This window comes from Terrihabitans aquatilis, assembly GCF_052542005.1.
In genome coordinates this window covers 1-55,564 of the sequence record NZ_JBOCUO010000003.1, presented here as the reverse complement: position 1 = coordinate 55,564, position 55,564 = coordinate 1, and the positions used below count along the sequence as shown (strand labels likewise).

The following is a 55,564-nucleotide window of genomic DNA, read 5'->3' as shown; positions in this document are numbered from 1 at the left end:
CTCATCTTCAATTACTCGCGCAAGCCGCTGAACGATGTGCGCGTGCGTCAGGCCATCAATTATGCGGTGGACCGCGACGCCTTCAACCGCGCCGCCCTGCTCGGCCTCGGCGTGCCCGCGCAGACCATGCTGCCGCCCGGCTATTGGGCGCACGATTCCTCGCTCGACAATTTCTACACCTACGATCCGGACAAGGCGAAGGCCCTGCTCAAGGATGCGGGCTATGAGAATGGCGTCGACATCCAGTTCTTCGGCAATGCCGACCAGGCCTCGCAGCAGCGTCACGAGGTCATCATCGAGCAGCTGCGCAAGGTCGGCATTCGCGCCAACCTGACCTCCGGCTCCAATGCCGACATGTACCAGCGCTTCATGGTTCGCGGCGAGGGCGACATGATCATGACGCTGTGGACCGGCCGCCCCGATCCCAGCCTGCCCTTCCTGCTGGTCTATGGCGAAAACGGCTTCAACAATCCCGGCAAGGTGCCGCCGCCGCCCGAGCTCGCCGCCGCGCAGAGCGAATCGCAATCGGCGGTCAGCCAGGACGATCGGCGCAAGGCCTTCGCCAAGCTGGAGCGGGCGGCCCTGGAGCACGCTCTGTCCTGCGAGGTCGCCTTCGTGCCGGGCATCGAGGTCTTTTCGCCGGCCGTGAAGGGCTACACGCCCAACCTGCTCGGCAAACCCAAGTTCAACACGATCTGGCTCGAAAGCTGATGTCGCGGCGCCGCCCCGCGCGGCGCCTCCGACCCTGAGGGAGACATTATGATCCACAGACGCCATGTTCTCGCCGGTCTCGGCGGCCTCGCGGCATTGCCGCTCCTGTCCTCGACCATGCTGTCCTCGGCCGCGCACGCCCAGGGCGCCCCGCGCAAGGGCGGCGTGCTGAAGGTCGCGGCGCCGTTCAACCCCTCCACGCTCGATCCGGTGACGGGCGGCACGGGGTCGGACCACATGCTTCTGTATCCGATCTTCGACACGCTGGTGGACTTCGAGCCCGCCACGCTGACGGCGCGTCCGGGCCTCGCGACCGCGTGGACCTTCACCGACCCGAAGACCCTGACCATGACGCTGCGCGAAGGCGTGCTGTTCCACGACGGCACCCCCTTCAACGCGGAAGCCGCCAAGGCCAACCTCGACCGCGCCAAGTCCGATCCGCGCTCGTCGGTGCGCGGCGACCTGCAGACCGTGACCTCCGTCGATGTCACCGGCCCGCACGAGATCACCATCCGCCTCAGCCAGCCCGACACCGCGCTGCCGCTGATCCTGGCCGACCGCGCGGGCATGATGTCCTCGCCCAAGGCGGTCGAGGAGAGCGGCCAGGGCTATGACCGCAAGCCGGTCGGCACCGGGCCGTTCAAGTTCGAGCGCTGGAACGACAACGACGTCGTCGTGCTGACGAAGAACGAGAATTATTGGCAGTCCGGCCTGCCCCATCTCGACGGCATCACCTACCGCATCATCACCGATCTCAACACGGCGCTGCGCTCCATCATCGCCGGGGAGAACCATTTCTCCTACCGCCTCAATCCGCAGCAGAAGCTCGTCGCCGACCGGATGAAGGGCAAGGTGATCGTCAGCTCCACGCCGACGATCGCGGACTATCATCTGCTGTTCAATTACGGCCGCAAGCCGCTGAACGACGTGCGTGTCCGTCAGGCCATCAATTACGCGATCGACCGCAGCAATTTCAACGAACTGGCCCTGCTCGGCCTCGGCGTGCCGGCGCAGACCATGCTGCCGCCCGGCTATTGGGCGCACGATGAAAGCCTGAACGATTTTTACACCCACGATCCTGACAAGGCGAAGGGGCTTCTCAAGGAGGCCGGCTTCGAGAGCGGCGTGGACATCCAGTTCTTCGGCTATTCCGACCAGGCCTCGCAGCAGCGTCACGAGATCATCATCGAGCAGCTGCGCAAATCGGGCATCCGCGCCCAGATGACGGTGGGTTCGAGCGCCGACATGTACCAGCGCTTCATGGTGCGCGGCGAAGGCGACATGCTGCTGGCGCTGTGGACCGGCCGGCCCGATCCCAGCCAGCCCTTCGCGCTGGTCTATGGCGAGAACGGCTTCAACAATTCAGGCAAGGTGCCGCCGCCGCCGGAAATGGCCGCCGCCCAGATCGAATCGCAGTCCAGCACCGACCAGGCCGCCCGCAAGGCCGCCTTCTCCAAGCTGGAGCGCGCGTCGCTGGAGCACGCTTTGTCCTGCGAGTTGGCCTTCGTGCCGGGCATCGAGGTCCATACGCCGGGCGTGAAGGGCTACGAGCCCAACCTCCTCGGCAAGCCGAAGTTCAACGGGATCTGGCTGGAGGCCTGACGGCCTTCATGCCCCGCACAGCGAGACCATGATGAAGATCGCAAAGATCGAGGATCTGCACGCCAATTCCGGCTGGCGGACCACGTCCTTCCTGAAGATCACGACCGACGAGGGCGTGATCGGCTGGTCGGAGTACAATGAGAATGTCGGCAATGCCGGCCTGACGGCGACGATCCGCGCTCTGTCGGATCGCCTGATCGGCCAGGATCCGATGCGGGTCGAATGGATCCTCGCGCAGCTCTACACACATGCGGTGCCGGCCTGGTCCGGCATCAACCAGCACGCGCTGGCCGCCATCGGCAATGCGCTGCTCGACATCAAGGGCAAGGCGCTCGGCGTTCCCGTCCACGCGCTGTTCGGCGGCGCGGTGCGCGACCGTCTGCCCGTCTACTGGTCGCATTGCGGCACCTATCGCGTGCGCTATCCCGAAATCCTCGGCGCCAACCCCATCCGCACCTATGACGACATCCACAAGATGGGCGAGGAGGTGCGGGCCAAGGGCTTCCGCGCGCTGAAGACCAACATCATGATGCTGGAAGACGGCAAGATCGCCAATTTCCGGCCCGGCTTCGGCACCATGCCCGGCTTCCCCGAGCTGAACCCGCAACCCCAGGTTCTGGAAAGCGTCAAGCGCCAGATGGAAGCCCTGCGCGCCGGCACGGGGCCCGATGTCGAGATCATGCTCGACGCCAATTTCCACTTCCGCACGGAGGGCTATCTCCAGCTCATCCGCGCGCTCGAGCCCTACAATTTGTCCTGGCTGGAACTCGACACCTACGATCCGGGCAGCCTCGCGCTGCTGCGGCGGGAGGCGGGCTTCCCCATCGCCAGCGGTGAATCGCTCTACCAGCGGCGCAGCTACAAGCCCTTCCTCGACGCCTACGCCATGGACGTCGCCATCGTCGACGTTATCTGGAACGGCTTCATCGAGAGCCTGAAGATCGCCTCGCTGGTCGACACCTACGAAGTCAACGTCGCGCCGCACAATTTCTACGGCTACCTCGCCGATCACATCTCGGCCCATTTTGCCGCGCTCGTGCCGAACCTGCGCATCATGGAAATGGATATCGACGACGTGCCGTGGAAGGGCGAATTCGTCACCCATGCGCCGGTCATCGAGAACGGACAGTTCGTGGTGCCGGACCGTCCGGGCTGGGGCACGGATGTCGACGAGGCCGCCGTCCGCCGGCGCGCGGCCTGAAGACCGAACGGAAACCCGCGGGAGGTTCGTCGTGAGCATTCAGGATCCCAATATCGCCATGGGAGCGGCACCCTCCGCGCCGCTCCTCGACGTGCGCGATCTCGCGATCTCGTTCCGCAACGGGCGCAACGCCGTGCAGGTCACGCGCGACGTGTCGTTCCAGATCCAGCCCGGCGAGATCGTCGGTCTGGTCGGCGAGAGCGGCTGCGGCAAGACGGTCACGGGCCTTGCCCTGATGGGCCTCCTGCCGCCGCGTACCACCGAGATCGAAGGCCAGATCCTGCTCGAGGGCGAGGATCTCGCCCGCATGTCGGCGCGCGAGATGCGCCGCCGGCGCGGCCGCAAGATCAGCATGATCTTCCAGGAGCCGATGAGCGCGCTCGACCCGGTCTTCACCATCGGCGAGCAGATCACCGAGACGCTGCTCGCGCACCGCAATGTCAGTCGCAAGGAAGCGCGCGACCGCGCGGTGGACGCCCTGAACAAGGTCGGCATCCCCGAGCCGGCGCTGCGCTACAATGCCTATCCCCACCAATTGTCCGGCGGCATGCGCCAGCGCGCGATGATCGCCATTGCGCTCGTGTGCGAACCGCGCCTTCTCATCGCCGACGAGCCGACCACCGCGCTCGACGTCACCGTGCAGGCGCAGATCGTGGACGTGCTGGGCGAGCTGTGCTCGCGGCTCGGCATGGCCATGCTGTTCATCACCCACGATCTCGGCCTCGTCGCGCAGACCTGCTCGCGCCTCGTCACCATGTATGCGGGCGAGGTCGTCGAGCAGGGCCTGATCGATGACGTCCTCGTCCAGCCCCGCCATCCCTACAGCTCGGGCCTGCTGCGCTCGCTGCCGTCGCTGTCGCCGCGCAAATCGCCCCTGCCCGCCATTCCCGGCCGCGTTCCCCAGCGCGGCCAGATGCCGGAGGGCTGTCGCTTCCGCCCGCGCTGCACCTATGCGCAGCCGAAATGCGAGGAGAAGCAGCCCCTGTTCATGCTGGAGGGCGCCGCCCGCGCCCGCTGCTGCCGCCACGCCGAGATCGCCCCTCCGGGAGTTCTGTCATGAGTGCCGCCCAGAAGCCCCTGCTGTCCACGCAGGATGTCGGCATCCATTTCAAGGTCGGCGGCAACAAGCTGCTGCGCGCAGTGGACGGCGTCAGCGTCGAGGTCATGCCCGGCGAGACCTTCGGCATCATCGGGGAATCCGGCTCGGGCAAGACCACGCTCGGCCGCGCCCTCGTCTGCCTGGAAAAGCCCTCGGCCGGCCATGTCCTGCACGGCGATGTTGATCCCTACACGCTGGGCGCCGGCGCGCTGCGCCGCCACCGCCAGCACTTCCAGATCGTCTTCCAGGACCCCAACGCCGCGCTCGACCCGCGCATGACGATCCTGGGCTCGATCCGCGAGCCGCTCGACATTGCGGGCGAACTGCCGAAGGCCGAGCGTGAGGCCCGCGCCATCGAGATGATGGAGCGCGTCGGCCTGTCGCCGGATTTCCGCCATCGCTATCCGCACGAGCTGTCGGGCGGTCAGAAGCAGCGTGTGTGCATCGCCCGCGTGCTCACGCTGCGCCCCTCCGTCATCGTCTGCGACGAGGCGGTGGCCGCGCTCGACGTCTCGATCCAGGCCGACATCCTCAATCTGTTCGCGGAGCTGCAGAAGGATTTCGGGCTCACCTACGTCTTCATCACCCACAATCTGGGCGTGGTGGCGCATGTCAGCGACCGCATCGCCGTGATGTATCTCGGCCGCGTGGTCGAGATGGGCCCGACCGAAGAGATCATGGCCCATCCCTTCCACCCCTACACCGAAGCTCTGCTCTCGGCGGAGCCGGAGGCGCTGCCATCCAATCTGCGCACGGAGCGGCGCGTGATGCTCCAGGGCGAATTGCCGAGCCCCGTCTCGCCGCCGTCCGGCTGCCGTTTCCGCACCCGCTGCCGCTACGCCGAGCCCACCTGCACGGATGTGGAACCGGCCTTCCGCGAAGTGGCTCCGGGCCGGCATGTCGCCTGCCATTTCGCGCCGGAGATCACCTCTCCGGTCGTGCACATGCCGCCCGTGGCCGGGCAGGCGGACAAGGGTGCCTGGTATGTCTAAGGGTTTCCGCGGCGCCATTCTCGGACGCCTTCTCCAGATCCTCCCGGTCATCGTGCTGGCCACGCTCATCGTGTTCGGCCTGCTTCAGCTCGTGCCGGGCGATCCCGCGGCCGTCATCGCGGGCGAATACGCCACGGCCGAGCGCATCGCGCAGATCCGCGAGATGCTGGGCCTCGACCTCCCGCTCTGGGAGCAATATCTGCGCTGGCTGACCAACGCCCTTCAGGGCGATCTGTCGACCTCGCTCATCAACGGCCAGCCGGTGCTCGACGAGGTCATGCGCCGCCTGCCGAACACGCTCCTGATCGTCGTTCTCGCGCTGATCCTGTCCATCGTCATTGGCGTGCCGCTGGGCATCATCGCCGCCACCAATGTCGACAGCCCGGTGGACCGCGCCGTCACCAGCATCGCCTCGCTCGGCGTCGCGGTGCCCAATTTCTGGCTGGGCATGATCCTCGTCGGGTTCTTCTCGCTCGGGCTCGGCTGGTTCCCGACCACGGGGTCGGTGCCGCTCACCGAGGATTTCGGGCGCTCCCTTCTCCACGCCACGCTGCCGGCCATCGCCCTGGCCTCGGGCGGCATCGCCGAGATCACCCGCCAGCTGCGCAGCGCATTGCTCGAAGTGCTGTCCTCGCAATATGTACGCACGCTGCACGCCAAGGGCCTGTCGCAGAGCCGCATCCTGTGGAAGCACGGCCTCAAGAACGTGTCGCTCACGCTCCTCACGGTGATCGGCCTCGTCTTCAACCGGACGCTCGGCGCGACGGTCGCGATCGAGGCGGTGTTCGCCATTCCCGGCACCGGCTCGCTCGTCGTGGCCTCCGCCACCAACAAGGACTTCCCCATCGTTCAGGGCTCCGTGTTCGTGCTGGTGATCATCGTCATCTCCGTGAACCTGATCATCGACCTCCTCTATGCCGCTCTCGATCCCCGGGTGAACAAACGATGAGCCTCGATACCGCACTCCCGGCCCCGACGACGCGCAGCCTGCGCGCCAGCCGCTTGTGGCGTTGGCTCACCTCGGATATCCGCGCGGCCTCCTGCCTGCTGTTCCTCCTGGTGCTGCTGGTGCTGTCGGTGTTCGCCGATTTCATCGCGCCGCATCTCCCGTTCGAGCAGAGCGTGGACATCCTCGCCCCGCCGAGCGCCAACCATTTGCTCGGCACCGACGATCTCGGCCGCGACGTGTTCAGCCGGCTGATCCACGGCGCTCCCTACACGCTCTATGCCAGCTTCCTCGCGGTGATCGTCGGCCTCGCCATCGGCCTGCCGGTCGGCGTCATGGCCGGCTATTTCGGCGGCTGGATCGACAATCTCGTCGGGCGCATCATCGACACCTTCCAGTCGTTCCCAAGCATCATCCTGGCCATCGCGGTCACGGGCGCGCTGGGCATCGGCCTGACCAACGCCATGATCGCGGTCGGCATCGTGTTCGCGCCCGGCATCGCCCGCCTCGTGCGCGTGCAGACCATGGTGGTGAAGACCGAACTCTACGTCGATGCCGCGCGCACCTTCGGCGCGTCGACCTCGCGCGTCGTCTTCCGCCACATCCTGCCGAACGCCATCCAGCCGGTCATCGTGCAGGTCACGCTGCTGCTCGCCACGGCCCTGCTGGCCGAAGCCAGCCTCAGCTTCCTCGGTCTCGGCGTGCAGCCGCCCGATCCGAGCTGGGGCCAGATGCTGGCGCGCGGCTACACCTACATGGAGATCGCGCCCGAGCAGATGTACGCGCCGGGCCTTGCCATCCTGTTCACGGCCGTCGCCTTCAACGGACTCGGGGAATCGCTGCGCTCCCTGCTCGATCCCACCCGCCGCCGCAGCGATTGAGAGGGCCCGCAATGTCGCGACCAAAGGTACTTTCCACGGGCCCCGCTCTGCATCCGGACGCCATCGCCCTGCTCCAGCGGGATTGCGAGCTCGTGATGCCCGCCAATGACGATCCGGATCTCCTGCGGCGCAACATCGCCGATGCCGAGGGCCTCATCGTGCGCACCAAGCTGCCCGACGATGTCTTCGACCACGCGACGCGCCTGCGCGCCTGCGTGCGGCACGGCGTGGGCCTCGATTTCATCCCCGTGGAAGCCGCCAGCGCGCGCGGCATCCCGGTGGCCAATCTGCCCTTCGCCAACTCGCAGGCCGTCATCGAGCACACGATCGGCGTCGCATTGGCACTGGCGCGCGATCTGTGCGGCGTCGAGAGCCGTTTCCGCTCCGGTGGATGGGGCACGCGCGGCTTCGCCGGCGTCGAACTCGCGGGCAAGACGCTCGGCGTCGTTGGCTGCGGCCATATCGGCCGCGGCGTCGCCCGCGCGATGCGGTCCGCGTTCGGCATGCGGGTGCTGGGCTACAATCGCAGCCCCATCACCGAGCCGGACATCGAGCAGGTAGCGCTCGATCGCCTGTTCCGCGAGGCCGATATCATCAGCCTGCACATCGCATCCACGCCCGAAACGCGCGGTCTGGTCGACGCCGCCGTGCTCTCGGCCGTGAAGCCCGGCGCCATCCTCGTCAACACCGCGCGCGGAGACCTGATCGACACGCAGGCCCTGATCGCAGCCTTGCAGGACGGGCGCCTGCGCGCCGCGGGTCTCGATGTGTTCGAGCCCGAACCCCTGCCGGCCGACGACCCCCTGCTCGGCGCACCGAACCTCCTGCTCACCCCGCACATCGCCGGGCTGACCGGCGAAAGCGCCCGCCGCATGAGCGTCGAATCCGCCGAGGAGATGCTGCGTCTCCTGCGCGGCGAAGCGCCCCTGAACCTCGTCAACGGCGACGCGCTGGGCAGGCGCTAGACGACACGGCGGCGGGTCCGGATCGAAATGTCTCATGCATTTCGTCCGATGCCCGCGTCATAATGGGGGACAGGTCCAGCCCGATCGCAGGTCTCCACCATGCCGGCGTCACGCCTCGTTCTTCATCTGCCGGCGGCGCAGAAAACCCCGGTCACGCTCCCTTACGTGTCCGATCCGCCCGCCGCCCACGGCCGCAAACTCCCGAATGGCACGATCCTCGTCACCGACGAGGCCGCCCCCTCCGTCTTCTACAAATTCACGCCCTGGAAAAATTCCGAGCTCGCCTTCAACGAGGCCGACATCTACGCCCGACTTCGGTGCGGTGACGGCATTCCCGGAATGGTTCGTCTCCTCGGGATTTCGGGCACGCAGGAGCATTTCATCCGGGCCGTCGAGCGGTCGCACATCGGCGCCCTGAACAGCTTCCTGTTCAAACAGACGCGCGGCGAGACCCTCGACCCGGATCTGGTTCGCTCGCTCCTGATGCAGATCGCCGAAGGCATGGCCGGGCTCCACGCACTCAATATCGTCCATCGCGATCTCAAGGCGGAAAACGTCCTCGTGTTCGGAGCCGATGCCGACGCGCGGAACGGAAGAAACGTCAGGGCCAGGATCGCCGATTTCGACCGCAGCGTGCACCTTCCCCACGGCTCCGTCCTCGACAAGCCGGTCGGCTCGCTGTTCCACATGGCGCCCGAATTGCTGTCGTGGAAAGCGTACGACCGAAAGGTCGATGTCTACGCCTTCGGCATCCTGATGTTCGAGGTGGCCCATGGCGGAGCACGCGCCTACGGCAACGTGGCCACCGGCATGCCGGATTCGATCCCTCAGGCCGAATTCGCCGGCAAGGTCGTCGAAGAGGGCCTTCGCCCCCGCTGGATCTTTGAGGACGAGGACCTGAAACGCATCGCCGCGCAATGCTGGGCCGCGGACCCCGCTGAACGGCCGGAATTCGACGAAATCTTCGAGCAGCTGAAATCCCGCTCGCCGTGGCACGCGCAGATAAGGGCGAATCTGGCGGCGGGAGACGATCTCGCCCCAGCGGCAACCGTGCGCGTCGGGATCGCAAGCCATATCGGCTGCGTCCGACGCAGCATGGAAGACGCGGCCTGCGTGCTGGAAACGCCCCTCGCGCAGATCGCAGCCGTTTTCGATGGCCTGCGAGGCGCGGAAGCCAGCACGTTCGCGGCGCGCCGCCTCGCCATGGCACTGGCCGACGATCTGGCAGGCGACGGCACGGACCCATCCGCGGCGATTGCCCGGGCGTTCGGCACCACGGACGCCACGATGCGGGAGATGGACCCGGCGATGGATGCGGGCAGCACCGCCTCCATCGCCGTCGTCTCGAACGACGATCTGCTGCTGGCCTGGCTCGGCGATTCGCCGGCCTATCTGTTCCGCAATTCCCCCGCTCCGGGCGAAATTTCCTCGCTGTCGCTCGTGGAACGGCACCTGCCCGGCCGTGAGGAGGAAGCCGCCCGCATCTCGGCAGCCGGCGGAATCGTGGATCGCGAAAAAAGGTGGATGGACAGCGGCGAGGCGATGCCCTGGGGCCCTCTGCGCGTCTTTGTTCCGGCAAGCGGCCGTCCGGAGGGCATCGCAGTGTCGCGCGCGCTCGGCTTGTTTTCCTTCAAGCCGGCCATCGGCAACGAGCCGGACATGGTGCGCATTGCACGCACCGACGACGATCTTTTCCTGGTTCTGGGCTCGGACGGCGTGTTCGACGTGCTGGCGCCGTCGGCCGTCCTCGAGGCCGCGACGGCGTCCGAAACGCCTCAGCAAGCGGCGGATGCGATCATCACAGCCGTGCTGGCCGCCGGCGCCCCCGACAATGCGAGCGTCATCGTCATCGATCTGAAGCGCCCGTCAGACCGGAACTGACGTCCGGACGATCAAAAAAAGCGGGCGCCTGGGGCGCCCGTTGAGAAGGTTCACATATTGGTTTGAAAGCCTGCCCGACGCGGACCGCGCACAGGCAGGCGATCCTTCAGGCGTTGGCTGCCGCCTTGTATTTCGCGGCCTCTTCCGAACCGCCGGTGGCATTGCCCTTCGAGTAGGAGTGCGCGCCGACGCCGGCGAGCGCACCACCCTGCACGATGAGATATTCGTCGCGGATCGGGCGGTTCTCGAAATAGCATTCCAGGATCTCGCGCGTGCCGGCCGCATAGCGCGTCTGAGCGGAGAGCGAGGTGCCAGACATATGCGGCGTCATGCCCTCGTTCGGCATGGTGCGCCACGGATGGTCGTTCGGCGCGGGCTGCGGGAACCACACATCGCCCGCATAGCCGGCCAGCTTGCCCGATTCCATGGCGCGCACGATCGCATCGCGGTCGCAGAGCTTGCCGCGCGCGGTGTTGACGATGTAGGCGCCGCGCTTGAACAGCTTCAGCGTCTCGTCGTTGATCATGTGCTCGGTTTCAGGATGCAGCGGGCAGTTGAGCGTGACCACGTCGCAATGCGGGTACATGTCCTCGCGCGTCGCATGCCAGGTCAGGTTCAGCTCCTTTTCGACCGATTCCGGCAGGCGATGACGGTCGGTGTAATGAAGCTTCACGTCGAACGGGGCCAGGCGGCGCAGCACCGCGAGGCCGATGCGGCCGGCGGCGACCGTGCCGACATGCATGCCCTCGAGGTCGTAGGACTGCTTCACGGCGTCGGCGATGTTCCAGCCGCCCTTGCGGACGATGTCATGCGCGGGGATGTAATTGCGCACGAGGCCGAGGATCATCATCACGACGTGTTCGGCAACCGAGATCGAGTTGCAGAAGGTGACTTCCGCGACCGTGACATTGTTCTCGATGGCGGCCTGCAGGTCGACGTGGTCGGAGCCGATACCGGCGGTCAGGGCCAGCTTCAGCTTCGGCGCCTTGGAGATGCGCTCGGCCGTCAGATAGGCCGGCCAGAACGGCTGCGAGATGATAATCTCGGCATCGTGCAGGTGCTTTTCGAGATCGGAATCGGGGCCATCCTTCGAGGAGGTCACCACCAGTTCGTGGCCGAGGCCCTCGAGGTATTTGCGCAGGCCAAGCTCTCCCGAAACCGAGCCAAGCATCTCGCCGGGCTTGAAGTCGATCGCCTTCGGGGTCGGTGCGGTCTGACCGTCTGAATAGACCTTGATTTCCGGAATATCGTCGCGCGCATATTTCGGCGGGAACCCGGTTTCCGGATCATCGTAAAGAATAGCAACAACTTTGGCCACTTTTTGCCTCCCAGATCATTGCCCCAATTGGAATACAGCAGATCAAAACATCATGTTTTGTATCGTTATAATCTGTATACCTTGCGAGGTCATCGAGAGATAAACCTCGACTACGTGGCTATTTCTGGCGGCGTACTGGCGAATGCTCAAACTAATAGTTTTTGTAGATTGATAGAAGAAACCTATCAGTCTCTCAAAATGTCCCTCAATCCATTCAGCGCGTCGCGGGCGTTCACCAGCCGCACCAGCGCCTGCGTCACGGGCTGAAGCGGCTCGCGCTCGGCGACGACGAGGCCGATCTGGTGCGTGACCTCCGGCTCCACCAGCTTCAGCACCCGCAGGCCTTCGGCTCCTCCCAGCAGATCGAGATAGGTCTGCGGCATCACGCTTGCCCACCGGCTGCGCCGCAGATGGGCCATGAGGGTGAGCGGCGAATTGGTCTCGAAAACCGGTCGCACCACGGTGCCCACCTCGCGGAAATGCATGTCGAGGATGCGGCGGTTCTGCATATCCGGCGTCAGCAGGCCCAGCGGCAGGCCGGCGGCCTCCTCCCAGCTCGCCTCCCCGTTTTCCGACAGCGGAGAGCGGAAGGGCGTCACCAGCACGTAGCGCTCGTCGTAAAGCGGAAAGCTCCGGACACGGGCCAGAGGCTCGTTGTCGAGATAGGTGACGCCGGCATCGAGTTCGAAGGCGTCGAGCCCACGCTGGATCTCGGCCGAGGTCTGCGAGAGCACGATGGTCGAGGTGCGCGGGTGCTGCGCCGCGAACGGCTCGGTGATCCAGTGCATCAGCGGCAGGGCCATGGGAATGACGCCCAGCGTCAGCCGGCCGACGAGGCCCTCGCGCAGGCTGCCCAATTCCTGCGTCAGGCCCTCGTAATCCGACAGCATGCGCTGCGCCCAGGCCAGCACGCGTTCGCCCTCGGCGGTCAGGCCGATGAAGCGATGGCCGCGCTCCACCAGCAGCACGCCCAGCACCTCCTCGATCTGCTTGATGCCGGCGGACAGGGTCGGCTGTGTGACATGGCAGGCGGCGGCCGCGCGCGCGAAATGACGCTCCCGTGCCAAAGCCGTGAAATATTGCAATTGCCGGATCAGCATCGCGCCCGCTCCCGAAATCCGGCCGCTTGGCCGGGCGGGCAGCTTTACCGGAGGCGGGGCTGCTGGAAAACCACCGCAGTCGCGCGCGGCGCGGCTCCGTTCAGCCGAGATAGTTCGGCTTGAACCCCGAGATCGCCACGAGGCCATCCCAATCGTCGATCGTCAGCAGGCCGTTGCGAAGCTGCACGAGCTTGCGCGCCCGCATGTCCTGCAAAGTGCGGTTGACATGCACGGTGGAAAGGCCGAGCGCATCTCCGAGATCGGTCTGCGTGGCGGGCAGCGGGCAGGTGTGGGGCTCCGCCAGTCCGACCCGCTCATACCGCCGGTAGATCTCGCAGAACAGATGGCCCAGCCGCTCGAACGCGCTGCGCCGCCCAAGGCTCGTGATGCACTCTCGATAAGCGGCCGCCTCCGCGAGGACGTGCCGCAGCAGCGCCGTCTGCACATCGGGATGCGCCTTCAGCAGCGCCCGCAACCGCGCTTGCGACAGGAACATCAAGGTGCTGTCCACCAGCGTCACCAGCGAATGATCGTTTCTGCCGAGAAAGAGGGATTGGAGATCGGGAACGTCACCCGCGATGCAGAATCCCAGGATCTGGCGCCGCCCGTCCTGCAGGATCTTCTGGCGGATCAGGCAGCCGTCCAAGAGGAGGCAGACGAAATCCGTGCGCTCGCCATCGCGGATCACCTCGCTCGCCGCCTCCAGTGTCCGTACCGAGGCCGCGGCCGACAGAAGAACGTCGACCCATCCCGCTCCCAGATCGGGAAAGCGGGTCCGGCACAGATTCGACGCCTGGGTCTGACGCAGCGGCGCGGTCATGAGGCTCGATCCGGCCTCTCGTCATGAGGCCCGGCACGGAAATCGCGGCCTTCGGCACCCAGTTCACATACGGAATCGGCGCTCCGGACATCGTGAAGCTCGTGCGCGAATCCCGACATATCGTCTTCACAACCCCTGGTAGTGATGGCATGTCACACCACGGAAACCTTTGGCGCAAGGGGGAAGCTTTGCCGGATCATGCAAGACAGGGCCTGCCGATGGCGGATCGCCGCGCTGAAGGCTTCCCGGGCAACATGCGGGGGCATGCCGTCAGCTCATGCCAAGCCCGATGCCGCGCCCTTGCCGCATGCCCGGCACAATGCTAGCCCCTGATGCTCCGCGCGTGCCCGCCGGCGCGCCCCTGTTCCTCGCACTCACGGCGAAACGATCATGACCCTGCGCCTGCATCGCGGCGATCTTCCCGATGGCCTGACCTTCACCGGCTCCGTGGCCATCGACACCGAGACCCTCGGCCTCAACCCGCACCGCGACAGGTTGTGCCTCGTCCAGCTGTCCTCGGGCGACGGCAATGCCGAGCTCGTGCAGATCATGCCGGGCCAGAACCGCGCCCCCAATCTGGAAGCCTTGCTGCGCGACCGCTCGGTGCAGAAGCTGTTCCATTTCGCCCGCTTCGACGTCGCGGTCCTGTTCAAGACCTTCAACGTGATGCCCGAACCCGTCTGGTGCACCAAGATTGCCTCGCGGCTGGTGCGCACCTACACCGACCGGCACGGCCTCAAGGATCTCACCCGCGAGCTTCTCAACGTCGAGATCTCCAAGCAGCAGCAGAGCTCCGATTGGGGCGCCGAGACGCTGACGGAGGCGCAGCTCGCCTACGCCGCCTCCGACGTGCTCTATCTCCATCAGCTCAAGGACAAGCTCGAAGCCCTGCTCGCCCGCGAGGGACGCACGGCGCTTGCCGAGGCCTGCTTCGCCTTTCTGCCCATCCGCGCCGCCCTCGACCTGACAGGCTTCGCGGAGCAGGATATCTTTTCGCATTCGTAACGACGCGCCGCGCGGCGCCGGAGCACCCCTCGAGTGAGCTTTGCCACGTACGACGCCGCGTCCGGTGGCCTCTCCCTGCAGGACAAGCGGGCGAGGGCGCTGGCTGCGGCGCGGCGGCACACAAGGCTGGTGCGGTTTCTGCGCGTGGCCCTGCCCTGTTCCGCGCTGCTGCTGCCGCTGGCGGTTGTCGTTCCGATCGTGCTGGCGCCCGTCGCCAACCTGCCCAATGTGGACCTCGAGGCCATCGGCATCACCTCCACCGGCATCGCGATGGAGCATCCGAAGATGACGGGCTTCAACGAGGATCGCCGCGCCTACGAGATCACCGCCGACCGCGCCGAGCAGAACCTGTCCACGCCCACGCTGCTCGGCCTGATCGGGATTCGCGGGCAAATGGAGGGCCAGAACAAGGGCTGGACCCGGCTCACGGCCGCGCGCGGCATGCTGGAAACCAAGACCGAGGTGCTCGACCTCACCGAAAGCATCCTCGTCGAGACCGATCTCGGCGACCGGGCAACGCTCACGCAGGCGCGCGTCGCCTTCAGCGCCGGGGAAATTCAGTCCGACGCCCCGGTTGAAATCTCGACCTCGAAGATGAACCTGAAGGCCCAGCGCATGCACGTCACCGAAAGCGGCGACAGCATCACCTTCGAAGGCGGCGTCGTCATGGTGCTGTCCACTGAGCCCGATCCGGCTCCGGAAACCCCGCAATGAACGCCCGCCTCCTCTTCGCCGCTTTGCTTTGCCTCGCCGGCAGCCCGGCTCTGGCCCAGCAAGCGGTCACGTCCGCCTTTTCCGGCTTCTCGGGAAGCTCGGGCGAGCCGGTGCAGATCGAGGCCGACCGGCTCGACGTGCGCGAGAAGGACCAGGCCGCCATCTTCTCCGGCAATGTCTTCGTCAAACAAGGCGCGTCGAGCCTGCGCACCCGCCAGCTCACGATCCTCTACGACAACCAGAACGGAGGGGCCCCCGCCGCGCCCGTAGCCGCATCGCCCGGCGCGAACGTTTCGCCGATGGGCCGCAACATCCGCCGGCTCGAAGCGAAGGGCAGCGTCGAGGTCATGTCCGGAGACCAGAAGGCCGTCGGCGATCAGGGCGAATTCGACATGCCTAGCAACAAGGCCATCCTGAGGGGCAATGTCGTCGTTACCCAGGGCACGAACGTGCTGAAGGGCGAGCGCCTCTTTGTCGATCTCACCACCCAGCAATCCCGGCTGGAGGCGGCCAATACCGGCCGTGTCCAGGGCGTGTTCACGCCCGGCCAGGGCCGGCCGGGCCCCTGATCTCATGGCCCTGTTCGGACGCCGCACCCAACCGAAAGCCGCGCCGGCCGATGTGATGGCGCCGGAGGATGACGGCTGGCTCGAAGCCTGCGGTCTGGAGAAAAGCTATCGCGGCCGCCAGGTGGTGCACGGCGTCAGCCTGGCGGTGGCGCGCGGCGAGGCGGTCGGCGTCCTCGGTCCCAACGGCGCCGGCAAGACCACCGTCTTCTACATGATCTCCGGCCTCGTCCCCGCCGATCGCGGCCGAATCCAGCTCAACGGCGCCGACGTCACCGCGCTGCCGATGTACCGCCGCGCCCGTCTCGGCATCGGCTATCTGCCGCAGGAAGCCTCGATCTTCCGGGGCCTCAACGTCGAGGACAACATCCGCGCCATCCTCGAAGTGGTGGAGCCGGACCGCAAGAAGCGCGCCGAGAGCCTGGAAAATCTTCTCGACGAGTTCCGCATCACCCGGCTGCGCAAATCGCCGGCCATTGCGCTGTCGGGCGGCGAGCGGCGGCGGCTCGAGATCGCCCGCGCGCTCGCCAGCAATCCGGATTTCATGCTGCTCGACGAACCGTTCGCCGGCGTCGATCCGATCGCGGTCGCTGACATCCGCCTCCTGGTGCGGCATCTCACCGCACGCGGCATCGGCGTGCTCATCACCGACCACAATGTGCGCGAAACCCTGGGCCTCATAGATCGCGCCTACATCATCCATTCCGGGCAGGTGCTGATGCATGGCACCCCGGAGGAAATCGTGGAAAATCCCGATGTCAGGCGGCTTTACCTCGGCGAGGAATTCCGGCTTTAAATAGCCGAACGGATCGCCATGCAAGAAACGTCCCACTTGCAGGGCTGACAGCCTGGAAGCCGATGTCGCTTTCTCCGAAACTGATGCTGCGGCAGACGCAGTCGCTGATCATGACGCCGCAATTGATGCAGGCGATCAAGCTGCTGCAATTGTCCAGCCTCGACCTCGAAAACTACGTCGCCCAGGAGATCGAAAGCAATCCGCTGCTGGAGCGCGTCGAGGAGCGACCGGAGCCCGACGGCGGCGACGAAGGCGGCAATTCCCGGGACGTTCCGGCGGAGGACGGCGGCTGGCTCGACACAAGCCTGCCGGAAAGCCGCGCCGCCATCGAGGAGCGGCTCGACGCTGATCTCGGCAACGTCTTCCCGGACGAGGCGCCCATGGCGGCCGGCGGCGGCGAGAGCTATGTGGCCTCGTCCTGGTCGGGCCTCACGGGTGGCGGCGGCGGAGACGGCGACCTCGATTTCGAAACCTCGCTCAGCGCGCCCGCCAGCCTTGCCGACCATCTCGAACGCCAGTTCGCCCTGATCTGCGACGATCCTCGCCTGCGCCTCGTCGGGCGCGCCATCATCGACAGCCTCGACGAGTGCGGCTATTTCCGCGAACCGGTCGAGGATTTTGCGCAGCGGCTCGGCGTCTCGGCCGGCACGGTCGAGACAGCGCTGGGCTTCGTCCAGAGCGTGGAGCCGGCCGGCATCGCCGCCCGCTCGCTGGCCGAATGCCTCGCTTTGCAATTGCGCGACCGCAACCGCTACGACCCCGCCATGGAAAAGCTCCTGGCCAATCTCGATCTGGTGGCACGGCGTGATTTCACCGCGCTGCGCCGGCTCTGCGGCGTCGATGCCGAGGATCTGGCCGAGATGGTGGCGGAACTGCGCCACCTCACGCCCAAGCCCGGCCTGTCATTCTCCTCCTTCGCGGTGCAGACCATCGTGCCGGACGTGCTGGTGCGCGCAGCGCCGGACGGCACCTGGCTGGTGGAGCTGAATTCCGAGGCCCTGCCGCGCGTCCTCGTCAACCAGGCCTATCACGCCCGCGTGTCGCGCACGGCAAAGCGGCCGGACGAGAAGGCCTTCCTCACCGAATGCCTGCAGAACGCCAATTGGCTCACCCGCAGCCTGGAACAGCGCGCCCGCACCATCCTCAAGGTGGCGTCGGAGATCGTGCGCCAGCAGAACGGCTTCCTGATGCACGGCGTGGATCACCTGCGCCCGATGAATCTGCGCGCCGTGGCGGACGTCATCGGCATGCACGAATCCACGGTGTCGCGCGTCACGTCGAACAAATACATCGCCACGCCGCGCGGGCAGTTCGAGCTGAAATATTTCTTCACCGCCGCCATTTCGGCCACCGGCCATTCGGAAGCTCATTCGGCGGAGGCCGTGCGCCACCGCATCCGCCAGATGATCGACCGGGAGCCGCCATCGGAGGTTCTGTCGGACGATGCCATCGTGCAGCATCTGCGCGGGCGCGGCGTGGATATCGCCCGGCGCACGGTCGCCAAATACCGCGAATCCATGGGAATTCCGTCCTCGGTCCAGCGCCGGCGCGAGAAGGTCGCCGCCTCGTGAAGGTGGCTTTCCCCGGCTTCCCCGGCAGGCAACGTTGACTTCCTGAGCCCTCCTCCGTACGTCTTTGCCATGCGGCGGCCAACAAAGCGCCGGAATGGATGCGAACGCCGTGGTCCATTTTGCGTTTGTCAGGTGTAACCCGCGAGCGGGACAGCGATGAGTTTTCTCTCATGTTGAGCGATCTTCTGGCCCCCGGCGCGGTTCTTCCCTCCCTCAAGGTCACCAGCAAGAAGCAGGCGATCCAGGAGCTCTCCGAACGTGCGGCCGCACTTATCGGCCTGCCCGAGCGCGAGATCTACGAGACGCTGCTGCAGCGTGAGAGGCTTGGCTCGACCGGCGTCGGCAATGGCGTCGCCATTCCGCACGGCAAGCTGGCCAAGATCGACAAATTGTTCGGCCTATTCGCCCGCCTCGAAAAGCCGATCGATTTCGACGCGCTGGACAGCGAGCCGGTGGACCTCATCTTCCTGCTTCTGGCGCCCGAAGGCTCCGGCGCCGATCATCTGAAGGCGCTGGCCCGCGTCGCCCGCGTGCTGCGCGATGCGCCCACCACGCAGAAGCTGCGTGCCACGCGCGATGCGGCCGCTCTCCACGCTGTGCTGACGCAATCCTCCGGCTCGACGACGAACGCCGCCTAACCTTGCCGGAACATGGAATCCAATTCCTGTAAGGAAGTGGAAACCATGACCTCAGCGACATTTCCTAAAAATTGATCTTTTGGGAACAAGCTCTCGTTTTCATGGTTGCATTCACAACCTGTTGAAACGAAGCCGCAAGGCTTGGAAGTTCGGAGGGCTGTATGCAGTCCGTTCTTGTCGTCGAAGATGAAGCCATCATCGCCATGGATCTCGCTTTCTCGCTGGAGGCCATGGGCTATCGCGTCATCGGCCCCGCCGCCACCTGCGAGGAAGCCTGCCGGCTGGCCCGGGAGGACCGCCCCGACCTGCTGTTGATGGACGTCAGCATCCAGGGCGGCACCGACGGGATCGACACCGCACGCTTCATCACCGACGAGATGAAGGCCGCCGTGGTGTTCCTCACCGCCGAGGCCGACGCCCTTACCCGCTCCCGCGCCGCGGCCCTCCAGCCGAAGGCGTTCCTCAGCAAGCCATGCTCCACGCGCCAGATGCAGAGCGTGCTGGAAAGCGCGCTCGCCTGATCCCGCCTATTCCGCGTTAAGCGCCGCCACCGGGTCGAGCCGGGCGGCCTTCAGCGCCGGCGCGAAGCCGAACACGATCCCCGTCAGAACCGCGCAGCCGAACGCCATCAATGCGGGCGCCAGCGTGAACTGAAGCGGCAGGCCGGCATATTGGATGGCGAAGCCGGCCGCGAAGCCGAGCAGCATCCCGAACGTCCCGCCGAACGCCGCCACCACCACCGCCTCTGTCAGGAATTGCTGCAGGATGTTGCGCGTGGCCGCGCCGGTTGCCATGCGGATGCCGATCTCGCGCGTGCGCTCCGTCACGCTCATCAGCATGATGTTCATGATGCCGATGCCGCCCACCAGCAGCGAGATCGAGGCGATCGAGGCCAGGAGGATCGACAGGGTGTTCTGCGTCGCGGTCACCGCTTCCACGATCGAGGCCATGTTGCGGATCTGGAAATCCTCCTGGCCCGAATGGCGCTCCGTCAGGAAGGCCCGCACCGCGTTCTCGGTCTCGCCGATGCGGGACACGTCGGCCGCCGCCACCGTGATCATCCGCACATGGCGCTCGCCGAATAGCCGCAGGCCGCCGGACGTGATGGGCACCACGATCGTGTCGTCCTGATCGCCCATATGGTTCGCGCCCTTCGCCGACATCACGCCCACCACCTGGAACGGCACGTTATTGACGAGGATGAAGCTGCCGAGCGGATCGGAATCGCCGTAGAGGTTGCGCACCACCGTCTTGCCGAGCAGCGCCACGGTGGCCTGCCCGTCCTGGTCGGCGCGGGTGAAGAAGGCGCCGCCTTCCACCGTCCAGTTGCGCACCGAGGGCAGGTCGACCGAGGTCGCGGTCGCGGTGGTCTGGTAATCGCGGTTGCCGAGCCGCAGCGTCACCGATCCGGAGCGCTCGGGCAGTGCCGCGACCACGTTCGGCACGCCCTCGGCAATGGCATCGGCGTCCTCCGGCATCAGCGTCGCCACGCTCCCGCCCTCGCCCACGCGCTGGTTGGGCGCGCCCGGCCGCACCACGAGCAGGTTCGAACCCATCGAGCCGATCCGCTCCGCCACATCCCGCTTGGCCCCCTCGCCCACCGCGAGCATGGCTACCACTGAGGCGACGCCGATCATGATGCCGAGCAGCGTCAGGATGGTGCGGAAGACGTTGGCGCCCAGCGCGCGCATCGCCATCTTGGCGGCTTCCATCGTCTCGTCGGCCATGGAGGGCGCGCGCTCCGCCGGCGGCGCGGGCAGCGTCACCGAATCCGCCACGGCCGGCTCGTATCCGGTATCCGACACCACCTCGCCGTCGCGGATCTCGACCTGACGGCGGGCATGCTGCGCCACCTCCTTGTCGTGCGTGATGAGGATGATCGTATGGCCCCGCGCGGCGAGGTCCTTCAGCAGCGCCATCACGTCGGCGCCGCTTCGGGTGTCGAGCGCGCCGGTCGGCTCGTCGGCCAGGATGATGCGGCCGCCGTTCATCAGCGCGCGGGCGATGGAGACGCGCTGCTGCTGGCCGCCTGAGAGCTGGTTTGGCCGATGGCCCAGCCGTTCGCCAAGGCCGAGAGCCGCCAGGAGACGTTCGGCGCGCGGCCGCCGCTCGTCCGACGGCATGCCGGAATAGATCGCCGGCACCTCCACATTCTCGACCGCCGTCGCCGCCGCGATCAGATTGTAGCTCTGGAACACGAACCCGAATTCGTCGCGCCGCAGCCGGGCCAGCTCATCGCGGTCGAAGTCCGAGACGTCGCGGCCGGCGAAGCGATAGCGCCCCATGCTGGGCCGGTCGAGGCAGCCCAGAATGTTCATCAGGGTGGACTTGCCGGATCCCGAGGCGCCCATGATGGCCACGAACTCGCCGGGATAGATCTTCAGCGACACGCCGCGCAGCACGGTCACGGGCACCGCGCCGCCATAGGTCTTGCCGACGCCGTCAAGCTCGATCAGCGGCTCGGCGGTCTTCGCCGCGTGGACGCGGAAGCTCTCGTCGTTCATCAGAGCCGCATGCCCATGCGGCGCGGCCCGCGCTCACGTCCGCCGCCTCCGGCAGGTGCACCGGCACCGAGAACGATCCGGTCGCCTTCCTCCAGGCCGGAGCGAATCTCCGCGCTCACGCGGTTCTTCACACCCACCTCGACCGGGCGCGTCTCGGTCGCACCCGCGCCCGTCACCACTTCCGCGGTGTAACGCCCGCTGCCGGGCCGCCCCTCCTCGCGCAACGCGGTCAGCGGCACGGTCAGCACGTTCTCGGCCTCCGCCACCACGAAGAACACCTGCGCGGTCATCTCCGTCATCAATTCGCGGTTCGGATTCTCCACGTCGAACAGCGCGGTGTAGAGCACCACATTGTTCGTCACCTCGGGCGTGGGCAGCACCTGCCGCAGCGTGCCGGTCCAGCTCCTCTGGCCCGAGCCGAGCGTGGTGAATCGCGCCAGCATACCGAGCTTCAGGCGGGAGATGTCGGCCTCCGAGACCTGCGTCCGCACCGTCATGGTCGAGAGGTCGGCCACGCGCATCACGATGGGCGTCTGCTGGGTGGCATTGAGGGTTTGGCCGACACGCGCGTCCACCGACACGACCGTGCCGTCCATCGGCGCCACGATCTTGGTGTAGCCAAGCGTCGCCTCGTCGCCATGCACGTTCGCTTCGGTCTGGTCGATCTGCGCTTTCAGCATGTCGACCTGCGCCTGCGCCGAACGTGCACCTGCCTCGGCGGATTCGAACGCGGATTCCGCCACCGCCCGCGTAGTCAGCAGGCGCTTCTGACGCTCCAGGCTCTGATTGGCGAGGTCGCGCTGCGCCTCCTTGTCCACCAGTTGCGCCCTCAGCGCGGCGAGCGAGGCCCGGCCCGCCAGCACCTTTGTGTTCAGCACGACGGGGTCGATCTCGGTCAGAAGGTCACCGGCCTTCACCTCGTCGCCCACTTCGACCGGGATCTGCTTCACCTGGCCCGACACCTGCGCGCCGAGGTCGACATATTCCACGGGTTGCAGCTTGCCGAGCGCCGACACCGTGTCGCTCACCGAACCGCGCGTCACCGTCGCCGTGGCGGGAGCGGCCGTCGGCGCGGCGCTGCCGTTTCGATAATAGAGCCCGCCCGCCGCCAAAAGCCCCAGCACCAGAAACGCCGCGATCAGGCGGCCGCGCCGCCGCCTCGGGCGCACGGGCGCCGCCTTGGCAAGGTCCAGGTCGAATGCCGCCTTCGTCTCATCTTCGGTACGGCGTGTGGATTGATCGAGCATCGTCATGTCCGGCAAGGCGGTCGGGAGAAACCGTGTCCTGCATATACGCACGGACGCGCCTGTCCCTGCGCCCGCATGGCACCTCACACGCCGCTTTTACTGCGATCCCGTGGCGCCCGGCATGCTTTGCCGCGTCATCAGCGCGGCGATGACGATCCCGCCCAGAATGAGCGCCATGCCGATGGCGTGGTAGGCGAGGAACGGCTCCCCCAGAAGCAACGTCGCCAGCACCGCGCCGAACAGCGGCATCAGGCTGATGGCCTGGCCCGCGCGCCCCGCGCCGATGTCCGCCACCGCTTGGTTGAACAGGAAATAGGACACGACCGACGGCAGCACCGCGACGTAAAGGAACGCCCCCGCCACCTGCGGCCGCCAGTCGATCGCCAGCGCCTGGTCGAGCTCCAGCGCGGCAAACGGCAGCATGCTCATGGCGGCGATCACGAACGTGGCGGCCAGAAACGTCAGCGCATGGATTTTCGGCCGCTTGCGCAGCAGGCTGGTGTAGAGCGCCCAGCCCAGCACCCCGCACATGATCAGCACGTCGCCATAGCCGAAACGCAGCGCCAGGACCGCTGACACGTCGGCCTGGAAGATGATCGTCAGCACGCCGAGCACCGACAGCATCACCCCGAACAATTGCCAGCCCTGCGGCCGCACGCCGAACAGCGCGAAATCGAAGGCCAGCACCAGCGGCGGAATGGCCGCCTGCAGCAGCAGGCCGTTGCTCGCATTGGTGTAATGCAGGCCGAGGTAGAGAAACCCGTTGAACGCGGCCACGCCGGACAGCCCCAGCAGCAGCACGATGGGCCAATGCCGCACCAGCTGCTCCCAGTCCTCGCGCAAATGGCGGGCGGCGAAGGGCAGCAGCACGATCAGCGCGCCCGTCCACCGCACGAAAGCCAGGGTGAAGGGCGGAATGTCGTCGCGCACCGCCCGCCCGATGATGGAATTTCCGGCCCACAACAGCATGACCAGTGCGAGCATTCCGTAGGCTCGCAAGAGGGTGCGGGAATCGTTCATGCTGGGGTTGTAGCGGCAAGTTCCCCTCGAAGGCGAGCCCCGGCGCGTGGACCGGCCGGGGCTGCGCGCCTACCTTCGGCAAAGCGGCGCTTCCTCGGCTCCGCCGCAGCCGAAAAGGCGGTCTAGCTCGGACAGGGCGCGAGGCTGCTGACCAGGCCGAACACCGCACCTTGCGGATCCTGCGCCAGCAGAACGCGGGCGCCTCCCGGCACCTCGTCCGGCCCGTGCAGCACGCGCCCGCCACCGGCTTCCACAGCGTCCCTGGCGGCATCCACATCCGCTGCGTGGAAGTAGAAATTCCAGCGGCCCGGCTGGCCCGGTGCGGGCTGGGTCATCATGGCGCCGAGCGGTATCTCGCCATGGTGAAGGAAGGTGTAATCGCCAAGCGGGCCCATCGGCATGGCGCCGGCCTTGGTCCAGCCGAACAGCGAATTGTAGAATTCCAGCCCCGCCTCCTGATCGGTGGTCACGAGCTCGTTCCAGGCGCAATGGCCGGGGCTGGCCGGCTTGAAGGAGCGGCTCTGCTGGGCACTCGTGCCGTGCATCAGGTAGAAGGGCACGCCCTGAGGGTCGGTGACGAAGGCGAACCGCCCCACCTCCGGAATGTCCATGGGTTCCATCCGCACCGCGCCGCCGAGCGCCGTCACCTTCTCGCTCATGGCATCGACATCGGAGACCGCGACGTAGAATTGCCAGGACGGCGGCATGCCCACGCCATCCGGCGTGCGCATCAGCCCCGCGACGCCGCTGTCGGCCGCGGAAAGGATGCGATAATCGAACCCTGCGGCATTCGGCGCGTCGCCCGCCGACCAGCCAAGGACCCCACTGTAGAAGCGCTCCGCGGCGGCGGGATCGTCGGTGACCAGTTCGTACCAGATCGGCATGCCCTGCTGGTCAACCATGTCCGGCTCCATTGCTGGCGTCCAGTATCGGCGCAAAGCCGCCCCAGATCATGCGCTTGCCGTCGAATGGCATGTCACCGATTTCCTTCATCCGCTCGTCGTCCTGCATCTTCCGGCTGGCCTCGTCGCAGGTCGCCCGGTCTGGCCATTCGATCCAGGAGAACACCACGACCTCGCCCTCCCTGGCGTCGACCGCCCGGCGGAAATCGGTCTGTTTGCCGTCGGGAACATTGTCGCCCCAGGCTTCCATCAATCGAAGCGCGCCATATCCCTCGAACAGAGGCCACGCCTTGGCCGCCATCTCGCGATAGGCCTCCTTGTTGTCGGCCGGAACCGGCACCACGAATCCCTGGACGTATGCCATCCTTGTCCTCCCCATTCCGGCAGCCTTGAAACGGTTGCACGCGGTGAATAAATAAGTTGATATCAACGTATACGGACCATGTCAAAAGGCCCCGCCGCTTCCTCCGTTCCTTTCGAGACGACACTTCTCGTTCGCGATACCTGCCTGTGCCTTCACGCCCAGCGCGCCGCCCGCGCGCTCGCCCGGCGGTTCGACGATGAATTGCGGCCCGCCGGCATTACCAGCGGGCAGTTCTCGCTGCTGATGTCGCTCAACCGGCCGGAGCCGCCCACGCTCGGCTCGGTCGCCGAATTGCTGGCCATGGACCGCACCACGCTGACGGCCAATCTTAAGCCGCTGGAGCGGCGGGGACTTCTGACGGTCGCGGTCGACCCATCCGACCGCCGCGCCCGCCGTCTGGCGCTGACGGACGCCGGACGCCTCGTGCTGGCGCAGGCCACGCCCATCTGGACGCGCGTGCACGGCGAAATCGAGGCCGGCCTGCCCGACGCGGAAGCCCTGCGAGCCGGCCTTCTCGCGTTGTCCTGAATTCGCGCCGGCAAGGTCCTCACCGGCGCGTTGCCGTCACTTGAAGGATACGGTCTCGTTCTCGCCGCCCTTGGGCGGCTTGCCGGTCGCCGCGGCTTTCACATAACCATAGAGATATAGAACCGTGCTCGACGGCGAATCCCAATATTCCGCGACATCGACCGACACCTGGATCAGGCCGAGGTTCGGATCGTCCTTGCCTTCGGGAAACCAGGTGCGCGCGGGCTCGAACCAGTGCTTCTCGATCAAGGCGCGGTCCCGCACGATCCGGCCCTTGCCGGAGATCGACACGTAATTCTGCTTGCTCGTATCGGCATAAGTCAGAAGCACTTCGGGATCGGCCTCGATCTCGGCCACCTTTTCCGACGACAGCGCGGTCAGAAACCAGAGATCACCGTCGAATTCGGCGTGGTTCACGCCCATCGGCCGCGCATGCAGCACGCCGTTTTCGCCGCGCGTCGCAAGCATGGTGATGTGGGTGTCCTTGAGAATCTCGAGAACCTTGTCCTTGGCGGCCTGGTCGGTGCGATCGGTCATGAATTGCTCCTTGTGTCGTGCGTTGAAAACCGATGCGGGGCCGAGCCCGTTCCGAGGAAAAATACTATATTTTATAGTGAAAATATATTTTTAGCTTTTACGTACGGTTGAATATTTACATCACCCGCGGGACGTGCATTTTGAGCCTCCAACCCGGAGGAACCTCGTCCATGCGCCGTTTCGTTGCCGCAGCTGTCGCCAGCGCGCTGCTCTTCGCCGTCCCCGCCCGTGCGCAGGACGCCAATTCCCTGCTCAACGTCTCTTATGATATCGCCCGCGAGCTCTATGCCGCCGTCAATGTCGAGTTTGCCAAGGAGTGGAAGGAAAAGAACGGCAAGGACGTCAAGATCAACGACAGCTTCGCCGGCTCCTCGAAGCAGGCGCGGTCGATCCTCGAAGGCCTGGAAGCGGACGTCGTCACCTTCAACCAGGTCACCGACGTTCAGATCCTGGCCGACAAGGGCGGCCTTGTCGCCGCCGATTGGCAGAAGAAATTCCCCAACAACGCCTCGCCCTATTATTCGCTGCCGGCGTTCGTGGTCCGCACCGGCAATCCGAAGAACATCAAGAACTGGGACGATCTCGTCCGCGACGACGTCAAGCTCGTCTTCCCGAACCCGAAAACCTCGGGCAATGCGCGCTACACCTATCTCGCGGCCTATGCCTTCGCGCTGGAGCAGAACGGCGGCGATGAGGCGAAGGCCGACGCCTTCGTGAAAAAGCTCCTGTCCAACGTCGCGGTGTTCGACACCGGTGGGCGTGGCGCCACCACCACCTTCGTCGAGCGCCAGACGGGCGACGTGCTCATCACCTTCGAGGCCGAGACGGCGGCCATCGTCAAACAATACGGCTCGGCCAAGTTCGAGACCGTGGTACCGCCGGCCAGCCTGCTGGCCGAATTTCCGGTCGCCGTGGTCGACAAATATGCCGAGAAGCACGGCACGTCCGACCTCGCAAAGGCCTATCTCGATTTCCTCTATTCGCCCAAGGGCCAGGAAATCATCGCCGGCTTCAACAACCGCGTGCACGATGCGGGTGTCGCCGCCGCCAACAAGGACAAGTTCCCCGATGTGAAGCTCTACACGGTCGAGGACGTGTTCGGCGGCTGGGCCAAGGCCAGCGAGGTACATTTCGCCTCGGGCGGCAAGCTCGACCAGGTGTTCGTGGCGCGCTAATCGCAATCATCCATCGTCCAGACGGATACCGGGCGCCCACCGCGCCCGGTATTGTCGTATCAGCATCGACGCCCGACCATGCCGGCCACGCGGAACCCATGACCCTGCCCATCCGGCGCCGCCGACGCGTCCTTCCCGGCTTCCCGCTCGCGCTGGGGCTCACGCTCGGCTATCTGGGCTTTATCGTGCTGCTGCCTCTGGCCGCGCTGCTCCTGCAATCCATGGGCATCGGCTGGGAGCGTTTCCTCGCCATCCTCGGCTCGCCGCGCGCCCTGGCTGCCTTCCGCGTCACCTTCCTCGCCGCGCTCGGCGCCACCTTGTTCAACGCGGTCTACGGCCTCGCTTTGGCCTGGGTGCTCGCGCGCTATGACTTTCCCGGCAAGCGCGTGCTCGATGCCCTCGTCGACGTGCCGTTCGCGCTGCCTACCGCCGTCGCCGGCCTCGCCCTCGCCACCCTGTTCGCCCAGAACGGATGGTTCGGGGCGCCGCTCGCAGCCCTCGGCATCAAGGTCGTCTTCACGCCGCTCGGCATCGCGCTCGCCATGGCCTTCACCTCGCTGCCCTTCGTGGTGCGGCAGGTCCAGCCCGTGCTGGAGGACATCAGCGCCGATGTCGAGGAGGCGGCGCTCACGCTCGGCGCCTCCGATTGGCGGATCTTCCGCTCCATCATCTTCCCGGCCATCTTCCCGGCGTTCCTGGCCGGCTGCGCGCTGGCCTTCTCGCGTGCCATCGGCGAGTTTGGGGCCATCATCTTCATCGCCGGCAACCAGCCGAATTATTCCGAGATCGTCGCCCTCCTCGCCTTCATCCGGCTTGAGGAATTCGACTACCCCGCCGCCGCCGTCATCGCGACGGCGCTTCTCATCTGCGCGTTCGTGCTGCTCACGGTCACGAATCTCCTGCAATCCTGGCACCTGCGCTACATCGGACGCGAGGATTGATGCTGTTCGGCCGTCCCACTCCCTACCGCACCCACGCCACCCACCGCGTCGGCGATGCACCGTTCACACGCCGCCTCGTCATCGGCCTCGTTCTGGCGATGACGCTGTTCGTGCTGGTCGCGCCGCTCGTCATCATCTTCGCGCAGGCCTTCTCACTTGGCCTCGACGTCTATCTCGCCAACCTCGCCGACCCGGACACGCTGAGCGCCATCGGCCTCACCGTGCTCACGGCCATCGTCGTCGTGCCGGTCAACATCGCCTTCGGCATCGCCGCCGCCTGGGCCGTCACGAAATTCCGCTTCCCCGGCCGCAACCTGCTCATCACGCTTATCGAGATCCCGTTCTCGGTGTCGCCCATCATCGCCGGCGTGTCCTATCTGTTCGTTTACGGCGCGCAGGGGCTGTTCGGCCCCTTCCTTGCCGATCACGGCATCAAGATCATGTTCGCGGTGCCGGGCATCTTCCTCGTCAGCATGTTCGTCACCGCGCCGTTCGTGGCGCGCGAGCTCATTCCGCTGATGCAGGTGCAGGGTTCCGACGACGAGGAGGCCGCGCTCAGCCTCGGCGCATCGGGCCCGCGCATGTTCCTCAGCATCACGTTGCCGAACGTAAGGTGGGCGCTGCTCTACGGCGCCATCCTGTGCAATGCCCGCGTGGTAGGCGAGTTCGGCGCCGTGTCGGTGGTCTCCGGCAGCATTCGCGGCGTCACCAACACGCTGCCGCTGCAGATCGAGCTGCTCTACCACGATTACAACACGGCCGGCGCCTTCGCCGCCGCCACGGTGCTGGCGGGCCTTGCCGTCCTCACCCTTGTCGCGCGCGTGGTCGTCGAGCGTTATGACGATGCCCGGCAGGAAACGAAAATCCGCCAGCGCGCCGCCCATTGACGGCGCTGTGATCGATCCGAAACGGGTTTTCGCGCATTATGGCGGTATGCGCCGCCTGTTGCCCGCCCTCTGCCTCGCGCTCGCTCTCTCCGCGCCCGCGCAAGCCGATCCCGCCGCCTTGTCGCGCGAGGATCTGCGCGCCATCGTCCGCACCGAGGCCGCACGCACGGGAATGCCGCCGGAGCTGGCCGACGCGGTGGCAACGGTCGAGAGCAATTACGACATCCGCGCCATCGGCGGCGTGGGCGAGATCGGGCTGATGCAGATCCTGCCATCGACCGCCCGGATGCTCGGCTTCTACGGCAGCAATGCCGAACTGGCCGACCCGGCCACCAACGCCCGCTACGGCGTGAATTATCTCAGCAGCGCGTGGCGGCAGGCGAAGGGCGATATCTGCACCACGGTCATGAAATACCGCGCCGGCCACGGCGAGAGCCGCTTCTCCCACAAATCGGTGGCCTATTGCGTGCGCGTACGCCAGATCCTGGCGGCGCAGGGCCATGAGGTCACGGGCACGGTTCCGGTCGCCACTTTCGGCGATCCGTCGGGCCGGATCACCGCGGCGGGCCTGCGCGCTGGGGGAGGAAAAGCCGGAAGAAAACGCAGCCGCGTGGATTGGGCCGCTTACGACAAGCGTGTCAAAGCCATCGAATCCCGCATGGGCTCGGGCGGCATCATGCGCTGATGCGGTCGGCGTCCTTGCCAGGCAGAGCCGGTGCAGCGGGCTGCTCGCCCGCCATGAGCTGAGACAGCGGGACCACCTCCCAGCCCTCGTCCTCGACCGCACGACGCACCGCCCGCGCCACCACCATCGCGGTGGGCTCGTCGCCGTGCACACACAGGGAATCGAACGACACGTTCAACCGCGCGCCCGACATGGAGCGCACTTCGCCGTCCTGAAGCATGCGCTTCACGCGCTCGGTCACCAATTCGGGATCGGACAGCACCGAGCCCGGAACGGTGCGCGGCAGGAGACGGCCCTGGTCGTCGTAATGGCGGTCGGCGAAGGCTTCATGCGCAAAGGCAAGGCCGAGACGCCCGGCGGCATTCGCCATGCACGAGCCGGCCAGGCCGAGATAGATCAGGCCCGGATCGACCGCCTTGATGGCGCGGCCGACCGTCAGCGCGTGCGCCTCGTCTTCGGCGGCGGTGTTGTAGAGCGCGCCATGCACCTTCACATGCGACAGGCGATTGCCGGAATCCGCGGCGGCCTCGGCCATCATGCCGATCTGATAGGCCACAAGGGATTCCAGCTCCCATGCGCTCATGCGGATGAAATTCCGTCCGAAACCGGGCAAATCGTCGAAACTGGGATGCGCGCCGATGCCGACGCCCTGCTCTCCGGCCACGCGCGACACGAGCCGCATGGTCTCCAGATCGCCGGCATGGAAACCGCACGCAATGTTGGCGCTCGATACCAGGCCGAGCAGCGCCTCGTCGGCGGAGAACCCCTCTCCAAGGTCTGCGTTAATGTCGATCCTGAACGCCACTCTCCCGTCCTCCGCAGGCCAGCAGCAATGCTTTAGTATTAGTATATAGTGATCCTATGACCAGACCATAGCGTGAACCCTCTCCTTGGAAATAAATCTTATCGAACGCCTCCGGCCACTGGGCGATGGCGCCCTGACCTGCGAGTTCAGGCCCGGCGAAGACCGCCTCACCAGCCGCCTTGTCCATGCCGCGGCGCGGATGCTCGGAGAGGCGGCGCTTCCGGGCGTGCACGACATCGTGCCGGCGTTCCGCTCTTTAACCGTGCATTTCGATCCGGACCTGATCGACCACGGGGTTCTGGCGCAGCACATCCGGGCGCTCCAGCTTTCCGATGACGTCGAAACCGCGAGCGGGCGGACATGGCGCGTGCCGGTGCTCTATGGCGGCGAGGGTGGCCCGGATCTGGCGGAAACCGCCCATCGTGCCGGCCTCGCCGAGGCGGAGATCATCCGCCTCCATGCGTCCATTCCCTACCATGTCTACATGCTGGGCTTCCTGCCCGGTTTCGCCTATCTCGGCGATCTCCCCGAACAGCTCCGCCTGCCGCGCCTCGCCGATCCCCGCACACGGGTGCCGGCCGGCTCGGTTGCCATCGCGGAGAGCATGACCGCGATCTATCCCAGCGCCTCGCCGGGCGGCTGGCGACTGATCGGCCGCAGTCCGTTTCCCCTGTTCGATGCGGCGCGCAATCCACCCTGTCCTCTGGCGGCGGGAGACAGGGTCGTCTTCCACCCGGTGACATCCGCCGAGTTCGACGATCTCGCCCGCGCCTCGGCCGCCGGCTTTTGGCCGGAGCCGGAACCATGAGCGGCCTCGACATCCTCGAAGGCGGTTTGCAGACCCTGGTGCAGGATCTCGGCCGGCCCGGCTTCCTGTCGCTCGGCGTCAGCAAAGGCGGCGCGCTCGACAGCTTCTCCTTTCGCCTCGGCAATCTGCTCGTCGGAAACGACGAGGGCGCGGCGGCTCTGGAAGTGCGCTCCCCCGGGCCCGTGTTCAGGGTCACGGCTCCCCGGCTTCGGCTGGCGCTGGCGGGCTCCTCCGCCGGCCTCATCGTCGAACGCGAGGGTGAGATTGCGCATTGGGTGTCCTGGCGCGCTGTGGACGTGCACGAGGGAGACATCATTCGCGTGCCGCCCTTTGCCGACAGCGCGATCGCCTCTCTGCACGTCGCGGGCGGCATCGCGGTGCCACGGGTTCTGGGCTCGCGGGCAACGTCGCTGCGCGGCAGCTTCGGCGGCCTCGATGGGCGCGCTTTGCGCACGGGCGATCATGTGCCGTGCGGAGCCGGCGATTTCGACAAGCCATTGCTGACGCTCATCATGCCGCCGGTGTTCCCAGCCTTGCCCCGACTGCGCATCATCCCCGGCCCGCAGGACGATCATTTCACGCCGGCGGCCATGAGGATTCTGGTGGAGACGGAGTTCACGGTGAGCCGCGAGTTCGACCGCATCGGCCTGCGGCTGGACGGCCCGAAGCTCGCTCATGCCAGGGAGGCGGGCATTCCGTCCGACGGCACCGCTGCGGGCGCGATCCAGGTGCCAGTTTCGGGCCAGCCCATCGTGCTCCTGGCCGACTGCCAGAGCACCGGGGGCTACCCCAAGATCGCAACCATCATAACGGCCGATCTCGATCTGGCCGGCCGCCTCAATGCGGGCATGAAAGTTCGCTTCGACACCGTCGATCAGGACGGCGCGGCGGAGGCCCGCCGCATGGCACGTCATCTGTTCGAATATTTCGCCGCACGCCTCGCCCCGGTGCGCGAGCCCGCAAGGCTCTGACGGCGATCAGAGGCGCGAGAAAACCGTTTCGACCTCGGTCAGTCCGAACGGCTTGCGCAGGAAGGCCTGCGCCCCCGCCTCTTCGGCGCGGAGATAGGTTCCTCCGTCCCGATGCCCGGTGATGACGATGGCCCGCGCGCCATAGGATTCCTGGCCGGCGCGAGCCACTTTCAATCCGTCGCCGCCGCCTGCGAGGTGGATATCGGTGACGATCAGATCGGGCCGTTCGCTCGCCACGAGGTGCAGGGCTTCCGCCTCGTCGGCCACCACGCCGACCACTTCATGGCCGAGGCGTTCGAGAATGCTCTCGAGATGAAGGCCGACGATGAATTCGTCCTCCACGATGAGGACGCGCCATCTCGGCTTGTCCATCCCGTCAACGTTGATCGCGGCCATTTCCACACCTCGCACCTGCGTAAACTGCAACGGCGAGTTTCGGCTTTGGTTCCATCGGGCCTTGGCCGAAATCGCCAGGAGCCGCTATGTGGGAATCATGAAACCTCTTCGCCATCCGGCCTCATCCGCGTCCCGGCCATGACCGCAATCCATCCACCCGTTCTCGGCGCATTGCTAGCCGGCGGTCTCGGCCGGCGCATGGGAGAGGGCGACAAGCCGCTTCGAACCGTCGCGGGCCTGACTTTGCTGGAACGCGCGATCGCCGCCCTTCGCCCGCAATGCGCGGCGCTCATCCTCAACGCCAATGGCGATCCGGCCCGCTTCGCCGCAACCGAACTGCCCATCGTGCCGGACTCGATCCCCGATCATGCCGGGCCGATGGCCGGCGTGCTGGCCGCGCTGGATTGGTGCGCGGCCCATCGCCCCGATATCGACTGGGTGGTCACGGCCGCCGCCGACCAGCCTTTCCTGCCCGCAGATCTCGTCGCCCGCCTCCATATGGCCCGGGCGGAACGCAAACGCCCGCTTGCCGTGGCGGAAAGCGGCGGCCGCATGCATCCGGTCAACGCCTTGTGGCCCGTCTCGCTGCGCGAGGATCTGCGATCGGCACTCATCGGCACGGATCAGCGCAGGATCGGCGCATTCATCGGCACATATGATCCGGCCCGCGCGGACTGGCCATCGGAGCCTCGCGACCCCTTCTTCAACGCCAACACGCCGGACGATCTGGCCGAGGCGGAACGCCTCGCTCAGAACATTTCCGAATAAGAGCGGTAGCCCACCACATCGCCGGCCCGCACCTCGGTCATATCCTCCGCAAGCTCCACCATCCCGCTGGTTTCGGTGAGGGAGGTCAGCGCGCCGGAACCTTCGCGCGGATGCTTCTCCACCCGTGCGACCCCATCCGCGCCGCGCCGCAGGATCACCCGGACGAATTCCCGGCGGCCCGCTTTCTTCCGGTAAGCGAAGGCTGCGCGAACAGGCATCAGGGGCGCGGGCGCCCAGTCCTCTCCCCCCAGCCGCGCGATCAAGGCACGCACAATGTTGGTGAAGGTCACGAACACCGCGACCGGGTTGCCGGGCAGTCCCACGAAAGGCGTTCCCTCCACCACCGCCATCGTCACGGGGCGGCCGGGCTTGATGGCGAGCCGCCATTGCACCAGCGTGCCGATCCTCTCCACCACCCGCCTCGTATGGTCCTCCTCCCCGATGGAAACACCGCCCGAAGAGAGGATGAGGTCATGGCTCGATGCCGCGTCCCGGATCGCGTCCGCCAGCGCGCCCGGCTCGTCACGGAAGATGCCGAGGTCCGAGACCTCGCAGCCCGCGCGGCGCAGCAAGGCCGCCATCATGGCGCGATTGCTCTCGTAGAGGCCGCCCGCCGCCAGCGGCCGACCGGGAAGCGTCAGCTCGTCCCCAGTCGCCAGAAGCGCCACGCGAAGGCGCCGCCGCACGGGCAATTCCTGAAAACCCAGCGCCGAGGCGAGGGCCACATGCTGGGGCGCCAACCGCAGCCCAGCCGGCAGCACGGCGCTTCCACGCGCCACGTCCTCGCCCGTAACACGCCGGTTCGCCCCCATCGAAAGGCCGGGAGGCAGCACGACGCGCCCTTCCTCCTCGCGTACATCCTCCTGCATGAACACCGTGTCCGCGCCTTCCGGCATCCTCGCCCCGGTAAAGATGCGCGCGCCTTCACCCTCTCCGACGCGATGGGACGCACCGTCACCGGCCGCGATACGCGCCGCGACGGACAGGATTGTCTCCCCATCCGACCGAAGATCCGAATGACGCACCGCCCACCCGTCGACGGCGGAATTGTCGAAGCCTGGGATATCGACGGGAGCGATGACATCGCCCGCCAGCACGCGATGATCGGCATCCGCCAGCACAACCGCCTCGACATCCGCTACGGGAACGATGCTGCGGCCGATGAGAGCGATACCCTCCTCGATCGACAGCGATTGGCCACCATAGGCGAAGCATTCACCCGACAATTGCGCCATGGTCAGTTCCCCGGGCTTTTCTCGAAAGGCCGCGCCTCGGCAATAATCAGGTCCGCAATCGCGGAGATATCTTCGAGATCGAAAACAGGCAAAGGCGCGTTGGGCACGGCCTCGTCGGCGGCGATTGCCCGAATTGTCGGATCCTCGGGATGCAGGAACAGCTTTCCATTGGCAGCGCGCCACACCTCGATCTTGGGATACGGTTCGCGCTTGAAGCCTTCGATCAGCACGAAATCGACGGGCGACAACCGATCCAGAAGCTCGGGAAGGCTGGGCTCCCGGGCGTCGCGCACTTCATGGATCAGTGCGAAACGGCTTTCGGACGCGACCAGAACTTCCGCGGCACCGGCCTGTCGATGCAGCCAGCTGTCCTTGCCCGGTTTGTCGATGTCGAAATCATGATGGGCGTGCTTCACCGTCGACACCGAATGCCCCCGGCTGATCAGCGCGGGAATAAGCTTGCGCAGCAGCGTGGTCTTGCCCGCCCCGCTCCAGCCCGCCACTCCCATCAGACGCATCATACCCTCCCGACGGCCTTTGTCGGCCTTGCCGCGAATGTAGGGGCAATGACGACGCGCCGCATCCTCGGAACAGACTTGCGGCAGGCACGGTCCCGTGACATCGAGCAGCATGACGACCGAGCTTGACCTTCGCGGGCTGAAATGTCCCCTCCCTGTCCTGCGCACCCGCAAGGCCTTGCGGGCAATGATTTCGGGCGAGCGGCTTTTTGTGTCGGCAACCGATCCCATGGCGCAGATCGACATCCCAAATCTTATCCGCGAAACAGGTGACCGACTGGAGCGCCAGACCAGGGACGGCGACATCCTCGGATTTTATATCGTCAAATTATAATACCTATTATTTTTGTTGATTACACAACAATCCAATTCAGTTATGTGTCGCTTCCGTACGCAGACCCAGGAACGCGTCTATCCTGATGACCGATCGCCCCATTCCCAGCACTGCACCCTTCAGTGAAGAAGACATCTCTCTTCTCAATCGGGTGATCGCCCCGTCCTCGCCGGTGCAGCGGGCCTGGCTTGCCGGGTTCCTCGCAGGGTTGGATGCCGGCGCAGGTGGTGCGCAGCAGCCTGCGCCGGCGCGCTCCTCCAAGCCTGCCGAGCCACTCACGATTGTCTTCGCCACCGAGTCCGGCAATTGCGAAAAGCTTGCCGCAGATACCGCGAAGGCCGCCCGCAAGAGCGGGTTCAAGCCCACCATCATCGACATGGCGGATTTGACGCCGGAGGATTTGACCAAGGCAAAGAAGCTCCTCGTCATCGCCGCGACCTGGGGCGAGGGCGACCCGCCGGCGCGGGCCGTGCATGCCTATGAAATGCTGATGAGCGATGCCGCACCGCGCATCGAGGGCACGCAATTCGGCGTTCTCGCGCTCGGTGACACGGCCTATGTCGATTTCTGCGCCATCGGGCGTAATCTCGATGAACGCCTGGAAGCTCTCGGCGGCACGCGGATTGCCGATCGCGTGGATTGCGACCTCGATTTCGCCGGCCCGGCCGCCGGCTGGATCGAAGCCAGTCTGGAGAAGATCGCGCCTGCCGGCGCGGCGGACGCCGGCCATGTCATCGAGGTGGATTTCGGCGCGCGACAAGCCGTCGCCTCAGAAGCGCCGATATCCGCCGAGGTCGTGGAGCATATCAACCTCAATTCGTCGCGCTCCGACAAGGAGACGTTTCACGTCGCGTTCGGCTTCGAGGAGCCCCTTCCCTACGAGCCCGGCGACGCGCTCGATATCTATCCCGTGAATGACCCGGCACTGGCCGACGAAATCCTTGCCGCCACCGGCCATGCCGGCAATGGCGTCCTGCGTGACGAACTGATCCGCGATCGGGACATCACCACTTTGTCGCTCAAGACATTGGAGAAGTTCGTCGCCGCAACCGGCGATGCGGACATCAAGGCGTTGATCGACGGCAACCATGCGCGCAACTGGATCGCGGGCCGCCAGCTGGTCGATCTCGTCACCGCCCATCCAGTGCCGCTGTCCGTCGAGCAGGTCTATGACATCACGCGGCCGTTGGCCCCACGGGCTTATTCCATCGCCTCGTCCCGCAAGGAGTTCGAGGACGAGGTGCACGTGCTCGTGGCCGCGGTCCGCTACGAGGCGCATGGCCGTGCGAGGGCGGGCGTCGCCTCCTCCTATATCGCCGACCGCCTGAAACGCGGCAGCGAGGTCCGCGTCAAGTTGAAGCCCAACAAGCATTTCCGCCTGCCGGAACCGGACCGCGACATCATCATGGTCGGTCCCGGCACGGGCGTGGCACCTTTCCGGGCCTTTGCGCAGGAACGCCGAGCAATTGCCGCACAGGGCCGCAATTGGCTGTTCTTCGGCGACCGCCGCTACACCCACGATTTTCTGTACCAGCTGGACTGGCAGGACCTCGCCAATGACGGCTATCTGCATCGGATCGACGTGGCCTTCTCACGCGATCAGCCCCACAAGGTCTATGTTCAGGATCGGCTATGGGCACGCCGCCACGATCTCGTCGACTGGCTCGACGGCGGCGCCAAATTCTACGTCTGCGGCGATGCCAAGAACATGGCCAAGGACGTGCGAGCGACCCTCGTCAAGGCCTTCGCCGACGTGAAGGCGCTCACGCCCGACGCGGCCGAAGCTTCCGTCCGCGCGCTCGAAACCGAGAAGCGCTACCTCTCCGACGTGTACTGAGCGCCATGACCGACAAACCTCTGGCCCGCAATGAAGGCCTCAAGACCGAATCCCATTATCTCCGCGGCACTCTCGCGGAGGGGCTGGACCGCGAGATCACGGGCCAGATCACCGAGGACGACCAGCAGCTCGTCAAATTCCACGGAATGTACCTCCAGGACGAGCGCGACCTGCGTCACGAGCGCGCCCGCAAGAAAATGGAGCATGCCTTCTCCTTCATGATCCGGGTGCGCATTCCCGGTGGCGTGACGACACCGGCGCAATGGCTGGCGATGGACAAGATCGCGCGCGAATACGGCAACGGCACCATGCGCCTGACCACGCGCGAGACGTTTCAGCTCCACGGGGTCATCAAGTTCAATGCCCGCGCCGCGATCAAGGCGCTGGATGAGGTTTTGCTCGACACCATCGCCGCCTGCGGCGACGTCAACCGCAACGTGATGTCGGCTTCGAACCCGCACCAATCGGGCGCTCATCAGGCCGCCTACCAACTTGGCAAGGCCATCTCGGACCATCTTCTGCCGCGCACTGGCGCTTATCGCGAGATCTGGCTCGACGGCAAGAAGGTTTTGGGCGGCGAGGCCGAGGAGCACGAGCCGCTGTACGGGCAGACCTATCTGCCGCGCAAATTCAAGACGGTGATCGCCGTCCCTCCGCAGAATGACGTCGACATCTTCGCCCACGATCTCGGCTTCATCGCCATCCTCGACAAGAAGGGAAAGCTGCAGGGCTGGAACGTCACGGTCGGCGGCGGCATGGGCATGACCCATGGCAACACGGCCACGTATCCGCGCACGGCCGACGTTCTGGGCTTCGTGAAGCCGCAACACGCGCTGAAGGCGGCCGAAGCGGTGATGACCACACAGCGCGATTGGGGCGACCGCACCAACCGTGCCCATGCCCGCGTCAAATACACTGTAGAAGATCGCGGGCTTGATGCCTGGCGCGAAGAGGTCGGCCGCCGCATCGGCGTGCCGCTAGAGGCGCCGAGGCCTTTCCAGTTCACCGGCACGGGCGACAAATACGGCTGGGGCACAAGCGATAACGGCCGCTTTCACCTCACCTTGTTCATCGAGAACGGCCGCATCAAGGATTGGCCCGGCGGCCCCAGTCTGATGACGGGCCTGCGCCGTATCGCCGAGATCCATGACGGCGAATTCCGCATGACGTCGAACCAGAACGTCATCATCGCCAACGTTTCTCAGGAAAAACGCGCGGAGATCGAGGCGCTGGTGGCCGAACATGGCCTGACCGACACGGCGTCAGCTGTCCGCCGCAACGCCATGGCCTGCGTAGCTCTGCCTACCTGCGGCCTCGCGCTTGCGGAAAGCGAACGCTACCTGCCCAGCCTCATCACCCATTTCGAGGGGCGGCTTGCCGCACTCGGCCTGGAAAACGAGGAAATCGTAGTGCGCATGACGGGCTGCCCGAATGGCTGCGCCCGGCCCTATCTTGCCGAGATCGGCTTCGTCGGCACTGGCCCCGGCCGCTACAATCTCTATCTCGGGGCGGCCTTCAATGGGGAGCGTCTTTCGAAGCTCTACCAGAAGGACGTCAACGAGGATGAGGCCCTCGCAGCCCTCCAGCCCTTGTTCGAGGATTTTGCGGCAAACCGTGAGCCGGGTGAGCATTTCTCGCATTTCGTCATTAGGCAGGGCTACGTGGCGGCGACTACGAACGGCGCTGATTTCCATCAGAACACAGGTCCGCAGCGTCCGGCCGCGTAAGCACTCCGACCGTATGCGCGCATTGGGGAAAAACGGGCCTGCGACATTCTGTCCACTCGCGGCGCAGGACGCGCGTCCTCACTCTTTCGATGTCGTTAACAATCGAAAGGAGGTGATCCAGTGTCTCATTGTCTTTCCCCGCGTGCGCTGGTCATCGCGGCCTGGACTGCCTCTCTGGACGTCTCTGCCGCCTGAGCTGCGTGATTGCGGTTGATCCGCAGCGCGGTATGACAATGGAAGGGCTGCCCGCGAGGGTGGCCCTTCTCATTTTCAGGAGAACCGATGTCCGGCCCCATAATCATCTTCATCGATGCCGATGCCTGCCCCGTGAAGGACGAGGTTTATCGGGTTGCCGGGCGTTATGGTCTCAAGGTCTTCGTGGTCGCAAACGCCTTCATCAACGTGCCGCGCGATCCCCTGATCGAACGCGTCACCGTGCCTGCTGGCCCTGACATTGCCGACGACTGGATTGCCGAACGTGCCGCGCCCGGCGCAATCGTCGTCACACAGGATGTGCCGCTCGCCGCGCGATGCTTGAAATCCGGCGCTGAGGTGGTCGGCAACAATGGCCGCCTCCACACCACCGCGTCGATCGGCATGGCGCTCGCCACCCGCAATCTGATGGAGGATCTACGCTCGGCCGGCGAGCAGACGCGGGGCCCTCGCCCCTTCGCGCCGAAAGATCGCTCCGCCTTCCTCCAGGCACTCGACAGCGCCGTCGTGCGCCTCAAACGGGCCGGTTTTGCCTGAACGTGCAAATCGGCATTAATAATTTTTAATAAAAAATAGGCCGTTTTGAGAACAGAAGGCCGTGATTGGGGTGCGCTGCATCGTCTTCGTCTCTAAGACACGGACGTCATGGACTTCCCGACGCTCTATATCGTCATCTTCCTCAACGCGCTGGCGCTCTGCGGAATCTGGGGGGCGATCGCGTTCACCTACCGCGACCTGACCGCCGCGCGTTATTGGCTTGCGTCTTCCGCGCTCGCTGTCGGGAGCGGAACCGTTCTGTCCCTCGATGGCGGCAGCGGCTCCTTCCTGCCCACAATTCTGGCCAATGCCCTCGCTCTGCTCGGTCTGTTCAGCGTCTGGATGGGCGCACGCGTCTTTCATCGCAAGCCGCCTGGGTGGCGGACAGCTTTGATCATTATCGCCCTCTGCGTGGCGGCCATGGCCCTGACGTTCCATACCTGGTGGGGTCGCAACCCATTCTTCACGGGCTCGCAGGCGCTGCCCATGGCAATGACGGCGGTCCTTCTCCTCAGAAAGCGCCCATTCTCCCTCGGTGCCACGATGAGCGCTGTCGCGCTGCTGATCGGAGCTGCGGCGAACGGGGCTGTCGCCGGGGCAAATGCCAGTCTCCTGACGGACTGGCCGCTGAATCAGAACACCGTGGCGCATCTCGCCAGCCTGAACCTTGCCTTGCTGATCTTCTCAATGGTGGTGTCGAATTTCGGCCTCGTCGTGATGACGGTCGATCGGCTGCGAGGGGAACTCACCGAGCTTGCGGCGCAGGACCCGCTGACGGGGCTGCGTAACCGCCGCTTTCTCATGGAGCACCTTCACACCGCCCTGAGGCATGCCCGGCAAACCGGCACACCGCTAGGACTGATGATCCTCGACCTCGACCGCTTCAAGCCTATCAATGACGGTTTCGGCCATGCTGCGGGCGATGCCTGCCTCGTCCATGTGGCAAACGTGATCAAGCAGCGCTTGCGGCCGGGAGACGTGTTTGCCCGGTTTGGCGGCGACGAGTTCTGCATACTCCTGCCGGAATGTTCTGCAGAAGACGCCACGCTCCTGGCCTCCGACATTGTAAGGGCCGTTCCCGCCGCCCGCTTCACCTGGCGAGACCGGCACTTCACGCTCGGCCTCAGCATCGGCATCGCGATCACGGAGCCTAATTCGGACCGGATCGTTGAAAGCCTGTTCGAGGATGCCGATGCGGCGCTTTACGATGCCAAGATGCGCGGCCGCGGCCGAATTTCACTTTATAGCCCCGATATCGCTCTGAAGTCCGCTTAAGACTGAGTGCTTACAATCCCTTCAGACGATCCGGCAGCTCGCGGATCAAGGCGTTGCGCGTCCGCACGCCTGCTGTCGTTTTCTCTTTCCGCTCGTCTTGCGTCAGACGCACGAACACAATCGTTCGGCTCTTCTTCTTCGCCCAACCGACGAACCAGCCATAACTTCGGGAGAAATCCGCCTTACCATCAGCACCGATGGGCGCTCCAGACCCTGTTTTGCCGTACAATGCCCAGTCGCCGGCTAACATGGACTGGGCGATCAGGCGCTCCGTCATGTCTCGCGCTTGACGGGTGATCGGCAGATCGCCGCGCACGAGGCGGGCGAGAAAGCTCGCCTGTTCCAACGGCGAGATCCTGAGAGACGAACTGATCCAGGCCCGCGTCAGCCCGTTGCGCTTTCCGGGATCACCAGAGACATCCGCATTGCCGTAACGAAACGACTTTACGTAATTCCCGAAGCGCTCCTCACCCAGCGCGCGCGTCAGTTGCTGAGAGTACCAGACGACCGAATTGGCCATCCAGGCACTGGGATCGGTGGTCGTTCGCCAAGACTGCATCCAGTCCGGATATCCCTCTTTGAAAGGCCATGCGGGATCATGCAGGTCTTTCAGCAAGCCGGCGTCGAAGCCCATCGCGCTCAAAGCGATCTTGAAGGTCGAAGCGGCGGTCACCCGCTCGTCGCAGGCGGAGCCTTCCCGAGTGAGCACCTTGCCGGTGTCCGCATCGACAAAAACCGTGCAAAGCGTGGCGGCAGAAGCCGGTGCGAGATTTGCCGATAGTCCTAGACACGCAAAGAAACAGGCCGAGGCAATCAGGCGTGTTGCTTTTGCCATCAGCCGAACGCGCCTACTTCGTGGGTGATGGCCGCGCCGATTTCCCGCACCATGGCAAAGCTCCGGCCGATCGGTTCGAAGATCGCCTGATGCTCCTTGGCGTAGGATGCGGCCGCGCGCGGGCCGTGCGGCTCTCCGAAATCACGCCCGGCGGTCGGATCGGCCTGGTTGGGGAAGATTTCTGAGAGGGCTGTAAGAGCGGGCGGCACTTCGAGCTGCAACAACCGCAATTGCAGCGCGTCCCGCGTGAGGCCGTGACGCGGCGAAAAATCCGGAATTGCGGTTGCCGTCAGCCATATCCGCTGGATCAAGGCAATGCGCAGCGCATGCAGCAGCATTTCGCGATCTTTCATGCGCGGCGCATCGGGCCAAACCGCGCGCAGCTGCACGAAATCCGTCTGGATCCGGCGGAACATGGCCTGGACACGAGCCGAAACATCCAGGCGGTCAAGCGCGCGGGCGACACTCACGAGATCCTTGGCGTCACCCGGGTCGTGCAGATGGGCGGCACGATCAAGCCAGGGACCGGGATCGAGCAACGCGATCGTCGCGCGCAACACGTCGAGATCGGAATGAAGGAGCGCGTGCCGGACGAAATCGAGCGAGCGGCGAAAACGCGGGCTGCGCGTACTGAGTTCGAGAAACAGCTCCGGCTGCCGGGCCGCAGCCGCCCCCACCCCCTGAAGCGTATTGGCGCACCAGCCGAGCTGCTGCAGGATCGCGTTGTTGAGGATCGCCCGGAGCTCTCGCGGATGCTTGATCACGGTCGGGCCGGTCAGCCCATCATTCTGCCGCACGGCAGGGCGTGATCCCGTTGGGTCGAGCAGAGCGGGGCCAAACGCTCCGAGCAGCGCTGCATAGCCTGGGTCCTCGACGAGTTCGTGCATAGCCGCGCCGATAGTGGCGAAGAAATCGGCCGCGAAATCGGCTTCCTGATAGATGGGATCGTCCCCGGTCGGCAGGACGTCGAAGGCATGTTCCGCGATACGGGCGATGGAAGCCATCGCCAGCTCCGGCGTTCCGAACAAAAGATAGCCGTCGCCGCCCTGAAACGAGCTCTCGTTGCGCTGGAAGATGCCCGTGCGCGCGAAGGTAGCGCGGCTGGCCGAGGGCGACAGGTATTTCAGCCGGTCGGCCAGCGAGCCGGGATGCGAACCGCGGCCGATACTGTCGCCATGAGTGTCGAACAGGATCAATTCGACGTCCGGCAGGTCGTATTTCGTCAGCAGCTCGGCAAGCTTCAACCGCAGTCGCTCGATGAGAAACGTCGCGGCAAGCTGGCCGATATACCGGCCTGAATCGGAATAGCCGAACTGGATCGACAGCTTCTTCGTCTCGCGCAGATAGGCGCGGTAATGCGGGCTGCGCAACGCCTCCTCGATAGCGCGCGATCCTTGCTCCAGGGCCTCCGCAGTCTCGAACAGCGGGCTGATCTCGATATGCTTCTCGACGCCGAACAGCTTGGCCAGCCACAGGGCCGACAGCAGCGTGTAGCCGCTTTCCGTTTCCGCGATGAGGAAACGGATCGGCGCTTCACCGTCGATATGCTTGGCGATCTGAGCGACCGTCATCATCAGCTTCGTGGCTGAAGCCTGTTCGGCGAGAATCGCACCGAAATCGACTGGAACCGGGCGAACGCGATCCAAAGCACTGTTCACGGCCGCCAGCAGGACACGGCGGCGGAACGGGTCGGCCGGCGGATCTTCCAACCCGAGCCTCAGACGCGCGGCATTGTGGATCTGTGCCGCGTTAAGGCGCACATGGGTGTTGGCCAGAGACATCCCGTGCGATGCCAGGCCCGCGCGCGCCACCGAAAGGCCGAGCTGGTCGTCCGGATCGGCCTCGGCAATTGCCTGCTCGAAGAGATCCATCAGGGGTTCCGTGCCGACGAGCGCCTCGTCACGGCCGTCGATCAGCTCGGCCGCAAAATCGGCCACCACGTCGGGGTCGGCACGATCGGGCGCTGCATCGATCTGGCTCTCGACCCGGCGCAGCGCCAGCTCCAGCCGTTCGACCAGCTTCCCCGCCGTCGGGAAAGCCCTGAGCGTATTTTCCAGCCGCGTCAGTTGCAGATGCTTCATGCGCAACCGCAGGCGCAGCGTGTCCCACCAATTGATGTCGACGCGGCCATCGGTATCGTAGCCGACCCAGCTGGCGAGAATGACCGCTCGCGGCACGATCGACGTCCATTCCTCCGGCCAGATACGACGTGCGGCCGCGAGAAGCGCCAGATTCAGCTGATCGATGGCATCGCGACCATTGGTAATGGCCGTGATCGCCTGGTTGAACTCGTCCTCCAGCGTGGGCACCTGGGGGCGGTGTGATGCGAAATGGGACACGTCCTCGTGCCCACAGGCCTGCTCTGCCAAAGCCTTCAGCACCGGCGCAGGCGCCGAGAACGTCGGATGCGCGGTGAAGACAGCGGCAAACCGGGTCCGCTCGAACTGGGCCCGGTTGCGGGTAAGGCCGCCGGGCTTGGCATCCTTACCCGTCAGCCGGCCCGCCAGCTTTTCATAGGATTGCCGCGACGCGTCGGCATTCGTCCCGCCGACATAATGCGCCAGCCTCTGTGCCCGGTCCCGGAACGCTTCGTCACGCAGGACGCCGATCACACGCCCAATCTCATCCTCGCTGAGCTTGCCGTCTTCGATCCTGCGGGAAATGGCCAGGGCGATGGCGAGCACGGGATTCCCAAAGGGATCTAAGTCCGCACGCTCGCGCAGATTTTCCGTGAGTGTCAGCAGATCGGACACGGAAGACCGGGTCGTCTCGGCGTGGTCGGCGTGGTCCAACATCTTTTGCTCCACCAGGAAGGAGGCCCCACCGCTGGTGCGGCCGGCAATGATCCGCGACACCCGGCGCGTACTACAGACCCAGCATCGGCGCCAGACCAAAGATGGGACAGGCAAGCATCGGGCCGCATTCCCCACAAGGCACGGCCGCAACAGCCGGAATCGCTTGCATGCCCTGACCGCTTCGATATTCCTTGCACCGTGATCGTCCTCTCCTGCCCCTCAACCGACTGCTGCCCGCGGGCCTGCCATTCCGAGGGCGCGTTTTGAGGCGTCAGCTTTCGCTTTTTGCGCTCGCTCTGCTTGTGCCGATGCTTGCCTTCAGCGGCTTCATCCTGGCCCAATTTGCGACGAACGCACGCGAACACCTGGAGGATGAAGCGTTGGCCGGCGCGCGCCGCGTCTCGGTTTCAATCGACAGAGAGGTTGCAAATCTCATTGCGGCCCTCGATGTGCTGGCGCTTTCCCCTTTGCTCACGACAGGAGACTGGGCCGCCTTCCAGGCTCAAACCCAGCCCTTGGGGCGCTCGCAAGGTCTCGCGGTGATCCTGCGGGATCTTTCCGGACAGCAGATCGTCAATGGCCGCGTTCCATATGGCCAGCCTTTGCCAAGCTTCCATATTGCCGGGGAGGAGGCCGCATGGAGTTCGGGTGCGCGCTTCTACGTTTCCAACGTTTACCGCGGCCCCCTTTCCGGGAAACACCTGTTCTCCGTCACCGTGCCCATCCTGGTGGAAGGTCGGCCCAAATATTATCTCACTCTGAGCCTGCCGGTAGATCGTATCCACGAAATCGTCCTGAAGGAGCAACCCTCCGCAGCCTGGACGGTGACCATCATCGATCGCGAGGGCGCTATCCTTGTGCGCAATCAGGAGCACGAGACCCATGTGGAGCAGCGTGCGGCCGATGATCTGCTGAATGCAACCTATGCCCGAGAGGGGACATGGCGGGGCGACGCGCCGAATGGCCAGCCCATCTTCGGCGCCTATGCACGCAGCGCCTTTGCGAACTGGCGCGTGGCAGTGACGATCCCGGAGGGAGTGCTTGATGCGCCCTTGCGCCAGTCTCTGCTGCTGTTCGCGGTCGTCGGCAGCGTGCTCGTCATTCTGTCCTTCCTCGTCTCCTCATTCTATGCGCGGCGCATCGTGCGGCCGATGAAACAGCTCGCTCGCAACGCGGGCGCTCTGGGACGGGGCGATCCTGTAACCCACGTCGAGTCGATCATTCCGGAAGTTCGCCAGATCGGCGATGCCCTTGTGGAAGCGCACAGTTCGCTGCACGAGCGCGAAAGACTGCTCCGGAATTTCAACACCACCCTCGAACAGGAAGTCAGCGCCCGAACGGCTGAGCTCGTGCAGGCAAACGAGAAGCTGATCGCAGAAGCAGAGCAACGCGAACGCGTCGAGCAGCAATTGCGTCAGGCCCAGAAGATGGAGGCAGTCGGCCAGCTGACCGGAGGCATCGCCCACGATTTCAACAACCTCCTCGCCGTGATCACCGGTAACCTCGATCTGATGACACGGCGTCTCAAAATGGGACGGTTGAATGTGGAGCGGTTTGCAAGCAGCGCTCTTGACGCGGCGAACCGGGCGGCGACCCTCACCCATCGCCTGCTAGCATTTTCACGCCAGCAGCCTCTGAATCCCGAACCGATCGATGCCAATCGCCTTGTGGCAGGTATGTCGGAACTTCTTTCGCGCGCATTGGGCGAGGAGATCGAGGTCGAGACGGTGTTGGCGGGTGGCTTGTGGCGCTCTCACGCTGATCCAAATCAGCTTGAAAGTGCGCTGCTCAACCTCGCGGTCAACGCGCGAGATGCCATGGGCGGACGTGGTCGCCTGACGGTTGAAACCTGCAACGCCCACATCGATGACCTATACGCCACAGAACACGGAATTCCGGCGGGCCAGTATATCCTGCTGGCCGTGACGGATACTGGCGAAGGCATGACGCCCGGCGTCATGGCGCGGGCCTTCGAACCCTTCTTCACGACCAAGGGCCCCAGCCAGGGCACCGGGCTTGGGTTAAGCCAGGTCTATGGCTTCGTCCGGCAATCGGGGGGCCATGTGAAAATCTACAGCGAGCCCGGCGAGGGCACGACGGTGAAGATCTACCTGCCCCGTTTCTACGGTTCGGCCGGCAATCTGGACGTTGCCGAAGCGGCGAACGAACTTGCCACCGGCAATGAGACGATCCTGCTTGTCGAGGACGAAGACAACGTCCGCCGCATCAATGTCGAGACTCTTCGGGAACTGGGTTATCATGTGTTCGAAGCCGAGAACGCGAAAAGCGCTCTGGCGATCCTTCAGGCCGAACCCGGGGTAACGCTTCTTTTCACCGACATTATGCTCCCTGAAACCAATGGCCGGAAACTGGCCGATCAGGCGCTGACGTTGCGTCCCGATCTCAAGGTGCTGTTCACCACCGGCTACACTCGAAATGCCATCGTCCATAACGGCGTCCTCGACCCGGGCGTCCATTTGATACCGAAGCCCTTCACGATCCACCAATTGGCGGCGAAAGTGCGTGAGGTCCTGACAGAAGCATCTCCAACAGAGCGGCCGGAAGGAGATTGATCGATGGGTTTGCTGCGTGTGTTGCTGAGCGCGATCCTGTCCGTGTGGGCAATCCCATCCTTGGCTGCCTCACCCACCCCCGCTGTCAATGCCTCCGAACTCTCGCTTTTCTGGGGCGTGCCGTTTGTCGGCGTCCTGCTGTCGATCGCCCTTTTTCCGCTGCTGGCCAGCCAGTTCTGGCATCATCATTACGGCAAGGTTGCTCTGTTCTGGGCTCTGGCGTTCCTGGTGCCTTATTCAGCCGTCTTTGGCCCATCGACCGCCCTTGCCGATCTGTCGCATGCGGCGCTGCTGGAATATCTGCCCTTCATCATTCTGCTGTTCGCTCTTTTCACCATTTCAGGTGGGCTGCTGGTCGTTGGAAACCTCCACGGCAGCCCGGGAGTGAACACGGGTTTGCTCGCGACAGGCACGATCCTGGCCAGCTTCATCGGGACGACGGGCGCATCCATGGTGCTCATCCGCCCGCTGCTGCGGGCAAACGACAATCGCCGCCACAGCGTGCACGTCGTCATCTTCTTCATTTTCCTGGTTTCGAACATCGGCGGCTCGTTGACCCCTCTTGGCGATCCGCCCCTGTTCCTCGGTTTTCTTCAGGGCGTCCATTTCCTGTGGCCCGCGCAGCATCTGGCACCCGAAACCTTGTTTCTCGTCATGAGCCTGCTCGGTCTCTTCTACCTGATGGACCGCTACTTCTTCGCCAAGGAGGGGGCTCCCCAGCGATCCGACCCAACCCCGGACACGCCGCGCATCGCTGTGATCGGCCTCGTCAACCTGCCTCTTCTCGCAGGCGTCGTCGGCGCGATCCTGATGAGCGGATTGTGGAAGCCCGGCGTCAGCTTCAATGTATTTGGAACCCCCGTCGAGTTGCAGAACCTCGCGCGGGACATGATCATCATCGCGCTCGCTTTGGTGTCGCTCTGGATCACGCCGGCCGACGTTCGTCGGGGAAACGATTTTGACTGGGAGCCGATCAAGGAAGTCGCTAAATTGTTTGCTGGCATCTTCTCGACGATCATTCCCGTCATAGCGATCCTGCGGGCCGGATCGAGCGGCGCCGCCGCGCCCCTTGTGGCGCTTGTCACGGCCCCCTCGGGCCAGCCGATCGACGGCATGTACTTCTGGATGACCGGCCTGCTGTCCGGCGTACTCGACAACGCGCCGACCTATCTCGTCTTCTTCAACCTCGCAGGCGGCAATGCCGGCCACCTGATGACTGAGGCGGCCACGACGCTGGCCGCGATTTCCGGTGGCGCCGTCTTCATGGGAGCGCTGACCTATGTGGGCAACGCTCCTAACTTCATGGTGCTCGCCATCGCCCGAAGCCGAGGCGTGCCGATGCCGTCCTTCTTCGGCTACATGGCGTGGTCGGTCGGCATCCTTATCCCGTTGTTCGTGTTGCTTACGCTGATCTTCTTTCGTCTATGATTGCGCGCGCCTTCCGAGCAAGTTCCGCCAGCGTCTTTCGGAGATCGCTCGAATTCGTGATCCGCTGGGGAAAGCAAAGATAACGGACATCGCTTCCCGACGAGAGCTCGCAGCCTTCCGGGTCGAGGCCATCGATCTGCCAGGACGATCCCTGCGGCGCTCCGAGCAAGGTTTCGGCATACAAGGCGATCGCGTCGGAATGGTCGGCGTTCATATGCTCGACGGCCCCCTCCTCGGCCTCGAGAAGCGTCGCGGCATCGTCTATTGGCCCAATCACGGCCTCACGTGGCAAGGTTTCGATACGACCGAATCCCGCGACCAGATGGGCGCTTTCTGGCTCCAGGCGGAATATCCGAAAGTCGGGAAAACCCGCGTATGAGCGAGCCGAGGGCTGCCGGGCGAGAAAACGACGGCGATTTTCGGTGTCAGGATCCGGAGCGATGGTCCCGATCAGTGTGACCCTTGGAGCAGCGAGCGGATCTCCCTCTCCCAGTCGCTCCACCAGAAGCGACACCTTATTGTCGGCCTCGATGTTCTGGGTATGGCGGGCGAGGTTGGAGAGCAGCAACAGGGGTGCGCCGGAAGCCGATGTCGCAAGAGACACAAGGGATGCGTATGGAAAACCCGACGCACGATCGCGCGTGGCTAGAGCCGCCCTGCGACCGCACCGGACCACCTCGCGTGCTACCTTCGCGGCATCCCAGTTCGACTGATCCGTTGCGCTTGTAGACATCGCCATGAGACCTTTCATCAGCAAAAGTTGATTTTTGAGGGGAAACAGCTAGTTTTACCGGTCAATTCGCAGCCGTTGCTCCTCCATCCTGCTCTTGACGAGCCCCGGCCTTATTTCGGCCATGCGTGCCGCGTTCAAGGCCTCTTTCTATAGGGTGAGGCAACAAGAGGCTTACATGCCAACCATCGCTCTGGTCGACGACGACCGCAACATCCTGACGTCGGTTTCGATCGCTCTCGAGACCGAGGGCTATCGCATCTCAACCTATACCGACGGTGCCTCAGCCCTCGAAGGCCTGAAGGCCAACCCGCCCGACCTCGCGATCTTCGACATCAAGATGCCGCGCATGGATGGAATGGAGCTCTTGCGCCGCCTGCGGCAGAAGTCCGAACTTCCCGTCATCTTCCTGACGTCCAAGGACGAAGAGATCGATGAGTTGTTCGGGCTTAAGATGGGCGCCGACGATTTCATCAAGAAGCCCTTTTCCCAGCGCCTGCTGGTCGAAAGGGTCAAGGCGGTGTTGCGCCGTGCCGCGGCGCGCGATGGCAACGCCCCGATGAAGACCGGCGAGAGCAGCGGCAAGGCGCTCGAGCGCGGTAATCTCATGATGGATCCGGAGCGTCACACCTGCACCTGGAATGGCGAACCGGTCACACTGACGGTTACCGAGTTCCTGATCCTTCAGGCTCTGGCCACACGCCCTGGCGTGGTGAAGAGCCGCAATGCCCTGATGGACGCGGCCTACGACGACCAGGTCTATGTCGATGATCGCACCATCGACAGCCACATCAAGCGGCTGCGGAAGAAGTTCAAGGCGGCCGACGACGATTTCGACATGATCGAAACCCTTTACGGCGTCGGGTATCGCTTCAAGGAAACCTGACACCGCGCGAAACGCCCGCATGACGGTCGAAACCACTGGAAGCACGGGTCTGGCATCGGAAACCGCGCAAACCGTTCGCCGTCGCCGCAGGCGGCAAGGCCGGCTCATGCGTGTGCTGGATCGGTACGGCTTTTCCAGCCTGACGCGCCGTATCGTCGTGCTGAACCTGGCGGGCCTCGTCGCGCTTCTGTCGGGGATTCTTTATCTCAATCAGTTTCGTGCGGGCCTGATCGACGCGCGCGTGCAAAGTTTGCTGACGCAAGGCGAGATCATCGCCGGCGCGATCGCGGCGTCGGCAACGGTCGACACGAACTCGGTATGGGTAGACCCCGACAAGCTGATGAACATCTCTCCCGGAGAGATGAGCCTGTCACGCAACGACACCATCGAAAACCTCGATTTCCCGATCAATCCGGAGCGCGTGGCGCCCATCCTTAGGCGGCTCGTAACCCCGACCCGGACGCGCGCCCGAATTTATGATGGTGACGGACAGCTCCTGCTCGATTCCCAGAGCCTGTACAGCCGGGGCGATGTCCTGCGCTTCGATCTGCCGTCCCCACAGACGACGGCGGCGAAGCCCTTCATTCATCGCATGATCGAAGACATCAAGGAGCGGTTCTTCCACGACGACATGCCGGCCTATGAGGACATCGTCGGGGGCAAGGGTTATTCCGAGGTGGTGCGCGCCTTGCAAGGTTCGCTGGCGACGGAAACCCGCTTCAACCGCAAGGGCGAGATGGTCGTGTCAGTGGCGGTTCCCATCCAGCGCTTCCGCTCGATTGCGGGCGTGCTGCTGCTGTCTACCCAGGGCGGCGACATTGACAAGATCGTACAGGCTGAACGCGCCGGTATCGTTCGTGTCTTCCTGGTTGCCGCGCTGGTCATGATCGTGCTCTCGGTCCTGCTGGCAAGCACGATCGCGGGGCCTATGCGGCGGCTGGCCAATGCCGCCGAACGTGTCCGCCGCCGGGTGGACCGCCGTGCGGACCTGCCGAATTTTTCGGACCGCACCGATGAGATCGGCCATTTGTCGGCCGCCTTTCGCGACATGACCGACGCGCTCTACACCCGGATGGAAGCTATTGAAGGCTTTGCCGCAGACGTCGCGCACGAGCTAAAAAACCCGCTGACGTCCCTTCGCTCCGCCGTGGAGACATTGCCGCTCGCGAAAAACGAGCAATCGCGCAATCGCCTTCTTGAGGTGATCCAGCACGATGTGCGGCGGCTGGACCGGCTCATCTCCGATATCTCCGACGCCTCAAGGCTCGACGCAGAATTGCAGCGGCATGACCTCGGGCTTGTGAATGTGGGGCAACTTCTCGAGGCGGTAGTGACGCTTCAGAATGATGTGCAACGGAATGATGATGTCCGCATCAAGCTCGCCATCAAGGGAGATGCGAAGGCGACGGAGCCTCTGGTCGTCCAAGGGAGAGATACCCGCCTCAGCCAGGTGATCACCAACCTCATCGACAATGCGCGCTCTTTTTCGCCCAGGGGCGGGGAAGTGCGTGTGTTCTGCACCAAGCTGAAAAACGATGTGGAGATCGTGGTTGAGGACGACGGACCTGGTATTCGCCCGGATGCGCTCGACCGCATCTTCGAGCGGTTTTACACGGATCGCCCGGATCAGGGATTCGGTCAGAATTCAGGGCTTGGCTTGTCGATATCGAAGCAGATTGTCGACGCACATCGCGGAAAGCTCTGGGCCGCAAACCGACTTTCCGCCTCTGAAAAAGACGAAGACGGCGAGCCAAAGATTCTTGGAGCGCGTTTTACGGTCCAGCTTCCGAGCCCCGGAAAGTGACCCAGCCGAGCATCCACGCCACCTGCGTTGCGCTGGACGGCAAAGGCATCCTGATCACGGGACCTTCGGGCATGGGCAAATCCCGCTTTGCTCACATCCTGCTGCTTCGGGCCCGCCTTTATGGATACAAGGCTGAACTAATTTCGGACGACCGAGTTATGCTTCAAAAGCATGGCCGCCATCTATTTGCGTCGGCTCCGAGTGCGATCGCAGGCCGCATGGAAATACGCGGGCTTGGGATCGCATATGTCGAACATCGGGCGTCTGCCCCTCTGGAATTCGTTGTTCAGCTTTGTTCTGCCAAAGAATTCTCCCGCCTTCCCGACGAGAGCAGCGATTGGATTGCGCTGGACGGCGTTCGCATTCGGCGGGTTCAGGCGACATCGCCGGAACTTGCGTTCGATTTGATTATAACGCTTTTAGAACACCACCAATTCAAGTTCGATGGTCACGAATCCCTTGCGCGGGGGCCTCAAGATGGAAACACTGATCTCTCTTGAAGCCGGAACGAGCGTACCGACATACAGGGCACGCTCTGAGGAATGTATGATCGGCATTGTCCTTGTGACTCACGGCCGTCTCGCGTGCGAGTTTCGCTCCGCGCTGGAACATGTCGTGGGCCCTCAACGTCAAATCGAAGCCATCATGATTGGTCCGGAAGACGATATGGAAAATCGTCGTCAAGACATCATGGACGCCTGCGCCCGCGTCGAATCAGGCGGTGGCGTGGTCGTATGCACGGACATGTTCGGGGGCACGCCCTCCAATCTCGCCATCTCCTGCATGAATGGGCGCAAGATCGAAGTCGTCGCCGGAATAAATCTTCCGATGCTCATCAAGCTGGTTTCGGTGCGTGACGAACTGCCTTTGCCCGAAGCCGTGGCACAGGCTCAGGAAGCGGGACGGAAATACATTTCCGTCGCCAGCCGGGTTCTGGCCGGCAAGTAAAAGTGCCTCCGTTCAATCCCTCCGGACGCACGTCCTCCGCGCCTCCTCCTACCACGGGCGCCCTCACTCGTGATCTGCCGATCGTGAACAAGCGCGGCCTTCATGCTCGCGCCTCGGCCAAATTTGTTCAGTGCGCGGAGCTTTATGAGGCGAAGGTCACCGTCACCCGCAATGGCGAAACGGTTGGCGGCACGTCGATCATGGGCCTGATGATGCTGGCAGCCGGCATAGGGAGCACGATTACCGTGACCGCCGAGGGCCTAGAGGCTAGGGAATGCCTAAACGCACTAACTGCGCTGATCGGCGATAAATTCGGCGAAGAGGAATAATTGACGACTATTCCGGGCTATTCAGTGCGTCTAGGAACAGAGCCGTACGGCGCCAAAGCGTTATTCGCACGGCGCCGTACCAGGAATTCAGCCCGCGACGGCGGTTGCCCGGGCAAGAACCGTTTCGGGAACCTCGAAATCGATCTCGATGATCGAAACCGAATCTTCTCGCTTCATATTGACGTTCATACGCGTCTGATCGATGGCCACGTGCTTGGCAATTGCAGCCATGATCTCTTCACGCAGCGTCGCCACGAGTTCCGAAGCGCGACCACCGTTGCGCTCGTGCGCCAGCAAAATCTGCAGTCGATCCCGGGCGGCGGTAGCTGACGTGCGGCGGGCGAAGAAACTGCGGATGTTCATGCCGCCCTCCGTCCGAAGAGCTTGCCGAAGAGGCTCTGCTTTTCCACTGGAACAGTGACGTCTCCGATCATTTCTCCACGCAGGCGACGGGCTGCTTCCGCATAAGCTACAGCCGGCTTGCTCGTGGGGCTGCTCAAGGTGACCGGTGCGCCGACATTCGAGGCCCGCAACACTTCTTCACTCTCCGGAATGATGCCTAGAAGCGGAATCGAGAGGATTTCCAGCACGTCGTCGACGGCCATCATGTCACCACGGCTGGCGCGCGCCGGATTATAGCGTGTCAGCAGGAGGTATTTCGGGATGGTCTCGCCCCGCTCGGCGCGCTCTGTCTTCGCATCCAGCAGTCCGATGATCCTGTCCGAATCACGGACCGACGAAACTTCCGGATTGCTGACCACAACCGCGAGATCCGCATGACGCATGGCGAGCGCGGCGCCGCGTTCAATGCCGGCCGGACTGTCACAAATCACCCAATCAAATCGCTCGCGCAATTCGTTGATGACCTTCTCGACCCCCTCCTCCGTAAGCGCGTCCTTATCGCGCGTCTGGGAGGCCGGCAGCAGATACAGCGTCTCAATCCGCTTATCGCGGATCAGCGCTTGGGACAGATTCGCATGCCCCTGAATGACGTTGATGAAATCGTAGACCACGCGGCGCTCGGCACCGAGAATGAGGTCCAGATTGCGCAAACCGACGTCGAAGTCGATCACGACGACCGTCTCACCCGAAGCCGCCAATGCCGCTCCCAAGGCGGCGGTCGTCGTCGTCTTTCCGACTCCGCCTTTACCCGACGTGACCACGACTACTTCGCCCATGGCGTACTTCCCCCAAAAAATTCAGCGCAGGATCGCAAGCTTGATCGCTTCGTGCTCCGACCAAGCCTGGACGGGCTGGCCTGCAAGAGATGTGTCTATGGCTTCGGCAGTCAGATAGACCGCGTCGATCGCCAAAAATTCCGCCTGGAGCTTCCGGCAGAAAATGCGGGCATGGGCGTTCCCATAAGCACCGGCAATGATACGCCCCCGAAGCGTCCCGTAAACGTGAACCGAGCCGCCCGCGATAACCTCGGCTCCAGACGCCACTGACCCAATGATCGTCACATCCCCATCAGGAAAAATAACGCTCTGACCCGAGCGGACGGCATCGACCGTCAAGGATGCTGGAGCCGGCGCTGCACGCTTTTTCGACTTGGGCATCTCGATATCGGCCGTCGTCCGGCCCCCAGCAAGAAACGGCGGCATGCCCGGCAAACTGGCCACATCTTGCGCCCCCTCAATCCCCATCGGCCGAATGCCGTGTTCGGAGAGCCGGGACAGAAGAGATGCGAGTTCCGCCGCCGACAAAGGCAGGCCCGTCACGTCGAGAACCACGGAGCGGGAAGAAAAGAAGCCCGGCGATCGCGTCCCCAGCTCCACCAGCTCCTTTAACCAGTCTTCCAAGGGAAGGGTCGGAGCCAGCACCAGCGCCAGGTATGATTTCCCACGAAATCGCAGACCCGGATGAATGGAAGCGGCAGCCAAATCAGATGTCCTTAATGATCCGTTAGTGATTAAGAATGTGCATGGTTAACGACACGTTAACATCGATACAGCTCGGGATTAATTCGAGAGCGCTGACGGGTCATTGTGGATAATTGTCAGTTCCGCCCGCATTAGATGACGCCACTCCCAGCGGTTTTGACGTTTTTGCAAAAGCGCGCTTGACAGTCTCGGACCCATTCCTTAGATAGCCACTCATCGACGCCGGCACTGACTTTCGCTGGCCGAAACCTTCTGAAAACGGTGAGCAACACCAACCGCGCAAGCGGTGAAATTGCTTCTGCCATTTTATGGAAGACGATGTTCACTGAACAT

The 55,564-nt window shown here is 64.6% G+C and carries 56 protein-coding genes (1 of these 56 cut by a window edge); 36 read left to right on the top strand and 20 right to left on the bottom strand.

Annotated elements, in window-relative coordinates:
• The 9 genes from ACQ6S1_RS11310 to ACQ6S1_RS11270 form a co-directional block, all read left to right on the top strand.
• Positions 1-711, top strand: partial view of an ABC transporter substrate-binding protein gene (locus tag ACQ6S1_RS11310; RefSeq protein ID WP_445041324.1) — the 3' portion only. 873 nt of this gene lie to the left of the window's left edge; 711 of the gene's 1,584 nt are visible here — the last part of the coding sequence; the start codon falls outside the window, past its left edge; its stop codon occupies positions 709-711.
• Between the two features lie 48 nt (positions 712-759).
• Positions 760-2,313, top strand: coding sequence for an ABC transporter substrate-binding protein (locus tag ACQ6S1_RS11305; RefSeq protein ID WP_445041323.1), 1,554 nt, complete (start codon positions 760-762; stop codon positions 2,311-2,313).
• A gap of 28 nt (positions 2,314-2,341) precedes the next feature.
• Positions 2,342-3,514: a mandelate racemase/muconate lactonizing enzyme family protein gene (locus ACQ6S1_RS11300; protein ID WP_445041322.1), complete on the top strand. Its 1,173-nt coding sequence runs from the start codon at positions 2,342-2,344 to the stop codon at positions 3,512-3,514.
• Between the two features lie 58 nt (positions 3,515-3,572).
• Complete coding sequence (locus ACQ6S1_RS11295) at positions 3,573-4,574, top strand: ABC transporter ATP-binding protein (protein ID WP_445042004.1); 1,002 nt, start codon at positions 3,573-3,575, stop codon at positions 4,572-4,574.
• Positions 4,571-5,605 (top strand): ABC transporter ATP-binding protein, encoded by a 1,035-nt coding sequence (locus tag ACQ6S1_RS11290; protein ID WP_445041321.1) that lies wholly within the window; start codon positions 4,571-4,573, stop codon positions 5,603-5,605. The genes ACQ6S1_RS11295 and ACQ6S1_RS11290 overlap by 4 nt, the downstream gene beginning before the upstream one ends.
• Positions 5,598-6,554, top strand: coding sequence for an ABC transporter permease (locus tag ACQ6S1_RS11285; RefSeq protein WP_445041320.1), 957 nt, complete (start codon positions 5,598-5,600; stop codon positions 6,552-6,554). The genes ACQ6S1_RS11290 and ACQ6S1_RS11285 overlap by 8 nt, the downstream gene beginning before the upstream one ends.
• Positions 6,551-7,432: an ABC transporter permease gene (locus ACQ6S1_RS11280; protein WP_445041319.1), complete on the top strand. Its 882-nt coding sequence runs from the start codon at positions 6,551-6,553 to the stop codon at positions 7,430-7,432. The genes ACQ6S1_RS11285 and ACQ6S1_RS11280 overlap by 4 nt, the downstream gene beginning before the upstream one ends.
• Before the next feature lie 11 nt (positions 7,433-7,443).
• A complete protein-coding gene (locus ACQ6S1_RS11275) occupies positions 7,444-8,397 on the top strand; it encodes a hydroxyacid dehydrogenase (protein WP_445041318.1) in 954 nt (317 codons plus the stop codon).
• A 99-nt stretch (positions 8,398-8,496) separates the two neighbouring features.
• Entirely contained in the window at positions 8,497-10,278 is a 1,782-nt protein-coding gene (locus ACQ6S1_RS11270; RefSeq protein WP_445041317.1) for a bifunctional protein-serine/threonine kinase/phosphatase, read from the top strand.
• Between the two features lie 106 nt (positions 10,279-10,384).
• Here ACQ6S1_RS11270 and ACQ6S1_RS11265 read toward each other — a convergent pair whose 3' ends face one another.
• The 3 genes from ACQ6S1_RS11265 to ACQ6S1_RS11255 all read right to left on the bottom strand — a co-directional run bounded on the left by ACQ6S1_RS11265 (position 10,385) and on the right by ACQ6S1_RS11255 (position 13,516).
• Positions 10,385-11,596 (bottom strand): NAD-dependent formate dehydrogenase, encoded by a 1,212-nt coding sequence (locus ACQ6S1_RS11265; RefSeq protein WP_445041316.1) that lies wholly within the window; start codon positions 11,594-11,596, stop codon positions 10,385-10,387.
• Between the two features lie 185 nt (positions 11,597-11,781).
• A complete protein-coding gene (locus ACQ6S1_RS11260; RefSeq protein ID WP_445041315.1) occupies positions 11,782-12,696 on the bottom strand; it encodes a LysR family transcriptional regulator in 915 nt (304 codons plus the stop codon).
• A 100-nt stretch (positions 12,697-12,796) separates the two neighbouring features.
• Positions 12,797-13,516 carry a Crp/Fnr family transcriptional regulator gene (locus ACQ6S1_RS11255; RefSeq protein ID WP_445041314.1) on the bottom strand — a complete coding sequence of 240 codons (720 nt, stop codon included), beginning with the start codon at positions 13,514-13,516 and terminating at the stop codon, positions 12,797-12,799.
• A 390-nt stretch (positions 13,517-13,906) separates the two neighbouring features.
• Here ACQ6S1_RS11255 and ACQ6S1_RS11250 point away from each other — a divergent pair, with 390 nt between their 5' ends.
• The 7 genes from ACQ6S1_RS11250 to ACQ6S1_RS11220 all read left to right on the top strand — a co-directional run bounded on the left by ACQ6S1_RS11250 (position 13,907) and on the right by ACQ6S1_RS11220 (position 19,327).
• On the top strand, positions 13,907-14,521 hold the full coding sequence (locus ACQ6S1_RS11250; protein ID WP_445041313.1) for a ribonuclease D: 615 nt from the start codon (positions 13,907-13,909) through the stop codon (positions 14,519-14,521).
• Positions 14,522-14,554: 33 nt separating this feature from the next.
• Positions 14,555-15,235 carry an LPS export ABC transporter periplasmic protein LptC gene (gene lptC, locus ACQ6S1_RS11245; protein ID WP_445041312.1) on the top strand — a complete coding sequence of 227 codons (681 nt, stop codon included), beginning with the start codon at positions 14,555-14,557 and terminating at the stop codon, positions 15,233-15,235.
• Complete coding sequence (locus ACQ6S1_RS11240) at positions 15,232-15,804, top strand: LptA/OstA family protein (protein WP_445041311.1); 573 nt, start codon at positions 15,232-15,234, stop codon at positions 15,802-15,804. The genes lptC and ACQ6S1_RS11240 overlap by 4 nt, the downstream gene beginning before the upstream one ends.
• Before the next feature lie 4 nt (positions 15,805-15,808).
• On the top strand, positions 15,809-16,597 hold the full coding sequence (lptB, locus tag ACQ6S1_RS11235; protein WP_445041310.1) for an LPS export ABC transporter ATP-binding protein: 789 nt from the start codon (positions 15,809-15,811) through the stop codon (positions 16,595-16,597).
• 62 nt (positions 16,598-16,659) lie between these two features.
• Complete coding sequence (gene rpoN, locus ACQ6S1_RS11230; protein WP_445041309.1) at positions 16,660-18,168, top strand: RNA polymerase factor sigma-54; 1,509 nt, start codon at positions 16,660-16,662, stop codon at positions 18,166-18,168.
• 170 nt (positions 18,169-18,338) lie between these two features.
• Positions 18,339-18,806, top strand: a complete 468-nt coding sequence (gene ptsN, locus ACQ6S1_RS11225; protein ID WP_445041308.1) for a PTS IIA-like nitrogen regulatory protein PtsN — start codon at positions 18,339-18,341, stop codon at positions 18,804-18,806.
• 161 nt (positions 18,807-18,967) lie between these two features.
• A complete protein-coding gene (locus ACQ6S1_RS11220) occupies positions 18,968-19,327 on the top strand; it encodes a response regulator (protein ID WP_445041307.1) in 360 nt (119 codons plus the stop codon).
• Positions 19,328-19,333: 6 nt separating this feature from the next.
• On the opposite strand, the gene ACQ6S1_RS11215 is transcribed toward ACQ6S1_RS11220, so the two are convergent.
• From ACQ6S1_RS11215 to ACQ6S1_RS11195, 5 genes are all read right to left on the bottom strand, one after another.
• On the bottom strand, positions 19,334-21,310 hold the full coding sequence (locus ACQ6S1_RS11215) for a MacB family efflux pump subunit (RefSeq protein WP_445041306.1): 1,977 nt from the start codon (positions 21,308-21,310) through the stop codon (positions 19,334-19,336).
• Complete coding sequence (locus ACQ6S1_RS11210; protein ID WP_445041305.1) at positions 21,310-22,557, bottom strand: efflux RND transporter periplasmic adaptor subunit; 1,248 nt, start codon at positions 22,555-22,557, stop codon at positions 21,310-21,312. The genes ACQ6S1_RS11215 and ACQ6S1_RS11210 overlap by 1 nt, the downstream gene beginning before the upstream one ends.
• A 96-nt stretch (positions 22,558-22,653) precedes the next feature.
• Positions 22,654-23,577 carry a DMT family transporter gene (locus tag ACQ6S1_RS11205; RefSeq protein ID WP_445041304.1) on the bottom strand — a complete coding sequence of 308 codons (924 nt, stop codon included), beginning with the start codon at positions 23,575-23,577 and terminating at the stop codon, positions 22,654-22,656.
• A 122-nt stretch (positions 23,578-23,699) separates the two neighbouring features.
• Entirely contained in the window at positions 23,700-24,479 is a 780-nt protein-coding gene (locus ACQ6S1_RS11200; RefSeq protein ID WP_445041303.1) for a VOC family protein, read from the bottom strand.
• The gene (locus tag ACQ6S1_RS11195) at positions 24,472-24,843 is read right to left on the bottom strand and encodes a DUF1428 domain-containing protein (RefSeq protein ID WP_445041302.1); all 372 of its coding nucleotides are present in this window, start codon (positions 24,841-24,843) and stop codon (positions 24,472-24,474) included. The genes ACQ6S1_RS11200 and ACQ6S1_RS11195 overlap by 8 nt, the downstream gene beginning before the upstream one ends.
• A gap of 78 nt (positions 24,844-24,921) precedes the next feature.
• Here ACQ6S1_RS11195 and ACQ6S1_RS11190 point away from each other — a divergent pair, with 78 nt between their 5' ends.
• Positions 24,922-25,371 (top strand): MarR family winged helix-turn-helix transcriptional regulator, encoded by a 450-nt coding sequence (locus ACQ6S1_RS11190; RefSeq protein WP_445041301.1) that lies wholly within the window; start codon positions 24,922-24,924, stop codon positions 25,369-25,371.
• Between the two features lie 36 nt (positions 25,372-25,407).
• Here ACQ6S1_RS11190 and ACQ6S1_RS11185 read toward each other — a convergent pair whose 3' ends face one another.
• Complete coding sequence (locus ACQ6S1_RS11185) at positions 25,408-25,908, bottom strand: pyridoxamine 5'-phosphate oxidase family protein (protein ID WP_445041300.1); 501 nt, start codon at positions 25,906-25,908, stop codon at positions 25,408-25,410.
• A 170-nt stretch (positions 25,909-26,078) separates the two neighbouring features.
• On the opposite strand from ACQ6S1_RS11185, the gene cysP reads away from it, so the two are divergent.
• The 4 genes from cysP to ACQ6S1_RS11165 all read left to right on the top strand — a co-directional run bounded on the left by cysP (position 26,079) and on the right by ACQ6S1_RS11165 (position 29,596).
• Positions 26,079-27,083 carry a thiosulfate ABC transporter substrate-binding protein CysP gene (cysP, locus tag ACQ6S1_RS11180; RefSeq protein WP_445041299.1) on the top strand — a complete coding sequence of 335 codons (1,005 nt, stop codon included), beginning with the start codon at positions 26,079-26,081 and terminating at the stop codon, positions 27,081-27,083.
• Between the two features lie 98 nt (positions 27,084-27,181).
• Positions 27,182-28,024: a sulfate ABC transporter permease subunit CysT gene (cysT, locus tag ACQ6S1_RS11175; protein WP_445041298.1), complete on the top strand. Its 843-nt coding sequence runs from the start codon at positions 27,182-27,184 to the stop codon at positions 28,022-28,024.
• Positions 28,024-28,911 (top strand): sulfate ABC transporter permease subunit CysW, encoded by an 888-nt coding sequence (gene cysW, locus ACQ6S1_RS11170; RefSeq protein ID WP_445041297.1) that lies wholly within the window; start codon positions 28,024-28,026, stop codon positions 28,909-28,911. The genes cysT and cysW overlap by 1 nt, the downstream gene beginning before the upstream one ends.
• A gap of 7 nt (positions 28,912-28,918) precedes the next feature.
• Positions 28,919-29,596 (top strand): lytic transglycosylase domain-containing protein, encoded by a 678-nt coding sequence (locus ACQ6S1_RS11165; RefSeq protein ID WP_445041296.1) that lies wholly within the window; start codon positions 28,919-28,921, stop codon positions 29,594-29,596.
• Here ACQ6S1_RS11165 and ACQ6S1_RS11160 read toward each other — a convergent pair.
• Positions 29,586-30,401: a LamB/YcsF family protein gene (locus tag ACQ6S1_RS11160; protein WP_445041295.1), complete on the bottom strand. Its 816-nt coding sequence runs from the start codon at positions 30,399-30,401 to the stop codon at positions 29,586-29,588. The genes ACQ6S1_RS11165 and ACQ6S1_RS11160 overlap by 11 nt on opposite strands.
• 85 nt (positions 30,402-30,486) lie before the next feature.
• On the opposite strand from ACQ6S1_RS11160, the gene pxpB reads away from it, so the two are divergent.
• On the top strand, positions 30,487-31,209 hold the full coding sequence (pxpB, locus tag ACQ6S1_RS11155; RefSeq protein ID WP_445041294.1) for a 5-oxoprolinase subunit PxpB: 723 nt from the start codon (positions 30,487-30,489) through the stop codon (positions 31,207-31,209).
• Positions 31,206-32,180, top strand: a complete 975-nt coding sequence (locus tag ACQ6S1_RS11150; protein WP_445041293.1) for a 5-oxoprolinase subunit C family protein — start codon at positions 31,206-31,208, stop codon at positions 32,178-32,180. Before pxpB ends, ACQ6S1_RS11150 begins: the two co-directional genes overlap by 4 nt.
• A 6-nt stretch (positions 32,181-32,186) precedes the next feature.
• On the opposite strand, the gene ACQ6S1_RS11145 is transcribed toward ACQ6S1_RS11150, so the two are convergent.
• Positions 32,187-32,576 carry a response regulator gene (locus tag ACQ6S1_RS11145; protein ID WP_445041292.1) on the bottom strand — a complete coding sequence of 130 codons (390 nt, stop codon included), beginning with the start codon at positions 32,574-32,576 and terminating at the stop codon, positions 32,187-32,189.
• Positions 32,577-32,714: 138 nt separating this feature from the next.
• Here ACQ6S1_RS11145 and mobA point away from each other — a divergent pair, with 138 nt between their 5' ends.
• Positions 32,715-33,344 (top strand): molybdenum cofactor guanylyltransferase MobA, encoded by a 630-nt coding sequence (gene mobA, locus ACQ6S1_RS11140; RefSeq protein ID WP_445041291.1) that lies wholly within the window; start codon positions 32,715-32,717, stop codon positions 33,342-33,344.
• Here the strand turns inward: mobA and ACQ6S1_RS11135 are convergent.
• Both ACQ6S1_RS11135 and mobB read right to left on the bottom strand, forming a co-directional pair.
• Positions 33,326-34,579 carry a molybdopterin molybdotransferase MoeA gene (locus ACQ6S1_RS11135; RefSeq protein ID WP_445041290.1) on the bottom strand — a complete coding sequence of 418 codons (1,254 nt, stop codon included), beginning with the start codon at positions 34,577-34,579 and terminating at the stop codon, positions 33,326-33,328. The genes mobA and ACQ6S1_RS11135 overlap by 19 nt on opposite strands.
• Before the next feature lie 2 nt (positions 34,580-34,581).
• The gene (mobB, locus tag ACQ6S1_RS11130; RefSeq protein ID WP_445042003.1) at positions 34,582-35,097 is read right to left on the bottom strand and encodes a molybdopterin-guanine dinucleotide biosynthesis protein B; all 516 of its coding nucleotides are present in this window, start codon (positions 35,095-35,097) and stop codon (positions 34,582-34,584) included.
• Positions 35,098-35,209: 112 nt separating this feature from the next.
• Between mobB and ACQ6S1_RS11125 the strand changes: the two genes are divergently transcribed.
• The 5 genes from ACQ6S1_RS11125 to ACQ6S1_RS11105 all read left to right on the top strand — a co-directional run bounded on the left by ACQ6S1_RS11125 (position 35,210) and on the right by ACQ6S1_RS11105 (position 41,020).
• Positions 35,210-35,431, top strand: a complete 222-nt coding sequence (locus tag ACQ6S1_RS11125; protein WP_445041289.1) for a sulfurtransferase TusA family protein — start codon at positions 35,210-35,212, stop codon at positions 35,429-35,431.
• An 85-nt stretch (positions 35,432-35,516) separates the two neighbouring features.
• A complete protein-coding gene (locus ACQ6S1_RS11120) occupies positions 35,517-37,268 on the top strand; it encodes a diflavin oxidoreductase (protein WP_445041288.1) in 1,752 nt (583 codons plus the stop codon).
• The gene (locus ACQ6S1_RS11115) at positions 37,265-38,995 is read left to right on the top strand and encodes an NADPH-dependent assimilatory sulfite reductase hemoprotein subunit (protein WP_445042002.1); all 1,731 of its coding nucleotides are present in this window, start codon (positions 37,265-37,267) and stop codon (positions 38,993-38,995) included. Before ACQ6S1_RS11120 ends, ACQ6S1_RS11115 begins: the two co-directional genes overlap by 4 nt.
• A 282-nt stretch (positions 38,996-39,277) precedes the next feature.
• Positions 39,278-39,745 (top strand): YaiI/YqxD family protein, encoded by a 468-nt coding sequence (locus tag ACQ6S1_RS11110; RefSeq protein WP_445041287.1) that lies wholly within the window; start codon positions 39,278-39,280, stop codon positions 39,743-39,745.
• A 108-nt stretch (positions 39,746-39,853) separates the two neighbouring features.
• Positions 39,854-41,020, top strand: a complete 1,167-nt coding sequence (locus tag ACQ6S1_RS11105) for a GGDEF domain-containing protein (RefSeq protein ID WP_445041286.1) — start codon at positions 39,854-39,856, stop codon at positions 41,018-41,020.
• Positions 41,021-41,030: 10 nt separating this feature from the next.
• Here ACQ6S1_RS11105 and blaOXA read toward each other — a convergent pair whose 3' ends face one another.
• Positions 41,031-41,855 (bottom strand): class D beta-lactamase, encoded by an 825-nt coding sequence (gene blaOXA, locus ACQ6S1_RS11100; protein ID WP_445041285.1) that lies wholly within the window; start codon positions 41,853-41,855, stop codon positions 41,031-41,033.
• Positions 41,855-44,650, bottom strand: coding sequence for a phosphoenolpyruvate carboxylase (locus ACQ6S1_RS11095; protein ID WP_445041284.1), 2,796 nt, complete (start codon positions 44,648-44,650; stop codon positions 41,855-41,857). Before ACQ6S1_RS11095 ends, blaOXA begins: the two co-directional genes overlap by 1 nt.
• 263 nt (positions 44,651-44,913) lie before the next feature.
• Between ACQ6S1_RS11095 and ACQ6S1_RS11090 the strand changes: the two genes are divergently transcribed.
• A complete protein-coding gene (locus ACQ6S1_RS11090) occupies positions 44,914-47,223 on the top strand; it encodes an ATP-binding protein (RefSeq protein ID WP_445041283.1) in 2,310 nt (769 codons plus the stop codon).
• Positions 47,224-47,226: 3 nt separating this feature from the next.
• A complete protein-coding gene (locus ACQ6S1_RS11085; RefSeq protein WP_445041282.1) occupies positions 47,227-48,651 on the top strand; it encodes a sodium:proton antiporter in 1,425 nt (474 codons plus the stop codon).
• Here the strand turns inward: ACQ6S1_RS11085 and ACQ6S1_RS11080 are convergent.
• Entirely contained in the window at positions 48,626-49,390 is a 765-nt protein-coding gene (locus ACQ6S1_RS11080) for a HugZ family pyridoxamine 5'-phosphate oxidase (RefSeq protein ID WP_445041281.1), read from the bottom strand. The two genes, ACQ6S1_RS11085 and ACQ6S1_RS11080, sit on opposite strands and share 26 nt — an antisense overlap.
• Before the next feature lie 169 nt (positions 49,391-49,559).
• Between ACQ6S1_RS11080 and ACQ6S1_RS11075 the strand changes: the two genes are divergently transcribed.
• The 5 genes from ACQ6S1_RS11075 to ACQ6S1_RS11055 all read left to right on the top strand — a co-directional run bounded on the left by ACQ6S1_RS11075 (position 49,560) and on the right by ACQ6S1_RS11055 (position 53,348).
• Positions 49,560-50,267: a response regulator transcription factor gene (locus ACQ6S1_RS11075; protein ID WP_445041280.1), complete on the top strand. Its 708-nt coding sequence runs from the start codon at positions 49,560-49,562 to the stop codon at positions 50,265-50,267.
• 19 nt (positions 50,268-50,286) lie between these two features.
• Entirely contained in the window at positions 50,287-52,071 is a 1,785-nt protein-coding gene (locus ACQ6S1_RS11070; RefSeq protein ID WP_445041279.1) for a sensor histidine kinase, read from the top strand.
• Positions 52,068-52,571 carry an HPr kinase/phosphorylase gene (locus ACQ6S1_RS11065; protein WP_445041278.1) on the top strand — a complete coding sequence of 168 codons (504 nt, stop codon included), beginning with the start codon at positions 52,068-52,070 and terminating at the stop codon, positions 52,569-52,571. Before ACQ6S1_RS11070 ends, ACQ6S1_RS11065 begins: the two co-directional genes overlap by 4 nt.
• Positions 52,572-52,617: 46 nt before the next feature.
• Positions 52,618-53,019: a PTS sugar transporter subunit IIA gene (locus ACQ6S1_RS11060; RefSeq protein WP_445042001.1), complete on the top strand. Its 402-nt coding sequence runs from the start codon at positions 52,618-52,620 to the stop codon at positions 53,017-53,019.
• A 74-nt stretch (positions 53,020-53,093) separates the two neighbouring features.
• Positions 53,094-53,348 (top strand): HPr family phosphocarrier protein, encoded by a 255-nt coding sequence (locus ACQ6S1_RS11055; RefSeq protein ID WP_445042000.1) that lies wholly within the window; start codon positions 53,094-53,096, stop codon positions 53,346-53,348.
• 87 nt (positions 53,349-53,435) lie between these two features.
• On the opposite strand, the gene minE is transcribed toward ACQ6S1_RS11055, so the two are convergent.
• The 4 genes from minE to ACQ6S1_RS11035 form a co-directional block, all read right to left on the bottom strand.
• Complete coding sequence (gene minE / locus ACQ6S1_RS11050; RefSeq protein ID WP_445041277.1) at positions 53,436-53,711, bottom strand: cell division topological specificity factor MinE; 276 nt, start codon at positions 53,709-53,711, stop codon at positions 53,436-53,438.
• On the bottom strand, positions 53,708-54,526 hold the full coding sequence (minD, locus tag ACQ6S1_RS11045) for a septum site-determining protein MinD (protein ID WP_445041276.1): 819 nt from the start codon (positions 54,524-54,526) through the stop codon (positions 53,708-53,710). Before minD ends, minE begins: the two co-directional genes overlap by 4 nt.
• Positions 54,527-54,547: 21 nt before the next feature.
• Positions 54,548-55,231: a septum site-determining protein MinC gene (gene minC / locus ACQ6S1_RS11040; RefSeq protein ID WP_445041275.1), complete on the bottom strand. Its 684-nt coding sequence runs from the start codon at positions 55,229-55,231 to the stop codon at positions 54,548-54,550.
• A 131-nt stretch (positions 55,232-55,362) separates the two neighbouring features.
• Positions 55,363-55,564: hypothetical protein (locus tag ACQ6S1_RS11035; protein ID WP_445041274.1), on the bottom strand; the 202-nt coding region annotated here is incomplete at its 5' end.

Excerpts from the sequence above, each read along its gene's own strand:
- ACQ6S1_RS11135 (WP_445041290.1), bottom strand. The coding sequence starts at position 34,579 with ATGGCGCAATTGTCGGGTGAATGCTTCGCCTATGGTGGCCAATCGCTG.
- mobB (WP_445042003.1), bottom strand. The coding sequence starts at position 35,097 with ATGCGTCTGATGGGAGTGGCGGGCTGGAGCGGGGCGGGCAAGACCACG.
- ACQ6S1_RS11220 (WP_445041307.1), top strand. The coding sequence starts at position 18,968 with ATGCAGTCCGTTCTTGTCGTCGAAGATGAAGCCATCATCGCCATGGAT.
- ACQ6S1_RS11240 (WP_445041311.1), top strand. The coding sequence starts at position 15,232 with ATGAACGCCCGCCTCCTCTTCGCCGCTTTGCTTTGCCTCGCCGGCAGC.
- ACQ6S1_RS11120 (WP_445041288.1), top strand. The coding sequence starts at position 35,517 with ATGACCGATCGCCCCATTCCCAGCACTGCACCCTTCAGTGAAGAAGAC.
- ACQ6S1_RS11210 (WP_445041305.1), bottom strand. The coding sequence starts at position 22,557 with ATGCTCGATCAATCCACACGCCGTACCGAAGATGAGACGAAGGCGGCA.
- ACQ6S1_RS11275 (WP_445041318.1), top strand. The coding sequence starts at position 7,444 with ATGTCGCGACCAAAGGTACTTTCCACGGGCCCCGCTCTGCATCCGGAC.
- ptsN (WP_445041308.1), top strand. The coding sequence starts at position 18,339 with ATGTTGAGCGATCTTCTGGCCCCCGGCGCGGTTCTTCCCTCCCTCAAG.
- ACQ6S1_RS11095 (WP_445041284.1), bottom strand. The coding sequence starts at position 44,650 with ATGTTGGACCACGCCGACCACGCCGAGACGACCCGGTCTTCCGTGTCC.
- ACQ6S1_RS11285 (WP_445041320.1), top strand. The coding sequence starts at position 5,598 with ATGTCTAAGGGTTTCCGCGGCGCCATTCTCGGACGCCTTCTCCAGATC.
- ACQ6S1_RS11150 (WP_445041293.1), top strand. The coding sequence starts at position 31,206 with ATGAGCGGCCTCGACATCCTCGAAGGCGGTTTGCAGACCCTGGTGCAG.
- rpoN (WP_445041309.1), top strand. The coding sequence starts at position 16,660 with ATGTCGCTTTCTCCGAAACTGATGCTGCGGCAGACGCAGTCGCTGATC.
- ACQ6S1_RS11070 (WP_445041279.1), top strand. The coding sequence starts at position 50,287 with ATGACGGTCGAAACCACTGGAAGCACGGGTCTGGCATCGGAAACCGCG.
- blaOXA (WP_445041285.1), bottom strand. The coding sequence starts at position 41,855 with ATGGCAAAAGCAACACGCCTGATTGCCTCGGCCTGTTTCTTTGCGTGT.
- ACQ6S1_RS11295 (WP_445042004.1), top strand. The coding sequence starts at position 3,573 with ATGGGAGCGGCACCCTCCGCGCCGCTCCTCGACGTGCGCGATCTCGCG.
- ACQ6S1_RS11075 (WP_445041280.1), top strand. The coding sequence starts at position 49,560 with ATGCCAACCATCGCTCTGGTCGACGACGACCGCAACATCCTGACGTCG.
- cysT (WP_445041298.1), top strand. The coding sequence starts at position 27,182 with ATGACCCTGCCCATCCGGCGCCGCCGACGCGTCCTTCCCGGCTTCCCG.
- ACQ6S1_RS11105 (WP_445041286.1), top strand. The coding sequence starts at position 39,854 with ATGGACTTCCCGACGCTCTATATCGTCATCTTCCTCAACGCGCTGGCG.
- ACQ6S1_RS11200 (WP_445041303.1), bottom strand. The coding sequence starts at position 24,479 with ATGGTTGACCAGCAGGGCATGCCGATCTGGTACGAACTGGTCACCGAC.
- lptB (WP_445041310.1), top strand. The coding sequence starts at position 15,809 with ATGGCCCTGTTCGGACGCCGCACCCAACCGAAAGCCGCGCCGGCCGAT.
- ACQ6S1_RS11080 (WP_445041281.1), bottom strand. The coding sequence starts at position 49,390 with ATGGCGATGTCTACAAGCGCAACGGATCAGTCGAACTGGGATGCCGCG.
- ACQ6S1_RS11085 (WP_445041282.1), top strand. The coding sequence starts at position 47,227 with ATGGGTTTGCTGCGTGTGTTGCTGAGCGCGATCCTGTCCGTGTGGGCA.
- ACQ6S1_RS11215 (WP_445041306.1), bottom strand. The coding sequence starts at position 21,310 with ATGAACGACGAGAGCTTCCGCGTCCACGCGGCGAAGACCGCCGAGCCG.
- ACQ6S1_RS11280 (WP_445041319.1), top strand. The coding sequence starts at position 6,551 with ATGAGCCTCGATACCGCACTCCCGGCCCCGACGACGCGCAGCCTGCGC.
- cysP (WP_445041299.1), top strand. The coding sequence starts at position 26,079 with ATGCGCCGTTTCGTTGCCGCAGCTGTCGCCAGCGCGCTGCTCTTCGCC.
- cysW (WP_445041297.1), top strand. The coding sequence starts at position 28,024 with ATGCTGTTCGGCCGTCCCACTCCCTACCGCACCCACGCCACCCACCGC.
- ACQ6S1_RS11270 (WP_445041317.1), top strand. The coding sequence starts at position 8,497 with ATGCCGGCGTCACGCCTCGTTCTTCATCTGCCGGCGGCGCAGAAAACC.
- ACQ6S1_RS11300 (WP_445041322.1), top strand. The coding sequence starts at position 2,342 with ATGATGAAGATCGCAAAGATCGAGGATCTGCACGCCAATTCCGGCTGG.
- minE (WP_445041277.1), bottom strand. The coding sequence starts at position 53,711 with ATGAACATCCGCAGTTTCTTCGCCCGCCGCACGTCAGCTACCGCCGCC.
- ACQ6S1_RS11205 (WP_445041304.1), bottom strand. The coding sequence starts at position 23,577 with ATGAACGATTCCCGCACCCTCTTGCGAGCCTACGGAATGCTCGCACTG.
- ACQ6S1_RS11125 (WP_445041289.1), top strand. The coding sequence starts at position 35,210 with ATGACGACCGAGCTTGACCTTCGCGGGCTGAAATGTCCCCTCCCTGTC.
- ACQ6S1_RS11060 (WP_445042001.1), top strand. The coding sequence starts at position 52,618 with ATGATCGGCATTGTCCTTGTGACTCACGGCCGTCTCGCGTGCGAGTTT.
- ACQ6S1_RS11110 (WP_445041287.1), top strand. The coding sequence starts at position 39,278 with ATGTCCGGCCCCATAATCATCTTCATCGATGCCGATGCCTGCCCCGTG.
- minD (WP_445041276.1), bottom strand. The coding sequence starts at position 54,526 with ATGGGCGAAGTAGTCGTGGTCACGTCGGGTAAAGGCGGAGTCGGAAAG.
- ACQ6S1_RS11195 (WP_445041302.1), bottom strand. The coding sequence starts at position 24,843 with ATGGCATACGTCCAGGGATTCGTGGTGCCGGTTCCGGCCGACAACAAG.
- ACQ6S1_RS11190 (WP_445041301.1), top strand. The coding sequence starts at position 24,922 with ATGTCAAAAGGCCCCGCCGCTTCCTCCGTTCCTTTCGAGACGACACTT.
- ACQ6S1_RS11260 (WP_445041315.1), bottom strand. The coding sequence starts at position 12,696 with ATGCTGATCCGGCAATTGCAATATTTCACGGCTTTGGCACGGGAGCGT.
- ACQ6S1_RS11185 (WP_445041300.1), bottom strand. The coding sequence starts at position 25,908 with ATGACCGATCGCACCGACCAGGCCGCCAAGGACAAGGTTCTCGAGATT.
- ACQ6S1_RS11290 (WP_445041321.1), top strand. The coding sequence starts at position 4,571 with ATGAGTGCCGCCCAGAAGCCCCTGCTGTCCACGCAGGATGTCGGCATC.
- ACQ6S1_RS11255 (WP_445041314.1), bottom strand. The coding sequence starts at position 13,516 with ATGACCGCGCCGCTGCGTCAGACCCAGGCGTCGAATCTGTGCCGGACC.
- ACQ6S1_RS11305 (WP_445041323.1), top strand. The coding sequence starts at position 760 with ATGATCCACAGACGCCATGTTCTCGCCGGTCTCGGCGGCCTCGCGGCA.
- ACQ6S1_RS11145 (WP_445041292.1), bottom strand. The coding sequence starts at position 32,576 with ATGGCCGCGATCAACGTTGACGGGATGGACAAGCCGAGATGGCGCGTC.
- ACQ6S1_RS11250 (WP_445041313.1), top strand. The coding sequence starts at position 13,907 with ATGACCCTGCGCCTGCATCGCGGCGATCTTCCCGATGGCCTGACCTTC.
- mobA (WP_445041291.1), top strand. The coding sequence starts at position 32,715 with ATGACCGCAATCCATCCACCCGTTCTCGGCGCATTGCTAGCCGGCGGT.